The organism is Rubripirellula reticaptiva (assembly GCF_007860175.1).
GTDB lineage: Bacteria > Planctomycetota > Planctomycetia > Pirellulales > Pirellulaceae > Rubripirellula > Rubripirellula reticaptiva.
In genome coordinates, this window is record NZ_SJPX01000003.1 from 968,753 (window position 1) to 1,026,423 (window position 57,671).

General features: G+C 55.7%; 31 protein-coding genes, 1 tRNA gene and 1 pseudogene (2 of these 33 running past the window's edge). 12 read left to right on the forward strand and 21 right to left on the reverse strand.

All coding sequences use genetic code 11. The features are described 5' to 3' along the window. The 3 genes from Poly59_RS16330 to Poly59_RS16340 all read right to left on the reverse strand — a co-directional run. Positions 1–328: the 5' portion of a TIGR03032 family protein gene (locus Poly59_RS16330; protein ID WP_246151700.1), read on the reverse strand. It extends 812 nt beyond the left edge of the window; only the first 328 of its 1,140 coding nucleotides appear in the window; its start codon is at positions 326–328; its stop codon lies off the left edge, out of view. Between the two features lie 171 nt (positions 329–499). Beyond that, complete coding sequence (locus tag Poly59_RS16335) at positions 500–1,162, reverse strand: PEP-CTERM sorting domain-containing protein (protein WP_146535131.1); 663 nt, start codon at positions 1,160–1,162, stop codon at positions 500–502. 66 nt (positions 1,163–1,228) lie between these two features. Further along, positions 1,229–12,586, reverse strand: coding sequence for a choice-of-anchor Q domain-containing protein (locus Poly59_RS16340; RefSeq protein ID WP_146535132.1), 11,358 nt, complete (start codon positions 12,584–12,586; stop codon positions 1,229–1,231). 321 nt (positions 12,587–12,907) lie between these two features. On the opposite strand from Poly59_RS16340, the gene Poly59_RS16345 reads away from it, so the two are divergent. From Poly59_RS16345 to Poly59_RS29600, 5 genes and pseudogenes are all read left to right on the forward strand, one after another. Continuing rightward, positions 12,908–13,546: a sigma-70 family RNA polymerase sigma factor gene (locus tag Poly59_RS16345; RefSeq protein WP_146535133.1), complete on the forward strand. Its 639-nt coding sequence runs from the start codon at positions 12,908–12,910 to the stop codon at positions 13,544–13,546. A gap of 9 nt (positions 13,547–13,555) precedes the next feature. Beyond that, positions 13,556–18,538: a WD40 repeat domain-containing serine/threonine protein kinase gene (locus tag Poly59_RS16350; RefSeq protein WP_146535134.1), complete on the forward strand. Its 4,983-nt coding sequence runs from the start codon at positions 13,556–13,558 to the stop codon at positions 18,536–18,538. Continuing rightward, positions 18,528–22,106 carry a WD40 repeat domain-containing serine/threonine-protein kinase gene (locus Poly59_RS16355; protein ID WP_186776308.1) on the forward strand — a complete coding sequence of 1,193 codons (3,579 nt, stop codon included), beginning with the start codon at positions 18,528–18,530 and terminating at the stop codon, positions 22,104–22,106. The genes Poly59_RS16350 and Poly59_RS16355 overlap by 11 nt, the downstream gene beginning before the upstream one ends. 322 nt (positions 22,107–22,428) lie before the next feature. Continuing rightward, positions 22,429–23,631: pseudogene (locus Poly59_RS16360) on the forward strand (IS4 family transposase); the annotation flags it as partial. Positions 23,632–24,078: 447 nt separating this feature from the next. Then, complete coding sequence (locus tag Poly59_RS29600) at positions 24,079–24,240, forward strand: hypothetical protein (RefSeq protein WP_186776309.1); 162 nt, start codon at positions 24,079–24,081, stop codon at positions 24,238–24,240. 172 nt (positions 24,241–24,412) lie between these two features. Here the strand turns inward: Poly59_RS29600 and Poly59_RS16365 are convergent. Together Poly59_RS16365 and Poly59_RS16370 are read right to left on the reverse strand one after the other, a co-directional pair. Beyond that, positions 24,413–24,485, reverse strand: a tRNA-Lys gene (locus tag Poly59_RS16365). A 79-nt stretch (positions 24,486–24,564) separates the two neighbouring features. Continuing rightward, positions 24,565–26,472 carry a DUF3352 domain-containing protein gene (locus Poly59_RS16370; RefSeq protein ID WP_146535137.1) on the reverse strand — a complete coding sequence of 636 codons (1,908 nt, stop codon included), beginning with the start codon at positions 26,470–26,472 and terminating at the stop codon, positions 24,565–24,567. A gap of 18 nt (positions 26,473–26,490) precedes the next feature. On the opposite strand from Poly59_RS16370, the gene Poly59_RS16375 reads away from it, so the two are divergent. Next, entirely contained in the window at positions 26,491–27,351 is an 861-nt protein-coding gene (locus Poly59_RS16375) for a BON domain-containing protein (protein ID WP_186776310.1), read from the forward strand. 62 nt (positions 27,352–27,413) lie between these two features. On the opposite strand, the gene Poly59_RS16380 is transcribed toward Poly59_RS16375, so the two are convergent. The 3 genes from Poly59_RS16380 to Poly59_RS16390 all read right to left on the reverse strand — a co-directional run bounded on the left by Poly59_RS16380 (position 27,414) and on the right by Poly59_RS16390 (position 31,519). Beyond that, positions 27,414–28,694 (reverse strand): polysaccharide biosynthesis/export family protein, encoded by a 1,281-nt coding sequence (locus tag Poly59_RS16380; protein WP_246151701.1) that lies wholly within the window; start codon positions 28,692–28,694, stop codon positions 27,414–27,416. An 86-nt stretch (positions 28,695–28,780) separates the two neighbouring features. Then, complete coding sequence (locus Poly59_RS16385) at positions 28,781–30,142, reverse strand: hypothetical protein (RefSeq protein ID WP_146535139.1); 1,362 nt, start codon at positions 30,140–30,142, stop codon at positions 28,781–28,783. A gap of 255 nt (positions 30,143–30,397) precedes the next feature. After that, positions 30,398–31,519: an EAL domain-containing protein gene (locus Poly59_RS16390; RefSeq protein WP_146535140.1), complete on the reverse strand. Its 1,122-nt coding sequence runs from the start codon at positions 31,517–31,519 to the stop codon at positions 30,398–30,400. A gap of 506 nt (positions 31,520–32,025) precedes the next feature. Here Poly59_RS16390 and Poly59_RS16395 point away from each other — a divergent pair. Both Poly59_RS16395 and Poly59_RS16400 read left to right on the forward strand, forming a co-directional pair. Next, complete coding sequence (locus Poly59_RS16395; protein WP_146535141.1) at positions 32,026–33,351, forward strand: ATP-binding protein; 1,326 nt, start codon at positions 32,026–32,028, stop codon at positions 33,349–33,351. 5 nt (positions 33,352–33,356) lie between these two features. Then, positions 33,357–36,458, forward strand: a complete 3,102-nt coding sequence (locus Poly59_RS16400; RefSeq protein ID WP_146535142.1) for a protein kinase domain-containing protein — start codon at positions 33,357–33,359, stop codon at positions 36,456–36,458. A gap of 44 nt (positions 36,459–36,502) precedes the next feature. On the opposite strand, the gene Poly59_RS16405 is transcribed toward Poly59_RS16400, so the two are convergent. From Poly59_RS16405 to Poly59_RS16410, 3 genes are all read right to left on the reverse strand, one after another. Then, on the reverse strand, positions 36,503–38,584 hold the full coding sequence (locus Poly59_RS16405) for a YgiQ family radical SAM protein (RefSeq protein WP_246151702.1): 2,082 nt from the start codon (positions 38,582–38,584) through the stop codon (positions 36,503–36,505). Between the two features lie 142 nt (positions 38,585–38,726). After that, complete coding sequence (locus tag Poly59_RS30420; protein ID WP_261343499.1) at positions 38,727–38,849, reverse strand: hypothetical protein; 123 nt, start codon at positions 38,847–38,849, stop codon at positions 38,727–38,729. A gap of 5 nt (positions 38,850–38,854) precedes the next feature. After that, on the reverse strand, positions 38,855–39,973 hold the full coding sequence (locus Poly59_RS16410; RefSeq protein ID WP_146535143.1) for a hypothetical protein: 1,119 nt from the start codon (positions 39,971–39,973) through the stop codon (positions 38,855–38,857). Between the two features lie 85 nt (positions 39,974–40,058). Here Poly59_RS16410 and Poly59_RS16415 point away from each other — a divergent pair, with 85 nt between their 5' ends. Both Poly59_RS16415 and Poly59_RS16420 read left to right on the forward strand, forming a co-directional pair. Then, complete coding sequence (locus Poly59_RS16415) at positions 40,059–41,678, forward strand: PrsW family glutamic-type intramembrane protease (RefSeq protein ID WP_146535144.1); 1,620 nt, start codon at positions 40,059–40,061, stop codon at positions 41,676–41,678. 34 nt (positions 41,679–41,712) lie between these two features. Continuing rightward, entirely contained in the window at positions 41,713–42,447 is a 735-nt protein-coding gene (locus tag Poly59_RS16420; RefSeq protein WP_146535145.1) for a DUF2293 domain-containing protein, read from the forward strand. On the opposite strand, the gene Poly59_RS16425 is transcribed toward Poly59_RS16420, so the two are convergent. From Poly59_RS16425 to Poly59_RS16435, 3 genes are all read right to left on the reverse strand, one after another. Continuing rightward, complete coding sequence (locus Poly59_RS16425; RefSeq protein WP_146535146.1) at positions 42,419–43,243, reverse strand: ParA family protein; 825 nt, start codon at positions 43,241–43,243, stop codon at positions 42,419–42,421. The two genes, Poly59_RS16420 and Poly59_RS16425, sit on opposite strands and share 29 nt — an antisense overlap. Positions 43,244–43,309: 66 nt before the next feature. Next, entirely contained in the window at positions 43,310–43,570 is a 261-nt protein-coding gene (locus Poly59_RS16430) for a hypothetical protein (protein ID WP_146535147.1), read from the reverse strand. A 290-nt stretch (positions 43,571–43,860) separates the two neighbouring features. Continuing rightward, complete coding sequence (locus Poly59_RS16435) at positions 43,861–44,421, reverse strand: dual specificity protein phosphatase family protein (protein WP_146535148.1); 561 nt, start codon at positions 44,419–44,421, stop codon at positions 43,861–43,863. A 170-nt stretch (positions 44,422–44,591) separates the two neighbouring features. Between Poly59_RS16435 and Poly59_RS16440 the strand changes: the two genes are divergently transcribed. After that, a complete protein-coding gene (locus Poly59_RS16440; protein WP_186776311.1) occupies positions 44,592–47,147 on the forward strand; it encodes a tetratricopeptide repeat protein in 2,556 nt (851 codons plus the stop codon). Then, positions 47,144–47,998 (forward strand): DUF4159 domain-containing protein, encoded by an 855-nt coding sequence (locus tag Poly59_RS16445; RefSeq protein WP_146535150.1) that lies wholly within the window; start codon positions 47,144–47,146, stop codon positions 47,996–47,998. The genes Poly59_RS16440 and Poly59_RS16445 overlap by 4 nt, the downstream gene beginning before the upstream one ends. 229 nt (positions 47,999–48,227) lie before the next feature. On the opposite strand, the gene Poly59_RS16450 is transcribed toward Poly59_RS16445, so the two are convergent. The 7 genes from Poly59_RS16450 to Poly59_RS16480 form a co-directional block, all read right to left on the reverse strand. Further along, a complete protein-coding gene (locus Poly59_RS16450; protein ID WP_146535151.1) occupies positions 48,228–48,800 on the reverse strand; it encodes a TadE/TadG family type IV pilus assembly protein in 573 nt (190 codons plus the stop codon). A 65-nt stretch (positions 48,801–48,865) separates the two neighbouring features. Beyond that, complete coding sequence (locus tag Poly59_RS16455; protein ID WP_146535152.1) at positions 48,866–50,014, reverse strand: vWA domain-containing protein; 1,149 nt, start codon at positions 50,012–50,014, stop codon at positions 48,866–48,868. Positions 50,015–50,064: 50 nt separating this feature from the next. Next, entirely contained in the window at positions 50,065–50,484 is a 420-nt protein-coding gene (locus tag Poly59_RS16460; protein WP_146535153.1) for a TadE family protein, read from the reverse strand. Between the two features lie 413 nt (positions 50,485–50,897). Then, the gene (locus Poly59_RS29605) at positions 50,898–51,782 is read right to left on the reverse strand and encodes a hypothetical protein (RefSeq protein WP_186776312.1); all 885 of its coding nucleotides are present in this window, start codon (positions 51,780–51,782) and stop codon (positions 50,898–50,900) included. A gap of 227 nt (positions 51,783–52,009) precedes the next feature. Continuing rightward, positions 52,010–52,933 (reverse strand): GNAT family N-acetyltransferase, encoded by a 924-nt coding sequence (locus Poly59_RS16470; protein ID WP_146535154.1) that lies wholly within the window; start codon positions 52,931–52,933, stop codon positions 52,010–52,012. 506 nt (positions 52,934–53,439) lie between these two features. Further along, positions 53,440–54,588, reverse strand: coding sequence for a prenyltransferase/squalene oxidase repeat-containing protein (locus Poly59_RS16475; RefSeq protein ID WP_146535155.1), 1,149 nt, complete (start codon positions 54,586–54,588; stop codon positions 53,440–53,442). A 4-nt stretch (positions 54,589–54,592) separates the two neighbouring features. Beyond that, positions 54,593–57,671 carry the 3' portion of a hypothetical protein gene (locus Poly59_RS16480; protein WP_146535156.1) on the reverse strand. Its footprint extends 2,603 nt past the window's final position, so the window shows 3,079 of its 5,682 coding nt (coding positions 2,604–5,682); its start codon lies off the right edge, out of view; it ends in the stop codon at positions 54,593–54,595.

The window sequence follows — 57,671 nt, forward strand, 5'->3', positions numbered from 1 at the left end:
GAGCGGGCAGATCATCCGTTGCCTCGCGAGCAGTATCGAGCTTCTCGCAAACAGCCGGGATATTATGGAACTCCCAAACCTGCATTTCCGACCCGATGGCGATTCGGTTGGGCTGGACCGCCATCCCCATCGGTTTGTCGAACAGACGAAAGTGCGTGTTCAGCACGCCATTCTCGGCCCGCAACATCACCAACTTACCGGCCTGGTAAGTCGTCACCATTAACGAAATCCCAAGCTGAGACAGGATCTCGGGCAGGTTGCTTGTGTGGACCGATCGCAACGAGTTCGACGTTGGTTCAATGTCTGTGATTGAATCAGTTTCGTTCAACTCTTCGTTTCCATCTTTGTTCGCGGTGGTGGGAAAATGGACTTTGTATTGGACGAGGCTACGAGCGGGCAGATGGAAAAAGGTTTCGTGTTGGCAAGCCTGGCAATTTCTGACTTCACTTTTCCACATCACTCTGCAGTTTTAATAATCTCCTCGTACGACCTAGAGCAACTAGGACATTTTCTGTCCCGAGCTCCGTCTACGACGCCGACCCAGCGCTACGCAACAGAACAGTCCGAAGGTAGCCAACGAGCTTGGTTCGGGGACGGCAGTTGCATTGATATTGCCTGACGAGGATAAGTTGGGTACTGCGGAGAGTCCATTTGCGTCGGTGAAACCGTCACCGGCGGCAAGCTCAAAGATCAGATCAGTATCACCGCTTACGAGCGAGCCAGTACTTTGAAATGTCAACAGTGCTGCCCGGAAGTTGAAGGGTCCGGAGATCGGATTTCCACCAATGAAAACGGGATTGGTAATGGCGCTAACGCCAACCTCTTGGTAATTGGTGTTGCCAAGCCTCGCATCATCATTTCCGTTACGATTCGTAGCAGAACTGTCAATGGTAAAGAACTGAACGTTCGGCGTTGTGCGAACAATACTGTTGAGAATCAATTCCTCGCTGTCAAACCGAATCTTGAAGGCGTAGGCGGAAAGCGAATCGCCCGCCTCTAATGCGATGTTGATGGCAACATCAAAACTGGCATTCGCAGCAAGGTTTAGGTTTGCCTGATTGTCGGGCAGATTCGCGTTTACATCGAACGTGAGCACCATCGCGCCTCGCGAAACGCCCGCGGATGAGCAAACTAAGATTATTAGGATCAATACACGATTCATTTCTAACTCAATTTTCTTGTGTGGTTTAAGGTTTTTTTTCGATTACTAGGCTATAGAACGCTGGCGTTACTCGTATTCAATTCCCTTAAAAAACCGCTGAATGAACTGGCCATAGTCGGGGATGCCAACAACACCGTCTCCGTCGAAGTCATAAAGATCATTAAATGCAGCGTCGTTGGTCGGTTTGAAGAATGTTTGAATGAACTGACCGTACTCGGGAACGCCAACGATGCGATCGCCAGAGGTATCTCCGAAGTGTGCGAAGAAGTTGTCGCTTTCTAACGTTCCGATTCCATAGTCGCCGCCTTGCAGTCCATTGCCGTCTCCGTCTAGTCGGACGGAAGTTCCGGCGCGACTTACTTTGTTGGGATCAACGGAAAGTTCATAGTTACCGTCGACGAGCGAGTTTTGCGTACCACGGGTAAACACTGACGTGGACTCAAACAGGATCGTCGCGATCGTGTTGTCGTTGGCGTCGTCTTGATAGGTGAAAGTGATATCGACGGTTCCCCCCTGACTTCCCCGCTTAGTGAGAGTAAACGCACCGGGCTCAATATCGACGCTTCCTTCAAACTGAACTTCAAGCGTTCTGATCTGTGAACGTTGGCCGGTATCGTTATCCATGAGCACCGCGCCGACTTGGGCGAGGTCGACCAGCGTTAAACGCACTTCGTTGGAGCCAACCTTGAGGTCCCAGTCACTTCCCAGCGGTGCGGCGGGAAGTTCGACGCGGTCGAAGTCGCCGGTGAATCCGGCACTGGACGTCATCAGTACAAATGAATCACCCACGTTCGGTGTGAATCCATTGAGTTCGACAACCTGTATGTCGCCACCCAAGGCCACAGCGCCGGTGTGAATCAATTGATCATGGCCACTGCTGCCGGGGGTCGTACCGCCCAGCTCGATGATGGTCGTGGCGCTGGCCGCGTAGGTCACGCTGCCGTTGACCACTTGGGCCGGGCTGAAGCCGGGACTGTGTGTGCCGGTGATGTTGACGTTGTTCAGGCTGCCGATGCCTTTGGAATAACCCGGCAATGTGATTGGCTGGGCAGGGCTGGTGCCATCCACGCTGCCATTGATCAGGGACATCAGCGCGAGGTCGTTGGGCGTGTCGAGCGTGCCGAAACCGGTCAGGTTGTCGCCGAAGTCGATCAGTGCTCCGTTGGCGGCGATGATCGTACCGGCGTTGCCACTGCTGCCAAGCGTGGTCAGCGATCCCAGCACGACTTGGTTCGCATCCATCAAGGTTAGCGTGTGGTTGGCGATTCGTAGGATGCCGTCGGTATCGAATCCGTTGAACGCCGCGGCATCACCGATGGTGAGGTCGCCGGTCAATAAAACGGTCGAGCCGCTTTGGCCAGCGAACGGCCCGTCAATGGTTCCGTTTCCAATCAAGCTCTCGCCGGATCCCAACGCCAGTCCCGACGCCGATGTGATTGTGCCACCGTCCAGCAAGGTCAGGTCATCGAGTGCTGCCATCAACGTTGATTCGATCGTCAACGTGTCGGCACCGACATTTAGGGTGCCATCGACCGCAAAGGTCAACATTCCGGTCACTGCCAGTGGTTCAACCCCAGTGAAAGCGACGACACTTGTATTCGCGCCGTCACGTGTAGTGATACTTGCATCACCCAGCGTGCTATTGCTGGAATGGTAGGTTGCTCGCGAAGTTCCAGTGCCGTTGACGACCAATTTGTCGATTCCATTGGAACCATTGAAGGCGATGCCACCAACAAACGAAAAGAATCCACCCGCCGTGGTCGCGTCAAAATCGATGTTCACATTGTCGTTTAACGTTCCGCCATTGATCGTCAGCGACTGTGTCGATGAAAGTGGCGTCGTGAACATTACGGCACCCCCATTGTTGTTATCAGTCACCTCGACGTTGGCGCCATTGAGTTGCAGGTTGACGTCATTGCTGACTCCGGTCGGCAAGTTGAAAACAACATTTTTGGTGATGGTGACCAAGTAGTCCTCCACCTCGCCGTCCAATGCCGGGCCATGGGGACCGAGTCCACCGGCGGAGCTGACCCGAACACGAGCGTAGGTGTCACCGACCACGGCGTTGGCGGGCACAACAAAGTTCAGAGTTTGCAAACCGCCACTGACGAACACATTGTCAAGAATTCGATCGCTGGCGTCCCAGACTCCGTTGCCATCAAAATCGATCCAGGCATCGACGCGAGCCGACGCGGCGTTTTGCAAATCAATGTTCACGCCAGCGATGGCGGTCCCGACTTGGATCGTGCCGAAGAAGACCCCGTCGTCATCGGCGCCGTCGCCGCTACCGTCCAGGGGTGCCACCGCATCGCTCTCAATATCTCGCGTTGCACCCAAAGTCGGGCCAACCGTATCGTGCCGTGCACCGTCGCTAGCCAGCAATGTTCCATACGAATCGGGTGCATCACCGAAGTCAGGTTTGACGTTGGTCCACACCTGGTGGTCGCCGGTATAGTTGACGACCAAGGCGTCCAAGTCGCCGTCGCTATCGACGTCCCCCAAACTCACGCTAAGACCACCCAAGCTATTCGCCAGCGTCTGGCTGCCCGCGAACACACCGTTGGTGTTGGTCCACACCTGGTGGTCGCCTTGATAGTTGGCGACAAAAGCGTCCAGGTCGCCGTCGCCATCGAGATCCCCCATACTTACGCTATAGCTCAGCGAGCTATTGACCAGCGACTGGCTGCCCGCGAACACGCCGCCGGTGTTGGTCCACACCTGGTGGTCGCCTTGATAATTGGCGACAAAAGCGTCCAGGTCGCCGTCGCCATCGACGTCCCCCAAACGTACACTACGGCTATTCGAACTATTGGCCAGCGACTGGCTATTGGTGAACACGCCGTTGGTGTTGGTCCACACTTGGTGGTCGTCGCCAACGTTGGCAACGAAGGCGTCTAGGTCGCCGTCGCCGTCGATATCCCCCAAACTCACGCTATAGCTGCGCAAACCATTGACCAGAGACTGGCTGTTGGTGAACACGCCGCCCGCGTTGGTCCACACCTGGTGGTCGTCGCTATTGTTGGCAACAAAGGCGTCCAGGTCGCCGTCGCCATCGAAATCCCCCAAACTCACGCTAAAGCTACGCAAGTTATTGGCCAGCGTCTGGCTGCCCGCGAACACGCCGCCGGTGTTGGTCCACACTTGGTGGGCGCCTTGATCATTGGCGACGAAAGCGTCCAGGTCGCCGTCGCCATCGAGATCCCCCAAACTCACGCTAGTGCTGCGCAAACTATTGGCCAGCGTTTGGCTGCCCGCGAACACGCCGCCGGTGTTAATCCACACCTGGTGGTCGCCTTGAACATTGGCGACGAAGGCGTCCAGGTCGCCGTCGCCATCGAGATCCCCCATACTTACGCTATAGCTCAGCGAGCTATTGACCAGCGACTGGCCGCTGTCAGCGAAAAATCGCGAGAAGTCGGGCGGGTTGATGGTCAGGGGGTGATCCTCGACTTCACCGTCCAAGGCCAGGCCACGTGGACCGAGTCCACCGGCGGTGCTCAAGCGAATTCTCGCGTAAAGCGTCTGACCGCTGACGGCATCGGCGGGCACATCGAACAGCACGACGTTGTCACCGACGTTCACGAGCGCACGGCTGGCGATCCGCTCACCGAGTCCATCGAAGGTCCCGTCACCGTTGAAATCGATCCAGGCATCCAGCTTGCCTGCGGCACCCTGAACATTGACCGTCACACTCGCATCGGTCTGTCCGACTTGGATCGTGCCGAAGATGACTCCGTCGTCATCGGCGCCGTCGCCGCTACCATCCAGCGGTGCCACCGCATCGCTCTCGCCATCACGCGTTGCACCCAAAGTCGGGCCGACTGCTTCGTGCCGTGCACCTTCGCTGGCCAGCAACGTTCCATACGAATCGGGTGCATCACCGAAATCAAAGCCGCTACTTTCAAAAGCACCGATGTCGATTCGGCCGAACAATACACGGCTAAAAGGTGTGCTGCCACGTTGGTCAAATTCACCAACGTTGAATGGGATCGCTGGATCGCCCGCATTGAACGCAGGAGACACTGGCGATATCGCGTGCGTTAGCGTCGGGCCGCCGTTGTTGGCCAGTGGGCCGAGCAGTGGATTGCCGACAATCGTGTCCACCAACCCTCCCGATCCATCCTGGATGAGATTGAAGGTACCGTTGAAGGTACCGACAAGGTCTCCGCCTGAAGTGCTGCCTGCCACGATGCTGTTGTTGACGGTCACCGTACCGGACACGTTGTTAATGCCGCCGCCTGCGAAAGCCGAATTGCCGCTGAGCGTGCTGCTGGTGACGGTCACCGTACCGGAGACGTTGTTGATTCCGCCGCCGCTGCCGATGCCGCCAATATTTCCGCTGAGTGTGCTGTTGGTGACGGTCATCGTACCTAAGTTCCAGATGCCGCCGCCGCCGCCTTGGTAAGCCGAATTGCCGCTGAGCACGCTGCTGGTGACGATCGCCGTACCCTTATTCCAGATGCCCCCGCCTTGGTAAGCCGAATTGCCACTGATCGTACTGCTGATGAGTGAGAGCACACCGTCTGAATTGAAACGAATGCCGCCGCCATCAAGCGCCTGGCCGCCGGTGACTGTCAGACCATTGACTGTCAGATCGCCTGTGGTGCTGGAAAAATTCAGGACCCGCGAGTTGTTATCTAGTTGCAAGTTTACGGAGGCGGCGACGTCAGTGATCAATGTGCCTAGAACCAACTCGTCATTGCCTAGTGCATCGCCCGTGATCGTCACGTTCAAGCCGGTCGTGCCATCGATCGTCAGCATATCGGTGATCTCGAGTTCGCCTTGGGTCAGACGGATCAAACTGTTCCCATCTCCAAGAAAAATATTGGCATCGAACGTGATCGTTTGGGAACCCGGTAAGGCGTTGGCGAATCTGATTGCCTCACGTAACGACGTGAACTGATCGTTTTCGTCAATGATGTCGTTGGGTGTTGTGACCGTGAGACTCGGAGTCTCCTGGGCCTCGAACGCACCCATATCAATCTGTCCGCCAGCAACGCGAGCGAATCCACGTTGATCGAAATTGGGCGGTGAACTGAACCCAGGGTCGCCAGCATTGATTGCCGGACTACCAGGCAACAACGCATGCGTCTGTGTTGGGCCTCCGTTATCGGCCAGCGCACCGAGCAGCGGTTCGACGGGAGTTGCCACGCTGCCGATTTGATTGTTGCTGCCAGTGATCGTTAGCGCCGATATGCCAATCAGGCTATGGTTGATCGTTTGCGTGCTGTCGGGGTCAGGATGCAGGTCGGGGCCAGAACCGTTGTCGGTATTCCCCGCAACGATCGAGCTTTCGATCGTCAGCGGAGGGTTGTAGCCGTAATTGATTACAAAAACGCCACCTCCCCTTTCTTCCGCCACGTTGCCGCTGATCGTACTGTGCGACAGTGACAAGCCGCCTCTAAACATGAAGATGCCGCCGCCATCCGAACCACTGTTGCCGCTGATGGTACTTTCCATCAGCGTGATGTCACCGTAGCGAGCTGCGATGCCGCCGCCATCGGCAAAGTCGCCCGAGGTGCTGTTGCCGCTGATCGTGCTGCTGGTCAGGATCACGTCACCATGCCGAGCGAAAATACCGCCGCCGATGCCTTCGTTTCCGTAGGTGCGATTGCCGCTGAGCGTGCTGCTATCCAAGGTTGCATCGCCAAAAGCGTAGATGCCGCCGCCAAGGCCTAATTCGCCTGTGGTCGAGTTACCACTGACGGTGCTGCTGGTAAGCGTCAGACCGTCCATTGAATCGAACCGGATGCCTCCGCCAATGTCATTGGCACCGGTGGTGCGACCGCCGGTCACCGTCAGCCCTACCAACGTTAGATCGCCAGTGGCGGCAGAGAAGTTCACAACACGAGAGTTATCGTCGAGTGAACTGGCATTCGCGGCGAGGCTCGCGGCGACATCCGTGACGTAGGTGCCCGGTACTAGAACGTCATTCGAACTCGCGTCAGCGGTGATCACGATCTCCGTGCCGAGGGAACCGTCGATGGTCAATCCCGCCGTGATCAGCAGCTCACCTTGCGTCAGTCGGATCAAACTGTTCGCGCCGCCGGTAAAGACGGCCGCGTCAAACGTGATCACATCATCGGGAACCAGATTCGCCAAGAGAACCGCTTCACGCAGACTGAGTTCATTGGGCGAATAATCGCCGTCGACGACATCGGTCGACGTGTCAACGATGAGTCCGCGCGATGGTAGAACTTCGATCGTATCGAGAGCTTCCGCAGCAAAGTTTCCGGCCGCATCGCTGACACTTCCGGCGACCACGGTGACACGAGCGGTGCCCTCAAAGCCAACGTTCGGCGTGAAGATTGCGCTATAGAACGGGTCGTTGAGTACGAACCCCGAAAGCGTACCACCAATCGTCGCAACGTCTCCAACGTCGAAACCTGTCATGGTCTCGCTCACGTTAAAGCTGACCAGTGACGAGCCGCTGCCGTCCAATGCATCGGTTGCAAAATCCACCGTGACCGTTGGATTGAGCGTATCGATCGAGAACTCGATCTCCGGCGTGTAGTCCAACTGCGCGTTTGCAAAAACGTCCGTTGCGCCAGTGATATCGATGGTCACGTCGTCGATTCTAATGTTGGCGTCGAGGACATCGTAAAATACGACGAAGCTGACGTTGCCGTTGGTGATTGGCCAAAAGCCGTCGGCATTGACCAAGGTCGACGTCACGTCTTTATCGAAAGTCAGTACCGGAATCGCGTTTTGGTCCATCGCTTCACTGAACTGAATGACAAAAGCCACTTTGTGGACACCAACGTCAGCATCGCTGATCAGCGACGATGTCGTCGCGACGGAGCCGACGATGCGGAATGCGGTGACCGATGTGACCGACGGTGGCGCCAAATCGATGATCGTGACCGGATAGTCTTCGACTTCGCCATCACTGGCGAAACCACCTGGGCTCAAGTTGCCGGCGGTACTGAGCCGGAAGCGGGCCTGGGTCAAGCCTCCGATCGCAGTTGCGGGAACGCTGAAGGTCAAAACATTGTCACCGTTGACGACATCGACCGATTCAAACACTTGTTCTACTGCGTTCCACGAACCGTCGCCATCGAAGTCGATCCAGGCATCCAGTTTCGCTGGTCCGCCTTGAACGTTCACGGTCACCGTGGCGTCAGTCGCACCGATCAAGATGGTGCCTGCGTTGAATGTCACGCCGTCTTCATCGGCACCGTCATCGGCTTGGCCGTCCCCTTCGGCGTCACGGAGCTGGCCCAAGGTTGGACCGATTGGTTCGTGGGCTGCACCGTTGTTGGTCAACAGCGTGGGATAAGGGCTTGGCGAATCACCAAAATCGTAGCCATTTCGCTCGAAAGACCCGATGTCGATTCGGCCAAATTTTACACGGTCGAAACCACTGCCGCGCTGGTCAAACTCGGCAGCGTTAAACACGATTGCGGGGTCGCCCGCATTGAACGCTGGACTGCCGGGTAAGAGCGCATGAGTCTGCGTCGGTCCACCGTTGTCAGCAAGCGGACCAAGCATGGGAGCTTGGAAGGATAGATTCCCGATGCCAAATGTCGCTGCGGAAAAACTGATCAGGCTGTAGTCAATCGTTCGCGTCCCGCTACCCAGACTAAGTTCCGCATTCGTGGAAGGATTCTCGGCGATGATCGAGTTGTAGATCGTCACAGGCGGGGAATATTCGACCCAGATTCCTCCCGCGGAGTGTGCTTGGTTCTCGCTGATTGTGCTACCGCTTGCAGCCAAGCTGCCAGATCGTGTGGCGATGCCGCCGCCAAAGGAGTTGGCAGCCGTGTTGGCCTGGTTTCCACTGACGGTGCTGTTCGTCAGCGTCACGTTTCCAGATGACGTATAAACACCACCACCCGCTGACGTGCCAGTTCCTGTGATGCTATTGCCGCTGATCGTGCTGCTGGTCAGGTTGACCGGGCCGCTAAACGAATAGATACCACCGCCATACGCATCACTGCCCGTGATGCTGTTCCCGCTGACCGTGCTGCTATTCAGATTTACGTTGCCATTGACGGTGTAGATACCGCCGCCTCTGAAGGTTGACGTGTTGTCGCTGACGGTGCTGCCAGTGAGGGCAAGGTTGCCGCTGGAGTTGAAGATAATTCCGCCGCCGTCGCCGGTGGTCTGTCCGCCGGTGAGGGTCAGACCCGAGATCGAAAGATCGTCATTGAACGAGGAGAAGTTCACGACACGTGATGCACCTTGCGCATCAATCGTCAGCAAATCTTGGCCGGGGCCGATGACCGCCAACGATTCGTTGATTTGAAGTTCGCCAGCGGTCAGGTTGATCGACTGCACCGTGTCGAAAAGCGATCCGAATGTGATGGTGTTGATGCCTGGGGCGACGTTGGCGAGGTACACAGCTTCGCGAAGGGTCAGTTCGCCGGCCGAATAGTCATCGTCATCGATGTCACCTAGACTATCAACGACCAACGTCGGCAGCGTTTGAAACTCAAACGCGCCCATGTCAATTCGTGAACCGGCGGATGCGTTCCCATCAAAGACTCGAACAAAGGGCAAACCGCGTTGGTCGTACTCGGTCGCGTTGAATGCGATCGTAGGATTGCCCGCATCAATCGCTGGGCTGCTCGCGCTCAACGCATGCGTCTGCGTGGGGCCGCCGTTGTCCGCAAGCGGCCCGAGTTGCGGATTCCAGCCAAATAGATTGCCCGTGCCTGTCGATCCATTGATTAACGTGCCTGACGTGCTGCCGATCAAGGTGTAGTTGATCGTCAATACGCTCCCAAGATTATGCGCTAGTTGAGGCGCCGCGCTGGCGGTATTCCCGTAGATGATCGAATTCGTAACCGTGAAGCTTGGATTCGCATTCGTGCTGAAAGCCCGAATTCCGCCGCCAACCTGCGCGCTGTTACCGAAGATCGTACTGCGATCGATCGAGACCGAGTTTGGACCCGTCAGAATACCGCCGCCATAGAGAGACGCACTATTTCCGCTGATTGTGCTACCAATTAACGAGAGATCGCCCAAATAGGAATTGATACCGCCACCATGGCCAGTGCTTGCAACGTTTCCACTAACCGTGCTGTCGATCACCGTCACGGTGGCGCTCGAATTGGATGCAAATATCCCGCCGCCAGAAATGCCCGCGGTGTTTCCGCTGACGGTACTGTTGATGACAAACACGTCGCCTGCGGGCGCGTAAATCCCGCCGCCATAATAGCCTGTACTTTCACTAACCGTGCTGGCAATCAACGTGAGATCGCCAGAGGATAGAAATCGAATGCCGCCGCCGTACTGAGTCGTCTGTCCACGGGTCAGCTTCAGACCCGATACAGTCAGGTCGCCCGTCGTGCCGGTGAAATCCAAGACTCGACTGTTATTAAACGCATTGAGCGTTAGCAATTCCTGGCCGGGACCGGCGATCGTCAAAGTGTCGGTGATCGACAGCACACTTCCGGAGACATTGATTGTTCGGGGAGTATCAAAATACGATCCGAACGAGATGGTGTCTGGACCGGAAACCAAATTTGCCAAGAACACAGCTTCGTTCAAACTCAATTGGCCAAGCGTGTAATTTCCATCGCGTCCGTATGCGGTTGTGTCCACGACAAGTCCACGCGATGGCAATAGTTCAACAGTGTCGCTGCTTGAATTCACATTGGAATTGCCCGCAGCATCAGTAAAGCGATTGGTGGCGACTGTTATCGCAGCGGTAAGTTCCGCACCGACCTGTGGCGTAAACGTGGCGCTGTAGGTGGTGCCGCTGCCTGAGATCGGTGAAAGCGTTCCTCGGATAACGGTGATGTCACTGTCACCGAAGTCACTCACCGACTCGCTGAACAGAAAGTTCACCACCGATGTGCTGCCCGCGTCCATCGTCGCGGCAACGATATCGACCGCTACGGTTGGATTGAGCGTGTCGACGGAGAACTCAATCTCGGGCGTGTAGTCGACTTGCCCGTTGCCGGCAATGTCTTTCGCTCCCGTGACATCGATGGTCACGTTGGCGATATCCACGCCGGTGTCGACAACGTCGTAAGTCACCGTGTAGGTTTGGTTGCCGCCGGACCAGAGGCCCGTTCCATTTGCCAGCGCCGTGCTTGCGGTAGGATTGAACGTCAAGACTGGAGTGACGCCCGAATCCATCGGTTCGCTGAATACAACGGCGACAGCAAACGCATCGGTTCCGACGTTCGCATCAGCGATGAAGGAAAGATTCGTGTCAACGGAGACAACCGTCGGCAGCGTCGACTCCAATTCGTAAGCGCCGATATCAGTGCCGCTACCCGGCGCCACGGGATCGTCGATCGGGCGCGGCACGCCGCGCTGGTCAAAGAGTTCCGATGATGATCCCGCGTCGATCGCGGGGCTACCGGTTAGCAATGCATGCGTCTTCGTCGGTCCGCCGTTGTTGGCCAGCGGGCCCAACAGCGGGTTGCCACTGAGAATATTAGAGCTGTTGCTATCCAGGGTTCCCGAAACATTGGGATTCGAAGGCGCCGTATTCCCGGAAACGATGCTATTGGCGACATTGATGACCGTGGGACCGGCGTTGGTTCCGAAAATGCCACCGCCGCTGTTCGATGCGGTGTTGTTGGTGAGTGTGCTGCTGTTGACATTGATTGTGCCATTTAGATTGAAGATCGCACCGCCGCTGCCCGATGCCGAGTTCCCTGAAATGGTGCTGTTGCGCACGGTCAACGAGTCGTAGAAGTAGCTGAAAATTCCGCCACCATCTTGGACTGCGGAATTCCCGGAAATGGTACTTTCGACGACGCTGGCTGTCCCAAAGTTGACGATGCCGCCGCCATCGTCGCGAGTTCGGTTATTAGACAGCGTACTGCCGGTCAGATTCAGATTAGCATCGTTTCCATTGACGATAGCTCCGCCTCGACCTGTGGCGGCATTCGCAGTCAAGGTGCTGTTGCTGATCGATAAACTTTCATTGTTGAAGATGGCACCACCCACACCAACGATATCGCCACCGGTCAACGTCAAGCCACTAACGGCCACGTTGATATGCGATCCATTGTTGCTGTCGTCGATGTTGAAAATGCGAAAGCCATCACCAGTATCGAAAGTGTTGTCCGTTCCGTCTCCCGCATCGATCGTCAGCAAGTTGGCGCCAGGGCCGCTAATCGTTAATGCGGCAGTGATCGTCGGCAATTGACTGCCGATGTTGATCGTTTGGGCGGTTGCGAAAACGATCGGATCAAACGTGATCGTGTCGGCGCCGCTGCCGGTCTGACTTAGGTCGGTGGTGGCATCGGCATTGGCCGCGATGATGGCTTCGCGAAGCGTGACGAGTCCGTCTCCGCTGGTTGTGTTATCGGCGAAACTGTTCACCGTCAGCGCAGCCAGCAGATTCCGATCCTCAAGCGATTCAATCAACAGCCGCCGCCGCGACCATGGACCACCTCGTTTGGCGGTGCGGCGTCGCTTGTCGTTGCGATGGTCTCGGACGCTTCGGAATCGACTCATTGTGTCACTTTCAAGTGAACGTGCTGGCAAACTTGTCTTGCTGGGGAACCTGTTGCGGGTAGATCCAGAATCCCCCCGCGATGGGTCTACCTGCGACCCGCCGGCTGTTGTCGCCCCCTGAGCCAGCAATTCCGGAGAAATTGACACAAAGCGTTCGTTCACGTGGTCGTATGAACCCTAGTCCTGGCAGCCGGTGTAGGAAAAATCGCGCCGTCGCCAGCGAATGTCGCGCTGTCCCGCTAGAAACGTCGCGTCGTGACGCATCGCATCGGATACGCTTTGCCCATCCGCCAGCGCGATCTTGACCAATAGAATTCAAAAATGAGTGAGGAAACCAACGACTTGACGCATCTCGCCCGACCGGGCGATGAATCCTCTTTGGCCGACTTGTTCCAACAGCATCGCGTTCAACTGCGATCGATGGTCGCGTTTCGGATGGACGCCAATTTGCGCAGCCGTGTTGATCCATCGGATGTGATTCAAGAATCGTTTTTGGATCTCGCCAAACGTTTCGATGATTTCAAGTCGAAACAAGAGATGTCACCACTGGTGTGGATGCGGCTTGTCACGATGGAACGACTGATGGCCGTGCACCGTCGACACGTCGACACTCAAATGCGTGACGCCAGACGCGACGTGTCGATCGACCGCGATATGGGATTTGGTGCAACCTCGGTTTCATTGGCTGCCGCGCTGATGGATCGTCTATCCTCGGCATCGGGAAAGCTGATTCGTTCGGAACAAAAAGCAAAACTGCACGAACTACTTGAGCAAATGGATCCGGATGACCGCGAGATCATCGCGCTGCGAATCTTCGAAGGCGTCACCAATGGTGAAGCAGCCGAGATTCTGAAGCTGACCAAACAGACAACCAGCAAACGGTTCGTCCGAGCGATTGAACGATTGAGAAGTAAGATGCAGGATATTCCTGGGCTGACGCAGTGGTTTAGCAAGAGTTAGGAAACGCCGATGAATCGTGAATCGAATCTGTCGCATGACTTGGATCTCTTGGTGGACGAAATCGCCGAAGAATTTCTAGTCGCCGTGCGGGCAGGAGAGCGAACGAGCGTTGATGTGTTTGTGAGTTCGCATCCGAAAGTGCTCGCAAACCCTGCGCTCGGCCAACCGCTGCGACAAATGCTCGAAACGCTCAATGCCGTGCATGGCCTAGGCGGCGAATCGCTTCCCGCTGACGCTGCGGCTACCAAAGCTGTTATTCAGCAACCAGCCGATTGGCCGAAGTTCGACGACTACCAATTGCTTCGTGTCGCCGGACGTGGCGGGATGGGCGTCGTCTACGAAGCGACGCAATTATCGTTGTCGCGAAGAGTCGCGCTCAAGGTGTTGCCCGATCACACGCTTAACAACCCTAGCGCGGTGGCACGATTCCAACAGGAGGCTCGATCGGCAGCACAGCTTCACCATACCAACATCGTGCCTGTGTTTGAGATAGGCAACGATGGCGGGCATTGTTTCTATGCGATGCAATTCATCGAAGGCTATTCGTTGGACGAGGTGATTAGCCAAGTGCGTGAGCGAGGCGAAATTGACACAGCAAAATTGCCAGAGGTTTCAACGAAGGAAATGCTGGGTGGATCGACGACCGAGTCCGAAGGGACGGCTCCCAATAGCAAATCAGCTTCGTTGGACTTTTTGGTTTCGACCATTTGTTCGGACATGCCGTTCGATGCACAGCAGACGCCAAACATCTCCGGCAAGATCGACACGGTCGTTCGTCGCCCCGGTAGTTCCTCTTTTTCGGTTTCCCAACATTCCAAACCGTACTATCGAAACGTTGCGCACATTGGACGCCAGATTGCCGATGGATTGCAGCACGCGCACGAGCGAGGCGTCATTCACCGCGACATCAAACCGGCCAACGTCGTCTTGGACGCCGAAGGTGTCGCATGGATCACCGACTTCGGACTCGCGAAAACCGATGACAGCGATCTGACTCGCGACGGAGATGTCGTAGGAACCCTGCGTTACATGTCACCGGAACGTTTCGCGGGAACCTGCGGTGAATGCAGTGACATCTATTCATTGGGTGTCACGCTTTACGAAATGTTATCGCTTCAGTCTCCCTTCGCGGCCCACGATCGCATCAGCTTGATCGCCGCGATCCGCGACACGCAGCCGCCTCTGCTGCGTTCGATCAACCATCGCGTCCCGAGCGATCTGCAAACCATCGTCGAAAAAGCGATGGAAAAAGATCCGCGACGTCGTTACCAAACGGCCGTCGCGATGTCGGACGATTTGGATCGCTTTCTGGATGGTCGCCCGATCCGCGCTCGGCGCGTCGGATCGGTCGAGCGGCTATGGCTGTGGTCCAAAAACAATGTGGCGTTGGCAGCCGCGATCGCAGCAATCGCAGCGGTTCTTGTGGTGGGAAGCGCGGTGAGCACTTGGCAGGCGGTGCGGGCGACGAAAGCGGAAAAACTGGCGACGGTTGAAGCGGCTCGTGCGACGCAGGCGGAGCAAGTACAAGCGACGCTGCGAGAAAAATCGGAGGCGAACGAGCAGACGGCCATTGCGCAAGCAGACCGTGCAACGAAAGCCGAAGCGATCGCTGTGCAGGAGAAAGAAGCGACGCGGCAGGCGCTCGCGAAGTCGCAACTCGACCTCGCCGAAAAGGAATTTGAACGCGGCAAGTTTATCGAGGCGCAGAAGATTCTCGACGAGACTCCGGAGAGCTTTCGAGATTCGAACTGGCGATTCCAACAGTCGCACTCGCGCGACTTTAACGCGCAGCTTTCCATCCCCGCCGTAGGCCTCGCGTATCAAATGCAGTTGCTGCCCCGAGGGGATCGTTTCGCAGCCAGTTTCGCCTATAACCGCATCGGAATCTTTTCAGTCTCGGGTCAGCAAGTCGGCGACTGGATTCCGACAACCTCGCCACGTGTCAGGTTCGGCATCGATCGCGCCGGCAACCGCCTGGCGTTCGCGAGGTCGCCAAACGAGGTCGTGATGACGGATCTCGCGACCGGGCTGGACCTTCATAAGTGGAAATTGAACATTGGAAAAATCGGGCACGTGATGCTGAGCCCCGATGGCAATATTGTGTTGGCGGCAGGCGGAACAAAACTCACGGCCTATTCCACTCAGACGGACTCGCCTCTCTGGACGCAGCCTTACAAGGGCGTTGCGCCCGCTTTCAGCCCCGATGGACGAACCGTGGCACATCTCGTCGCCAATACTGATTTGGATTTAAAGATTGAACTCCTGGATACGCTGACGGGAGCCGTGCGTGGAACGCTCGAAACGACGGCGGACAATCCCGAAAAGACGACCCTTCAATTCGACCAGACCGGCGACCGGCTGGCGTGTCTCGGCGGTGACGAAGTGATCCTTTGGAACACGCAGACGGGCAAGAAAATCCGAGGGCTACATTTCCCAGGCGAGACGGTGAAATGGCTAAGTCCTGATGGGGATTCGGTCGCGACTCTCAGCGGTGCTCGCATCCGTCTGTGGGAATCAACAACCGGACGATTGCTAAGGTCTTTCAATGGTGCCGTTGCTGAAATTCGGGAATTCTTCTTTAGTCCCGATGGCAAGATGCTGCTGTCATCGCAAGTGTTATCGAATGATGCCGAGGTGAATATTTGGCCGACCCGGCTCGAAGAAGGGATCGCCTCTGTGCAACTCATTCCGAATGAGTCGAAGTGCCGCTCCATCATTTTCGATCACGATGCGTCCAATTTTTATGCAAGTGCTGACCGATCTGCCGGAGCTTGGCAAACGCGAGGCGACTCGCAGACTTGGGACTTCACGACAACCCGCGAAATCCAAGACCTCGCGGTTCATCCGGTTGACGGATCCATCGTCCTGTCCGAGTGGACCAAGAAAACGTTCACCCATCTGTCGCCGACCGGAGAATCGCTGGAGTCGTTTGGATTCAACCACGGCGCGAGCCTGAGGTTCAACCGCAATGGCGACCGGCTGCTTGTCGTGCAGGGCGCTTTTCATGATTCGAAAGGCGGCTGGTCATTTGCCGTTTTGGAATATCCGTCAGGCAACATCCTGCAGGACATTTTGTTCACGAAGTTTTCGAATGAGATCGAGCCCCACCAGCCGTTCTCCGCATTCTGTCTCGAGGATTCCGCCGTCGCCACGGCTGCCCGCGTCGGTGGGATTGACGTGTGGGATTGGCAGGCGGGCAAGCTGATTCGTCAGATCGATGCCGCGCAGACCGGGAGCATCCGTTGCCTCGCATCCAGCACCGACGGCGGACGCCTAGCCAGCGGCGGACCGGACCGCTGGATCCGTGTCTGGGATGCGGCGACGGGCCAGCTGCAAACTGCCTTCCGCGCGCACTGGGAGGGCGTGAGCTGTTTGAAGTTCAGTCCCGATGGTCGCGAAATTCTAAGCGGCAGCGATCTTGGTACCGTGCGTATTCACGATGCGGCCAGTGGAGAAGAAAGGCTTTCCTTGTACGGCCTCACAACGCCAGTCATCGACGTGGACTTCAGTCCCGATGGCAAGCTTATCGCCGCGATCACAATGGATGCAGTAACGAAAGTATGGGATCGTGAGCTTTCGATCCGACACGCGAGACTGCCCTGGAAACCGAAAGTGAACGGGCCGTTGGTAGCCATCGACGCGGACGGCTGGCAAGAACTTCTCGCACCTCTTGATCCGTTCGAGGTTGCAACGAGCGGTACCCTGTGGAAGCTTGAAGACAGCAAACTTTTCAGTCCGGTGGCGCAGTACGCGGCGATACAAATGCCCGCTAACTTGTCTGGCACGAGTTATCAAGTCCGTGTCGTGCTGCGGCAACGCGATGCAAAGAGTGTCTTCCACGTCGTCCTTCCGGTTGCAGATCGGATGTGTGGATTCGAATTGGAAGGCCGTCCCGGCATCGGCATTTGGAGCGGCCTGATCCAAGTCAAAGGCCAGTTTGGTAATCGTTTGCCAGGCGCTGTTGAAGGCAAACAGGTGACGGACGCCCAGGAGCACGAGCTCGAGGTGACCGTGAGACTCGACGACGCAAACGCCATCATCACCGCCACGCTTGACGCCCGACCGCTGTACCGCTGGAAGGGGCCCCAAACGGATCTCAGCCAGCACAAGAGCTGGGCCATGACCGATCCTGGATTCCTCGCTCTCGGTTCTTGCCGTTCTCTCGCAAACGAATGGGTGGTTTCAAAAGTGAAAGTGAAGCGTCTGGATCCAGCGGCGGCGATCAGGGTGGGCGCAGAAATCGACGGTGCCTGGACTACGGTTGTGGCAGAGGTTGATTCCCCACAACGTGGCGGCCGAAACGCAGATCAAGTGAACGCCGACGGTCCAACGCATCCGTCGCTTGCCCGGTTGGTGGAACAGTCGGCCAGTTCAGCCAATGATAGCCTACTGGCGATTCGAGTCGCCGCCTTGCAGGTTTGGTTCGGACTCGATGCCGACTATTCGGTCACCCGTCAACGGATGCTGAATCTGGCAAGCGATACCACCGACGGTCAACTTGCTGAGCGCGTCGCCAAACTGAGCTGCATCCGCCCACTCTCTGACGCATCCCAGCGAGAAGCGGTTCTGGCTCTAGCCCATCAAGCTATGAAAACGGGCTTCAAATCAACGAAAATGCATTGGAATCGCCTGGCGCTCGGAATGGCCGAGTACCGAGGCGGTCTCTACACCGAGTCTGCCGCCACCCTGGCCGCTGTACCGAGCACCATGGGTGCCAACACATGGCTCGCAGATCTGATCAAGGACACCGCAAGCTTCTATCGTGCGATGAGCCTTTTCCAGGGAGGAAACGCGAAGGAGGCCGTTGCCCTCTTCACCGAAACGGAGGCAAGAATGACTCACCTACCCGCTGATGAGCGAAACCCGCTCGCCAACGACGCCAACGATGTTCATTTGGTCCACTGGCTGGCCTACAAGGAGGCGAAGGCATTACTGGCCGAAGCCAGCATCGATGAAGAACAGAATCCTTCAGAAGCCCCCGATGAACCATAACGCAGATGACGCAAATTGTGATGACGCAAACGATGACAACCCAAATTCGTTGGCGGACAGCGACGTTCTGATTGGCCAGATCGCCGAAGAGTTTCTGGCAGCTGGTCGCACCGGCGACCCGCCAAGCTTGAATGACTTCGTCGGCTCGCATCCCGCCGTGATTGCGAACCCAGCCATCGAAAAGTCGCTCCGGCGGATGCTGGAAACCATTCGGCTTCTGCATGGTCTCGGTGGCGAATCGTCCATGGATGAAAAACATGTTGAGTCGACGTCCTCGCCAGATGCCGGCTGGCCCGAAATCGAAGACTATCAGCTGCTTCGCGTCGCGGGCCGAGGCGGAATGGGCGTCGTCTACGAAGCGATTCAAGTGCCCTTGTCTCGCAAGGTGGCGCTCAAAGTCTTGCCCGCTCACACGACCGGTAATCCCAGCGCAGTGGCACGATTTCAACAGGAAGCTCGCGCGGCGGCCCAGCTTCACCATACCAACATTGTGCCGGTTTTCGAGGTCGGTGATGACGGCAAGCATTGCTACTATGCGATGCAATTTATCGAAGGCCATTCGCTTGACGCGGTGATCCGCCAGTTGCGCAAAATCCGTGATATCGATAGCTCCAAATCGCGTCACGGTTTGCCGGAGGAAGTGTCGGAAGGATTAGCGATCAACACCAACGCGATGGTGAACGATAATCACCTTTCCCTCGATGCGCAACTCGAGACAACTTGCTACACCACGTTGCTGGAAACACCCCAGACGCGACCAGTGCTTGACGGTGATGATACGGTCCCGATTGCCAGAGGCAGTTCGACGTTGACGGTGTCCGGGCATTCCAAACCGTTCTTTCGCAACGTCGCACGAATCGGACATCAAATTGCCGATGGACTCCAGCACGCTCACGAACGTGGTATCGTGCATCGCGACATTAAACCGTCCAATATCATCTTGGATCCCAAGGGCGTTGCCTGGATCACGGACTTCGGCCTTGCAAAGACCGATGATGTCGACCTGACACGCGACGGTGACGTCGTGGGAACACTGCGTTACATGTCACCGGAACGTTTTGGGGGAACCTGTGATGCGAGCAGCGATATCTATTCGCTCGGCGTGACGCTGTATGAGATGTTGGCGCTCCAATCACCGTTTGCCGCGTATGACCGTTTTAGTTTGTTATCGGCGATCCGGGACAAGCACCCGGCGCCGCTGCGATCGTTGAATCATCGCGTTCCGCGTGACCTGCAAACCATTATCGACAAGGCGATGGAAAAGGAACCACGTCGCCGCTATCGAACAGCCGCTGCGATGGCCAGCGACTTAGAACGTTTCCTCGACGGTCGGCCGATTCGTGCACGCCGTGTTGGTTCAGCAGAGCGGATGTGGCTATGGTCGAAGAATAACGTCGGCTTGGCGTCATCGATCGCCACGATCGTCGTTGTCCTCATCGTGGCTAGTTTGGTGAGTACCGTGCAGGCAGTTCGGTTGAGCGAAGCGAATATTAGGACAACCGCCGAAGCAGGCCGCGCAATGAGAGCCGAAGCAGTGGCAATCGACGAACGCGTCATGGCTCAGAGAGCGTTAGCCAAGTCGCAGCTTGAAGTCGCTGAAAAGGAATTCGAGCGAGGCAAGTTCATGGAGGCAAAAAAAATCGTTGACGACACCCCGGAGCAGTTCCGGGATTCCAACTGGAACTTCCTCAAAAATCATTCCAGCGACTCGGTTTGGCAGTTGAATATCCCAGGGCACGGTAGCGTCCGCCACTTTGATTATTCGCCCCAAAGCAATCATCTGGCAGCCGTTCTCCACCAGCGGGCCGGTGGAGTCTTCTCTCTCGACGGTAAGCAAGTCGGCGATTCGATTCCGGGATATGCGATTTACGGCGACATCGCTGGAAGTATGGACGGCGAGAAGATTGCCTTTCCCGTGTCAGAGAACGAGATCATCGTGCAAGAACTGCTTACGGGAAAGATTCTTCACCGTTGGCCCTGTCAGACGTATCAGTGGAGCAACGTATTGATGAGTCCCAATGGCCAGGTCACGTTGGCCACGATGAAGGGGCAACTGACGGCTTTTGAAACACATACGGGTAATCCGCTGTGGACCCGAAAATGGAATGGAGTTCTTCCGGACTTCAGCCTTGACTCCAAGCGTGTAGCGGTCGTCACTGAACGGAAAAATCTGGACTTTAAGATCGAGATCATTGAAATGTCGACAGGAGGCGTTTCAAAAACCTTTGAAGTGACCTCCGACAAACCGAGCCTTGCACAATTGCAGTTTACGCAAAATGGCTGGCTGTCGTGTTACGGTGACAACGAGCTGATCATTTTGAATGCGACATCAGGCGTGAAAATACGAGCTTTGCACTTTATGGGTGATGAGGTGCGACGGCTAAGTCCCAGTGGAGCTGTTGTTGCAACCAATAATGCTAACCGCATCCGCCTGTGGGATACCAAATCGGGGCGGTTGCTACGGTCACTTAATGGACTGATCCCCTTGCCATGGAAAGTCAAATTTAGCCCTGACGGAGCGATGCTACTTTCAGCCCGTGCGGCGGCGGATGGCGACGGCATCGTCGATTTTTGGTCGACTCGTCTCGAAGAAGAAGTTGCCGAAATAGCGACGGGCGATGTTCTCAACTCAGCCTCTCGTTTTTTTGATTGCAGAGTCGCGTTCGATCTTGATGGCAGTAGCGTTTACAAACTGCGTAACATTTTGGTCGAAGCTTGGCCAATTGGGGCCAAGCGACAAGAGTGGATCGCTCGTTCCAATGGAGAACTCTTTTCCGACATGGCGGTTCATCCCAACGACGGAACCGTCATGGTGAGCGAGAACATTAAGCCAACGTTCACACATTTATCGGTCACCGGCGAGGAACTACCACCTTTCGGAACGTCCAAGTCGTCGAGCGTGCAGTTCAATCGTGGTGGAGAATTTCTGCTCACCGTCAAGAGTGCGTTCGCGAAAGTTCGGCCTGGAAAGGGAGCCAGCCTCTTCGACTATGCAACAGGAGATGAGCTATGGAAGAACGACGATATCGATCGACCTTTCGCTGTTTTTTGTCTCAGCGATCGTGCTGTGGCGACTGCTGCCCTTGCCGGTGGGATCGACGTTTGGGACTGGAAGTTGAATGAGCGACTGTTTCAGATCGACGCGTCACAAACGGAGAGCATTAGTTGCTTGGCGGCCAGTCCTGACGGACGACTGCTGGCGACCGGCGGACTCGATCGCTGGATTCGCGTCTGGGATTTGTCGACGCGGACGCTGAAAACGGCCTTCCGTGCGCACTGGGATGCAGTCAGCTGTCTGGAGTTCAGTCTGGACGGACGCGAACTGCTCAGCGGTGGCACCGGGGGAATTGTCCGAATTCATGATGCCACTACGGGCGACGAGAAACTTGCCTTGTACGGTCTATCGACTTCAGTCGCTGATGTGGACTTCTCTCCCGACGGCACACAGATCGCTGCGATTGGCAAGGACGGACTTGTCAAAATATGGGATCGCGAGGTATCGAACTTGAATGCGACGCAACCGTTTCGACACCGAACCGCTTTATCAATGGACCGGTCCGATCATTGAGCTCACTCAAGGGGCGAAGTGGGCCACGCCCGAACCCGGCAAGCTCGGCTTTGGGCCCCAACCCGACGCGTGAGGCGTGTTGAAGGTAAAAAAAAACGACCCGAAACCAGCGAGTGACGAAAAGGGGAAGGGGGCAATAGTGTTCGGCACGAGATTTGCGCAGTGAATCTTGGCTCGTTTTGGCGCGCCAGTTTGGCACGTGTTCGATCAGATAAGACTATCACTTCAAATCCCTATGACCTCCCCGCCCCGACGTCGAAGCAAGCCTTCCGTCAAGGTCGATCCTGGTGCTGCACCGGCAAAGCCGCCGGACTTACCATCGCTGCAGGGAATGAAATACTTCGCGATGCTGCGACCGCTCCTCCAACGCTTGCACGATCACCAAACCGGGCGAGACAAAGCTGCCAATCGGACGCTGTTCTACGACCAGTACTGCATGCTGGTGATGCTGTATGTACTTAACCCCACCGTGTCGTCACTGCGGGCCCTGGCACAGGCCAGTGAACTGACCAAAGTCCAAGACAAACTGGGCAATCGAAAAGCCACCACCGGCTCGCTTTCCGAAGCTTCCGGTCTGTTCGATTCCAAAGAGCTATTGCCGATCATCGGGTCGCTCGCCGCCCAGGCACAACAGGGCACCATCGATCCCAAGATTGCCGAGTTCGCTCAGCAGCTCATCGCCGTGGACGGTTCGGTGGTCTCTGCGATGCCGTCGTTGATCACCGCCTCGGTGCTAAAACAAACCACCGGCAGCGGGATCGTTCAGTGGCGACTGCACACGCATTTCGAGGTTGCCACCGGAACTCCCCGAAGCGTTACCGTGACACCCAGCTGTGGCGGGGAAGATGGCGAGAAAGCGGTGATGGGACGATCCATCGAGTCCGACAAGCTGTACGTAATGGACCGCGGCTATGCCAAGTTTCGGTTGTTCAATGCGATCGTCAAACAACAAAGCAGCTATGTGTGTCGGCTTCGCGACAATTCGGTATATGACATCCTTGAGGATCGTCCGCTAACCCAGGGCGACCATCACGCCGGTGTCACTAGCGACCAAATCGTCCAGTTGGGCAAGACCAGCAAGAAGGCTGACCGCCCGGATCATTCCATTCGCTTGGTATGCGTGCGATGCACGCCGCACAAGAACCGCCGCGGCGGGAAGAAGATGGGCTCCACCGCCCCGGACAGCGACGGTGTGCTGCGGATCGCGACGAACTTGATGAACGTTCCGGCGGAGATCATCGCGTTGATTTACTTGCACCGCTGGACGATCGAGATCTTCTTTCGGTTCTACAAGCAGATGATGGGCGGCTCGCATCTGATCAGCCAAAGCCGCAATGGGATCGAGATCCAGGTTTACTGCAGCATCTTCGCTTGTTTGCTGATGAACCTCTGGACCGGAGGCAACCGGATCAGCAAGCGAACCTTTGAGATGATCCACTACTACTTCATCGGACTGGCGAGCGAGGCGGAGCTAATCTCACACATCGAAAAGGTGAAAGCGGCGGCCAAAGCGGCGGCTGAAAAAACGAGTCCTAGCTTCACGGGGAGTCTTCCACACAAGTCGGTCCGGGGGTTGATGCTGCGCCAATCGCGGTCGGTAGCAGAACTGGATCGCGGCGCAAACGCCGTCGCCGACTAGATACGGGCAGATGACACTCAAAGAGGGCAACCTCCCAAACGTTGTGCCGAACACTATTGCCCCCTTCCCCTTTTCTTTGCCTTTGCTCCGCTGGCGGTTGGCATTCGCGTTGGCGCGATACGGTAGTTTCCGGGGCTGCGATTTGCTAACGGTCACTTGGTCCGACGTGCTTTGGGACGAGGGTAGGATCCGCAACGACTCGCCAAAGAGCGGATAGCGTAAAAGGCCCCTCTTTTCTGAGCTGCTACCGCTACTTGACGCATCATTCGACGCGGAGTCGGAAGGGTTCGATGTCTGCCACGTTTCGTCGTAAACGCGAATCTTGGCACGCAGATGAACCGCATTATCGAGCGTGCAGGGCTAACGCCGTGGGAGAAAACATTCCAGAACCTTCGGGCATCACGGCGAACAGAGCTCGATGAGCGGTACCCCAGCCATGTTGCGGATGCTTGGATGGGGCACGACTGTGCCATGGCGAAGAAACACTATTCGTAAGTTACGCCCGTGCACTGGGAGATGGGCACGACTTTGATGATCTCAAACGACACCGCGATGGATGGCGGTGTCATCCATGCTCATCCACGGGATTTTACGCCAATCAGCCAACAAAAAAACACCGTGAATCAGGCCACTGATGAGCCTGGATTACGGTGTTTTAGCACTGAAGTACCCCCACAAGGACTCGAACCTTGGACCCAGGGATTAAGAGTCCCTTGCTCTACCAACTGAGCTATGGAGGCGTGGTTGCTCTGACGTTTCCGTCTTTGCTGGAAGAGAGTTTAACAATTTCTCGCGGCAGGGCAACTCGGGTTTCTCGGTTTATTCCTCGGCTTTTAGCGTGAACGATCCGAGGTGCATTCCGGAGGCTTCGTCGTAGGCGAATGTGCCGCTTGGAGCGAAGAATTTCTCGAACTTCTCGAACGGTGGCAGCTCATTTCGTTCCAACATGCCGACGACTTTTGTCGCTAGCGGATTCTTCTCGCCCTGTTTCTTCAGGAACTTCCGCGTGTCGGGTGACTGGGCCAATCCGTAGAGCTGGCGAATGTATTCCGAGCTTCTTAGAAACGAAACCATGAACGGCTTTTCACCGTCAAGTTTTCCGCCAAGTTCGCTGGCCACGAGTTCAAATTCAGGAACCGAGACTAATTGATTCAGCGACCCAGAAGACGCCATCGATGCTCGTTCCAAGAATTCCCGGCTATCGCTGATCAGCAACCAATTGCCGAGCACGGTGAAGCAGGGTTCCGGTTTGCGCAGTCCCTGAGGCATGTTGCCGCCGCGGCCAGTCTTGATCAGGTAGATCACGTTGCCGCCTACTGTTGCAACTTCGATTCGCCCGGGCATGCGGTCACGAATCTTGGCGATCACGGATTTTGCTTTGACTGGGTCTTTGACCTCGAGTCCGTGCAACTGGACCTGGCTGTTGAGTTTGATTGGTGGCTGGACCCATCGACACGACACGTATCGTCCGGTCACTTGGTCAAGAACGTCCTCTTCCAGTTCGAGTCCGAGGCGAGTTTTTAAGGGCTCGGCCACAAAGCGCCCAAGTGGATCGGGACCTTGGAACTTTTCTAACACCTTTCCGAGATTCTTGTATGTCGTTGGGAAATCCCATTGGACCGACGTGTAGCTGGTCACGTCCGATGGCACCCAATCCGGCGGTGTGGTTTCAACAGTTTCGGGTCGTAAGACGCCAAAGAAACCGTCGCGTGGCGTGTCAATCAGGATGTGCAAATGACTGATCTCTTCGAACACTTCGCCGCCGCGAAAGGAACTGCCACCGAGCCCACGGATTTTGGCGATACCGAGCTCTTCGACGATTGGCCAAACGAATGCTGCCGCGCCGCCTCGTTTGATCAGACGTTCAACGATGTGGTAGGGATCGACAAAGAATGTCAGTTGCGGCCGAGTTGATTCGGCGCCGATTGACCGAGACATCACAGACGTAAAATCTGTTCGTTCGGCGAGTGTGGCTTCGTCGCTCTTGCCGATCCAGTGATCGAGTGCCGTGGATGCGGTTCCGTGTCCGATGCCCAACACCAATGTTTTTTCGCGAAAGAAGTACTCGATTTCGGGACGCCCTTCACGTGGCGGCATCAAACGGATCAGATCGGTTCCGTCGACCTTGGAAACACGCCGGACGTATCCCGATTGTGTCGCGCCCGATTCGAGCTTTTCGATAGCGGCCATCAGGTCATCGACTTGTTTGCCCGCGTCGACAATGAACATGCCGGCGAACGAGTTTTGTTGCCGAGCCTTGCGTGCGATGCGGCGGCGGATCGCGTCGGGCGACTCGTCATCGGCATCGTCTTGAACCTTGGCCTCTTCGGCGTCGGATAGATTTCCTGGCAGGGCCGCGATTGCGACTTGGCCGCTTGGAATTGCCAGTAATTCGTCTAGTGTCAAGCCAACTCGTTGGCCCACCCGTTCAAACAATTCAGCAAGCGTTTGGTAGATGTCGCCGGCCAAAGGGCGAAGCGAAGGATCGGCAAGCATCTTGCCGACTGCCGAGCCGGAAAAGTCATCACGCATTTGATCGACGTTGTCCAGCCGAATGTACGCCAGCGTGTCGTGGGGCAACATTCGCGGTGCGCCGGGAACGGTTGATTCCGGAGCGTCGGTTTTTCGACTCGAGGCGTCTTGAGCATGCACGGGGGCGACGATTGCAAGCGAGATCGCAAACAGAGCGGCTAACCCGAATTGCGAACGTCGGAAACGATGTGGCATGGAAAAGAAACTCCGAAAATGGAAAGACTGGACGAAGAGCATGCTGCGGACGGTGAAAGGGCCTGTTTGATTAGCTTAGCCGAAACAACCGCTTCATTGCTTTCATTCGACACAATCGGATACATCTTGGCATCCGGATCAAATTTCGCGAACGTTCGTCACAGCCGTTCACTTTCAGCGGAACGAAACTCGTCCATTGCGGTTAAGATGGGTGATCCGATCCCCTTAAATGCTCGCGTGGAGTTTCAGGCGCTTATGTTTCGTTCAAAGACAAGTTTCGTTGCCATCTTGGCTCTAGCAACGGTCTCGATTTCCATTGGTTCCACATCCGCGCAAGGCCAAAATACGGGCACCGGAACGAATGCGGCGGGTGCCGGCGGTGTTACGACTCCTGGTGGAATGGGCAGCCTGGATGTGTCGACGGCTTTCTCAGCCATCGAGCGTGGTACGGCTGTTGGATCGACCGGAAATACTGGAGCCGGGTTTAGCTCGTTAAGTGTCGCGGCACCTAACAGCGGCGCAGGCGGCGGTCGTACGACTGGCGGCGGAGGCTTTGGCGGACTTGGCGGATTCGGTGGATTGTTTGGGAACACTTCCGCGGCGAATCAGAATGTGAAACCGGTCATTCGCACACGTTTGCGATCAGCCGTTGAAGTCCCTGCAAGGACGAACAGCTATGTCCAGCAAACGGCTAGCCAAACGATGCGTTCCGTTCCAAGCCGCGCCGGCCTTAACGGCGTTGGCGTCTATGTCGAAAACGGCACCGCAGTTGTAACGGGGGTTGTCCGAAGCGAACGTGACCGTCGAATGAGCGAACTGATGATGCGGTTGGAACCTGGTGTTCACCGAGTTGAAAATCGTGTGGTCGTTTCACCCTAAGTTACAGCGACACTTGCCGCTTTTGCAGTTGGGCTTTGAGGGTTCGCGTCCCTCGGAATGGACTACAGATCGTTGAGTCCGTTGAACTGTACCGGGAAGATTCGGTACAGGCCGTCCGTGAAGATCTGTTGTGCCCAGTTATTGAACCGAGTGATCGGTTTGTTGGGCACGATGATGACATCACCATCGCGTAGCCAGATTTCATCGGCGGGAGTTGGTCGTTTACCTAACATCGCGCCTTGCAGATCCAGTACGGTCGAGATCAGACGCCAATCTTCGGCCCGCCGGAACACGACGACTTGTCGTAGGTTGCCACCGATTTGGTGGCCACCGGCTGACGCGATCGCGCCAAGTACGGTCGTCGGTGCGTCCAACTGAATTCGACCGGGCTGGTTGACTTGTCCAAGCACGTGAACTTGGTGCGGTGCTTGCTGGGTTAGGATCGGTTCGGTGTCGATACCAACGACGATCTCTTTGTACCGCAAATTGATTTCGCGTTTTAGCTGATTCAGCGAAAATCCTTGCACACAGACTTCGCCGATACCGGGCAAACGAACCTTGCCGTCAGGTGTGACCTCGACGGTGATCGATTGCTGATTAAAACCGCTCTGTCCACCGACTGCGTTGCGAATATCTTCGGCAAGTGTGTTTGTCTTGACAGGGGTCACATCGATCGAAGGCTGCTTGACGAACTTCGAGTACTCTTCGTCAAGGATTTCTCGCAGTTGCGCGACCGTCAATCCAGCGGCGTGAACTTGCCCCAACATGCGAACCGTGATGGTGCCGTCGGGTTGAACCATTAGCCCAGATTCTAACGAGCCGCGGGTCAGGTCGGCGTCGGTTCCCGATTCGATCAAAACTTCGTCGCCGGGTGTCAGCTTGTATTCGCCGGTACGTTGGCGACGAGTGATTAGGTACAGCACTTGGACTTGGTCGCCAGGACGAAGACGATATTCGCTTAGGTGCGCAAACCGCGACGGTCCGGCGTAACCGCCTGGGCCGTAGGCATCGAACGGCATCGGGCGAATGTCACGCCAGCGAGCTTCGGCACCACAGTTGTCTCGGCAATCAACGCCGATCATGCATTTCTGGCAACCCCCCACACACGGATATCCACCCGGCGTGCTCTGGCATCCGCACGGGCTGGCCACGGGATTATCCGTCAGATCCATGATCCGCGTATCGGCCGAGTCCAGGACTGAAACCGTACCCTGTTGAGCCACAGCCTGAGTTGCCATCGCACACAACCCGACTGCGAACATCACGCCTGCAGAGACGCTTTTCATCTTGGTCAGGCAGCGTGCGGATTGAGTCGTTTTGACGCTGGACGGATTGAACTTCATCGAAACCTACCGAAATTTTTGAGAGAACACCAAGGTTGCTTCACCTAGTCGTTTGCGACCGCGAAACCGCGGCGGCCTATCGCTAGTTACCAAGGCTTCTTGAATTTGCCAAACAGGCGTCGCAGGGCATTGGGTTGTTGTTCACGATTGTTCTCGTCGACTTCCGTCATCGCTGGTTCGAACGGCTGCGATTGCGGCGAGTCGGTGGTGAAGGCGTGGTTCAGTTTGGCGCTAGCGAGTGACGCGGGTACGCGATTGGTCGGTGTTGCCGGAGCGCTTGCAAGTTGGCTCGGCGGCATCACTGACTTGGAAACCGATGCAAACTCGGATGGCGTCAGTTCGACGATCTCGGGTGTCTGTGCGTAACCGTTTGCTGACACCTCAGCGGCCTGATTGCCGATGTACGACTGAGTCCCAGTGCGAGCCTGGATCGACGCGAGCATTCGGGTGGCGGATTCTTCATCGCCCGACGACCGCATGACCTTCACAAGGGCTTCCGCCGTTCGCGGGTCAAAATCAATCGACATCGAATGCTCCAGGGCCCAGCGGGCTTCGCCGAGCAATCCGATGTCGGACAAATGCATCCCGAGCCGCGACGCCAGACTCGCGTTGTTGGGTTGTCCTTGCAGTGCTGCACGTCGAAGGCACAGCGCAGTTTCGCTGGGAAGTGTTTTTGCGTCGGCGCGGTCCAGGTAGACGGCCGCTAACAAATCCATCGCTTGGGCGGTGATTTGATCCTGGCCCGCGATCGTGGCGAAATGGACTCGTGCGAAATCGAGGTACTGGTCCGCCACATCACTGGGTTCTAACGGAACCAACGAGGCTGGATTGGCTGGGTCTTTTCGTGGGACGACGCTGGTTTGGTGGCTGCGAGCGATACGGTGAATCGCGTCGTCATCGACTGCTCCGTAGACTCCGGTGAAGTCTCTGGCTTCTAAGATCGCGTTCTTCCCGATTTCTAGATTCTGCCGTGCGGTAATCGCTGACGGAGAAGTCGCGACGCCTGACTCTAGTTTGGCTAAATCGATTGCTTCGGCTGCGTGTTGCAGTGCTTCCCAAGCGGATGCTTCGGCCGACATCCAGGCGTGAGCGTTGTATTCCTGAGTCGCTTGCTCGATCATCCGGCGTGCGATCTCCATCGATGCTACCGAAGTGGATGAACGTAGGTATCGTGTTTTTGCGGTGGCGACTGGCAATGCCGCTGTGGCTTGGGTTGGTCGAGACGCGGCCGGGTCTGCAACAGTCGGCGTTGCTGGTGCTGGGTTACTCGGCGAGGATACTGCCGGCATACGAATCGCGGGCATGCGAATGGTTTTCGGCTTTTGATCGTCGGCGTGTGCCGCCGTCGCGGTAGCAGAAACCATCAAGAGAGCCGACAACCATTGTCGCCGAATGTCGCACTTAGCAGTGTGAGTCGAGATTCGGCGTTGATTGCGTATGTTTGGCATGGTCTCGGTCCCTAGTCGTAAAGCGTCAGCACGTTGAAGACGTGCATCCATCCCTACAGATCGGACCAACCAACCAAATATCACTGCTAAACTTAACCGCGAGCATCGTTGCATCTGTACGGCGACGAACAATCCCGCAGAACCGTCAAAGTCGATGGGGCCGCGACCTGTCTGGCCGGATTGACGCCGCGACGAAGTTGAAGAATTTGGGCGGATTTGCTAAAGATTGCCGGTGCGTTCGCGTGGTGCGATGGCCTAGGCGGGCGTTGGGCGGCCAAAGAAGAAACCTTGAGCCAATTCGAAGCCGATTTCTTTGCAAACTTCGGCTTCTTCCGCGGTTTCGATGCCTTCGGCGAGTGCAACGATGTCCAGATCGCGGACCATCGTGACTAAAGTTTCAAGCATTCGTCGACGCTGTTCATTGGCGCGGTCGATTGCCCGAACCAACGAAATATCAAACTTAACAAAGTTGGGACGAGCTTCGATCAATTCTGCCAATCGTGCTTGGCCGGATCCAAAATCGTCGTATGCAAGTCGAATGTTTAGATCTCGCAGTGCGGAACTGAGTGTCTGCATCAGCTTTGGATTCGTCACGGCGGATTCGTGAATTTCCAGCACCAGGTCGGTGCCGCCAGTCATGTCACGTAGGTTGATCAGCGATTTGATCAGTCCGTCGCCGTCTTCCATTTCACGCGGGTGAGTGTTGACGAACAGAGTCGGACGTTCGGGAAGATCGCGACCGACGCGGATTCCTTCCCATCGAAGCAATTGGCTGAGTTCGACTTCGAGGTTCAGTTGTTCAGCGGCTTGGAACATCGCGCCGACCGATTCTAATCCGAACACGCTGCCGCGTCCCAGGATCTCGAAACCAATCGCTTGACTGTCTTTCATGTCCACGATGGCTTGGAAGTGAGGTTTGACAAGCCGCTCGCTCATCAAACGATCAAACTGAACAAGTGCGAGTGCTTGATCGCAAACGTTTTCTGCGTAGGTACCGTTGCTCATTCCCGTCGGCGATTGACGTCGGACGCGGAAAGGGGCTTCGGCAAAGTGAATCAAGTCTTCTTCGCTGATCGCGATCGGGGCGTTGGGGGCAAGTCGGTTTCCGTTGACGTAGGTTCCGTTGGTGCTGCCCATGTCTCGCAGCATCAAGATTCCGTTATCCACCCACATCGATGCGTGACTGCCGCTGACAGTTCGAAACTGCAGCTTTAGCGAAACGCCAGATTTACGGCCGACAACGTACGGATTTCCATCGACAGGAATGTGCATGACTCCTTCGCCCGGTTGTGTGGGGCCCGATAGGAACCAAACATCATCCGCGACAAGCGAGCTGCGACGTAGTCGTTCAATGGTGGCGAGATCGACCGAAGGCATCGAAGGTTATCCAAGATATATAAACATACGAAACAGTTGGATCAGTGGCTCAACGAGCAACTTGTACAGCAGTCGGAAAGTCCGTCTCGCGGTACCAATGCTACGGTGGCATAAGAAACCTAGGTCACTATTGCGTGCATCGCCGGCGGGTGTGCAGGTTTTCTAAACTTGCGTTGTGAGCAAAAGGAATATGGGGGCTGCCCTTCTGTTGGGCGGACAGGTTTTCGCTAACGGTAGGGCGGCTGCCAGAACCGAAAGCAACGTGACTGGTTGCTTCAATCGTTCCAAACGAATCACGCTCCCGCTCCCTTTGGAAGGATAAGGACACTCGTTTTGTTCAGCGGTTTGAGGACAAGGCAATATTTACCGACGATGCCAGTCATTCTTTCTCGAACTGTTAATTGCGAGCTACGTTTGAAGGAATTGGTTGGTTGGGGCTGTGTAGGTGCCCGTTCAACCTAGGTGCCCGTTCAATCCTTAGATTCTCACCAAACAGTACAACTGATATGACCACCCTGACTTCTGAAACGCAGTCCTTTGAACCAAGCTTGCTGGGCGGGCTACTTTCGAACGACACGTTCTGGCCCAGCCAGCCTCAGAACACTAGCGAAACTGGTCTGAGCGAATCGTTCATCGAAGCGCTCGTCATGAAAACTGTCTTGATCGGCGGTACCATCAGCGGTCGTGCGGTTTCGGATCGAACTGGGCTGACGTTCCGAGTCATCGAGCCTTTGTTGGACGTGCTGCGAACTCGCAAACTGGTTTCGCACGTTCGACCCGCTGCCTTCAACGACTACTACTATTCGCTGACCGAAGCTGGGCAGAAGCGGTCGCAAGATTACATGAAGCAGTGCAGCTATGTCGGGCCTGCGCCCGTACCGTTGCAAGACTACGTATTAAGTGTCGAAGCCCAAGCTGCCGGATTGGACCCGATCGATCGCGACCAACTTCGCGAAGCGTTAGCGGATATCTCGTACCAAGACGGATTGCTGGACGAACTAGGACCAGCCGTTAACAGCAACACGGGTATGTTCCTGTTCGGGCCTCCCGGCAACGGAAAGACCACGATTGCAAGATGCTTGACACGAGTGCTAGGTCAAGAAATCTGGATTCCTCATGCAATCATTGATGACGGAAACTTGATCAAGCTGCAAGACGATGCATTCCATCGTCCCGCGCCGGTTCCCGAAGCAAGCGGTAATATCCTGAAGGCTCAGGAATGGGATCGCCGATGGTTAAGAATCGGACGTCCGACGGTCGTCGTCGGTGGCGAACTGGTGATGGAAAACCTTGAGGTTCGTCACGATCCACGATCCAATATTTGCGAAGCACCATTGCAGATGAAGAGTAACTGCGGATGCTTGTTGATCGACGACTTCGGCCGACAACGTATTGAGCCCGAGGAACTTCTTAACCGCTGGATCGTGCCGCTGGAAAACAACTGCGACTATCTGACGTTACCGACGGGTAAGAAGATTCAGATTCCATTCGAGCAACTCATCATCTTTTCGACCAACCTAGAACCTGCTTCGTTGGTTGACGAGGCGTTCTTGCGCCGAGTTCCTTACAAGATCTTCGTCGACGATCCGACACCCGAAGAGTTCATTCAGTTGATGACTGATGTGGCAAAAAAGCTTGGCTTTCCTAACACACCGCAGGCGGCCTCGCATTTGCTGAAGTTTTACGGCGAAACCAACCGCAACCTTCGTCGTTGTCATCCGCGTGACTTGCTGACTCAAGTCGCCAACTTTTGTAAGTACCGAAAGCTTCCCTTCGCGATCAGGCCCGAGTATCTCGATCAAGCTTGCCGCAGCTACTTCAGCCAACTGTAAACATCATGCCAACGATTCAACGAAAAAAGATCTGTGCTGGATACGAGCCCGTACCCGGCTACGTTCTCGAGGAAGTGATTGGCCGCGGCGGTTTCGGCGAGGTCTGGCGGTCGTCGGCGCCGGGTGGGTTAAAGAAAGCGATCAAGTTCGTTTTCGGCAACCAAGACCAGTCGCGCGCTACCCGAGAAATGCGTTCACTTGAACGTGTGAAGGGAGTTCATCACCCCTTCCTATTGACGTTGGAACGGTTCGAAGTGATTGACGATCAATTGATCATCATCACCGAATTGGCTGATGGCTCGCTTGAAGATGTTTTCAAACGTCATCGCGACAATGGATCTTGCGGAATTCCTCGCGACGTCTTGCTTTCGCACCTACACGATACCGCGGATGGACTGGACTATCTGCACCAATCCTACCAACTGCAGCACCTGGATATTAAGCCGGGTAATCTTCTGATCATCGGCGGTCATGTCAAGGTCGCCGACTTTGGTCTGTTGAAAGACTTGCGGGACATTGATTGCAGCGTCGTTGGCGGACTGACACCCATCTACGCGCCACCCGAAGTGTTCGACGGTCGACCAAGTTTGCATAGCGATCAATATTCGCTTGCCGTCATGTTCCAAGAACTGTTGACCGGGACGCGTCCCTTCAGTGGGCGTACGATCGCGCAACTAGCGACCCAGCACGTTCACAGCGCGCCAAACCTTGAAGCCCTGCCGCCGAGCGACAGGCCGGTCATCGCACGTGCGCTTGAAAAGAACCCTAACCGACGATTCCCAAGCTGCAAAGCGTTTGTCGAAGCACTGCGGAATCACCGTGATCGATTGAGCCAAATTCAGAGTCAGTTTGTCGATGATGACGCTCACGATACCGAAGATGGAGTTGTCACGCCGGGCGCAAGTGTCGAAGATCTGCCGCAAATCGCTGAAGGTTCGTCCAACCGAAAAGGAGTGCTCGCTCAGCACGCACTTGTGATCGGGTTGGGCGGAACTGGTGCTGAATGTGTTCGCGAACTGCGTCACCGCATTGCTGAACTGCACATCGCCAGTCCGTTGCATCTGCACAGCATGGTGATTGATACGGACCTGTCAACGATCCACACGTTGCGTTTGGGCGAAGTTTCCGATCGAGTTCCCAAATGCAACAGCGTCTACACACCGCTGCGAACGGCGCACGAGTACCGCGATGCGGGGACGAACCGACTGAAATCAATTTCCCGGCGTTGGATCTATAACGTTCCACGTAGTGGGTCCACCGAAGGAATGCGACCGCTTGGTCGATTAGCCCTGGTCGATCACGGAAAGATGGTCAAAGATCGATTGATTCAATCGATCGAAGAGATGGTCGCGGAGTGCGGATCGGTTCCACCTAAAATTTACGTCGTGGGATCTCTTGCCGGTGGAACAGGCAGCGGAATGTATATCGACATCGTGCACTTGCTGCGCAGCATGTTGGATGAATCCGGACTGGAAGAAGTTCGCATATTGTCATTGCTGTCATCTGTTGGTTTTCAAATTGACCACTCCAACCCATTGGCGTTGCATGACGCGCAGGCCGCGTTGAATGAAATTGAATTCTTCATGCAGGTCGGCAACGGTTACCCGGGCGACGAAGGGGCAGGTTGGCCTAGCGTACCGGCCGCTCGAACTCCGCTGCGTGATCTATACTTGATCTGTGCATCATCCGCTGACCAATTGGCAAGTAATCCGATCGAGACCATCACGGAATACATTTGGGGTGATTCAACGGGTTGCGGCGATCTCTTAGCAGCGGCTCGTCGATACGAACAAAGTGATTCGCCGTCGATCCGCAAACCGTCGATTCGATCGGTCGGTGTGATTCCGCTCGGCGATCGTCACGGCGTCGAAACTCGCGTGCTGTCACCCGCTGTTGTCCGTGAACTGCTGACGCGTTGGTTAGGTGTGCCGTCGAAGGCTCGAAAAGCATCGCCGGATTTAGCCGATCGATTCGAGCGTCGGCTAAGTCTGTCGCTGCAACATACGATCGAGACGCTGACCGATCACCTGGACATGAAAGCGTTACCAAATCCGACCGTTGGCGGGATCGAGAAGGTTGTTGCCGACCGTGTGAAAAACGGCAATTATGATTGGGTCTCGGCCGGTTGGTTGAACAATATCTATCGTGAGATCTCGGTTTGTTTAAACGATCGCCGCGCTGATGTTTCGACTGTTTTCGAATCGTTGAAACTGCTTAATGACCGTTGTCTTGAATGGTCACGCGATGCAATGCAATCGGCACCGTCACCTGTCGGGGCGGAAGAGACCGTCGTCGCAGATGCGATCTACATTGATGCAATTGTGAAACGATTGAGTGCGCATCAGTTGGAGCAATTCGCGAGCGGTTTGACATTTTTGGAAGAACGACTCGAACGATTGGCTGCCATCCTTGCCGTCGGTGTTGTGGATACGAAAAACGAGATGGGCGACTTTAACCCGTGGGATTCCATGCCCGAGGTTGTCCGCAAGCAGTTCGATGGAGTCGTCAAGCAGTTGCATTCCGATACGGTCGGGCAATGTTTGATTCGGCCAATGAACGATCTGGGAGCGAATCTTGATTCCCGTTCGCTGATTTTTGAGTTGACCGAACTGACGGTACCGATCGTGGTTGACATGGTTGAACGTCACAGCGCCGAAGTTGCCAAGGCTCGCGTGGGAGTACTGAATGTCGAGCAGCCGGATCAAGCAACCACCAGCCTGACGAATACTGCGCCGCAATCAGCCATCAACCGGACGGCTCAGACGCACGAAGTAACGATGGCGAATCAGCCGCGTGTGGCCAGCGGTCCGATGTCAATCGACGATGCGATCGTATGTGTCAAACCCGCACTCTTATCACTAGGCGGCTTACAACGGCTGATCTTGGTGGTGGGGAGCGAAGTGGAACGAACCCAGTTGGAACCCCAGGTCCGTGCGATTCATCCAGGATCATTGACCGTTGCCGTGATTCCAAACACGGAGCCCAAGTTGATCCACGAAGCTCAAAAGATCGAACTCAAGAACGTCATGTCCAGACTGGCTGTTCTCAATGGTGCCAACGAACAAGTCACCAGTCGATTGGCAAGTCGAGTCGACGTCGCATTTTAGGCGGCATCTCGGCAGATGGTCCAGCAATGGAGGACGCCGGTTGGTTATTCCGCGCCGCCGCGTTTTGGCCGATAACCGGTGCTTTTTCGTTCGCGGCGTTCTTTGACGCTGCCTTTCTTCTTTTCCGGCTTAGCGGAACCATCTGTGCCTGGAATGGTGTGAACATAGTCACCTCGAAAACGCTTGTTGGCGTCTTCGCGGCGGCGAGCCTGAGCCTGTTTAGGCGGCTTGGACGGAATCAAACATTCGCAGCCGTCGCCAACCAAGTCCATGCGTCCGACCGATCGCAGCGCTTCGCGGACTTCGAAGTAGTTTTCGGGCTTGAAGAACTGCATTAGGGCCCGTTGCATCTTGCGTTCCTTCATCGCCTTGGCGATATAGATCGGCTGTTTCGTGAACGGGTCCAATTCGGTGTAGTACATCGTTGTCGCAACATCCAGTGGCGCAGGGATGAAGTCTTGCACAGCATCGGGTTTGTAGCCATTGCGTTTCAAAAACAGCGCTAATTCAATCATCGCTGACACATCGCTGCCGGGGTGCGAGGCGATGAAGTATGGAACGATGAACTGCTTCTTTCCCACACGTTCTGATTCTTCTTTGAAGACTTCCGTGAAGTGTTCAAAGTCATCGTTCTTGGGCTTGCGCATCTTGTTCAGCGTGCCGGCATCAACGTGCTCTGGGGCAACCTTTAGCTTGCCGCCGACGTGGTGTGCCGTTAGCTCTTTCAGGTATTCTGGGGACGTGCGAGCCAAGTCCATGCGGATACCGCTAGCGACTAGCACTTTTTTCACACCCGGCAACGCCCGTGCTTCCCGCATCAATTCGATAACGGGCGTGTGGTCGACGCCCAGCAGCTTGCAAATTTTGGGATGCACACATGATTGACGCCGGCAAACGGCTTCGACTTCCGGCTTGGTGCACTGCATGTGATACATGTTGGCCGTCGGGCCACCGATGTCGCTGACCACGCCGGTGAATGTCTTGTCTTTGGTCATTTTGGTGATCTCGGTCAGCACTGATTCTTTGCTGCGAGACTGGATGATGCGGCCTTGGTGCGCCGTGATGCTGCAGAACGTGCAACCGCCAAAACAGCCACGCATGATCGTGACTGAGTTCTTGATCATTTCGAACGCGGGAATCTTTTCGGTATAGCTAGGATGCGGTTGGCGGGTGTAGGGCAGCCCATAGATTTCGTCCATCGCATCGCTGCTGATCGGCATCTGCGGAACATTGCAAACGACGGTCTGGGTTCCATGTCGCTGGAAGATCTTCCGAGCATTGTGCGGGTTGGTTTCGTTGTGGATGATTCGCGTGGCTTCGGCGAATGCCAACTTGCTGGTGTTGACGTCGTCGAAGCTTGGGATTTCCAGCGCGTCTTCAGGAATTGTTTCGGATGCGCCTAGCAGGTAGGCGGCGCCTCGCATGTCACGTAGGTCCTTGACCGTTTCGCCGGCTTCCAGACGACGGGCGATTTCGACGATTGCGTTTTCGCCCATCCCGAATCCGACCAAGTCTGCTTTGCTGTCCATCAGGATGCTGCGTTTGACTTTGTCAGACCAATAGTCGTAGTGGGCCAGTCGCCGCAGCGATGCTTCGACGCCGCCAGCGATCACGGGGACGCCTTTGAACGCTTCGCGGGCTCGCTGGCAATACGACAAGGTCGCCCGGTCCGGACGCAGTCCAATTCGGCCGCCCGGTGAGTAAGCGTCGTCGTTACGAACCTTTTTGTTGGCGGTGTAGTGATTGATCATCGAGTCCATGTTGCCGGCACTGATGGCAAAGAACAGACGCGGACGCCCGAATTCTTTCCAAGCATCACAGCTTTTCCAATCGGGTTGGCTGATGATGCCGACGCGGTACCCGGCCGCTTCCAAAACACGGCCCAAGATCGCCATCGCGAAACTTGGGTGATCGATGTACGCATCACCGGTCACAAACACGATGTCAAGTTCGTCCCATCCTCGTTTGCGAGCTTCGGCCATCGACATCGGCAGCGGCGCGGCGGCCAATGGGCCGGTCGGAGCACGCCCGCTGGCGGTCAAGTTCGAGAGATAGTCGCGGGACATCGCCGGTGCGATGGCTGCGGCTGCGTCGACGGCGGGATCGTTGATGACAGGAAGTTGCATGAAATCGGGCATTTGAGATGATTTGAAAACGGCGGCGGCACCGTTGGCACTCATTGTAGAGCTAACAATGACCTTCGATAGCGTCAAAAACGATTGTTTTCGACTCTCGGCGTCAATCACCACGCTATCGATCGCCCAATCGCTACCTCACCGCCACGATCAACACGCCATTGAGCGACTTGACGCCGGCGTCAGCAGCGAAGAAGGTCTCGCCCGCACTTGATACCGGCAGAAAGATGGCAATCACTAGAGGTCGCTTAATCATGTGGGTTATCGTTTCGTCGGTAAACTGGACGGCTCAGAGGGATCGTTGCTAGTTTTCAGATCGCGAACTAATTCGGTCACTTTCGTCCAATCGCCGTCGACATCATTGGGCGTCAAATGCACTCCGCTGCCTTCGGGAAACTCGGCTCGCAGCAGGTGTGCGTCGACCTGAAGGACGCTGGCGTTTTCCCAACGCTGTTCCCAAACTTGGCCCGGTACGTGCCCGACAACGCCACTTCCGGTAATCCACCCCCACATTTCCGTTTGATAAGCTGACGTCGCGGCGCGGGCGTAGTCACGTCGGGCTGCGATGGCGACAAACGTTGGCGTGATGACCAAGAACCAAAACCCAAACGAGGGAAGGTTCCCGAGCAAGTACCATACAAAACAGCTTAAATACATCACCGTTTGAACGGCTCCGTAAATCTTGATTCGGCGACTTTCGGCTGCCGTCAGTGGTAGCTTTGACGGGATCAAGCACTGGAACCAGATTCCGTCGCTTGGCATCGAGTCACGTTGCACCAAGACACGCGCGATCGCCGGTTCGGTTGCCTGATTGCGATACGCGTTGACCCATGGCTTGATCGTCCGTGCCGAAAATCCGTCGATCGCGGACGCCGGAATCGCGGCGGTGAATGGATCGGCGCCTGACCAAGCGAGTCGCAATCCGTCGTTGGTGACGGCGACGTCCGTGAACGTGTCCCACGAAATTTGGTGATGCTCGTGGTAGGCTTCGCTGTGGTAGGTCAATCCATACTTATCAATCCAGCCGTCAATTGGACCAACGATTCCCGGATGTCGTTTCAACATCCGTTTGGCACGCCCTCTCGGTCCCAAGAACCAAACCACCGTGTAAAGAATCAGCGCCATGAACACGACCATCCCAATCAAGGACGCGATCAGCGCAGCGTCATTGTTTCGCATGACGATCGCGACCAGCGGCATCAGCGAAAAGAAAGCAACCGCGACCACGCAAACAACTTGCAGAACTCGCAACAGCCAAGGTGTTCCGAGCAGACGAATAAGGTCCGCCGTTTGAACATCGCCATGGATCAGAATCCGATCTGGACGCTGGCCATCGTCTATTGACGTCTCGGTTCTTGTCGGCGGTTGGTAGGGGTTCATCGTTGGCAGTCGTTGTGACACGTGGATCAGACCACTATAAGTACTTTTGCCTACCGTTCCTGCACCCGCCACCACAAAGCGATCTATGAATTGGCAAACAAGACTGAGACAAAAAGCTGACACTCCCAATTTTTTGTGGACGATGGTGGTCTCGATTTTGGGTGTCGGGTTGGTACTGGGTGCGGTCGTTCAGTGGGTGCCATACACGTTCAATGCCGATTCCGATTCGATTTACGATGCGATGGTGATGGGGTGGGAATCCGACGATGATGCGGATGGTGCTGAGCGAATTCTTTCGAGCGAGCTGCCGTTTGATTTCCGTCTTGTTGCACTAGCGCACTTGGCAAGTACGTCCTACGCGATGGAAGACGAAGCTGGCGCTAGCGAGATGAACGAGTCGGACTTAACGCAAATGATTGCGATGTTTGGTGCAGTCGATCCGGATTCGTCCGTGGATGAAGCCGAGCAGCAGATTGCCAGTCAGGTGCTGTTGAGCGCGGCAACGGGAAAGATCATGCCGTCGCTAGCGGAAATGGCGTCGGCCAATCCGCCGGTCCGCCATGCCAATCAAGCGATTGGTGCGCTGGCCGTCAGTCGCCGTTCGTTTGCGATTGCAGCGCGGCACTTCGAGACTGAAGGTCGTTTTCCGGATGCAAAAATCGCTCGCCGATTCGCCCTCGATACTTACGCCGCGGCGGACGACGACAAAGCTCTGCTGCGACTTTCACAGCAGCCGGAATACTCGTCGCTCATTTCGCCCAGCGAAACGCTGGTGATCGCCAAGGTGCACCGAGACTGGAAGGAAATGGCTCGGGTGATTCCGAAGCTGATGTGGCGTCGATTCCAAGAAGGATTCGCAACCGCGCTTGCCTTGATCGCTGGACTGGGCTGGTTCGTGCTTGCGATTCAAATGGGTCAGGCCGGCGCGACGTCAAGTGTCCGCCCCTGGTTGTGCCTGCTGGCTGTTGTGATGGGCGGGCTGAGCATTTGGGCGACGCATTTGATCGACATTTGGCAAGAGTTGGATTGGGGGATCGTGGAAAGCGACGAGACGATCGAGGGAATCAAGTTTTATGTTCTTGGCGTAGGGCTGCGTGAAGAATTTGCGAAGCTATTGCTGTTGTTGCCACTGATGCCGCCCATCGTTCGCCGCCGAAGTCCAATCGAAGCTTTGATCGTTTCCGCGTGTGTTGGTTTGGGATTTGCGATCGTCGAAAACATGGGTTACTTCGCTCGCAGCGGCGGCGCGGATTCGATGGGACGATTCCTGACGGCTAACTTCTTTCACATGTCGATGACCGGCATCATCGGGCTGTCGATTGCACGGGTATTCTGGAAACACCACGACGTCAGCCACGCGCTGTTGACTTTTTTGCTTGTGGTGCTCGCGCACGGATTCTACGACGCGACGATTGCAGTACCGGGACTGCAGACCTTTAGCATCGGCGGCACGATCATCTTCGTTCTATTGTCGTACCAGTTCTTTCACGAAGTCCGGGGAGCGTACGACCGAAGTCCGCAAACGATCAGTCTGACCGCATCGTTTCTGTTCATCGTATCGATGTTGACGGCGCTGACGTTCGTGTACGTCAGTTGGCGGTTCGGTTATTCGTCCAGCTTGTCGATGTTATCGGTAGACGTGCTCGGTCTTGGTGTGATGGTGTACATGTATCTGCGAGAAATGCCGAACTCGTTGATACGTTAGTTGCGCCCCTCCTTCTTTAAACAAGCAAACAAGAATGAGCGAACAGAGTTTGGATGTTGGTCCCGGGAAAGATGAACGGAATGTGGTGACGGCCGAAGGCAAAGTCTTGCAGGTGCCGGACGGTTGGGAATTGCTGCCTCCCGGCGACGCTGGACTGACTCGCCGCGTCAAAGCGGCGGGGCCAACGTGGACGGTCAAAGAGAAAAAGGGACGCCGCACGTTTTCGAAAGGCGTTTGGGCCGATGCGGGCACCATCGCAGCAGCAAAGTCAAAGCTTGAAGCCGAACGGTCGACCGATGCCTACGCCAAACGGCGCAAGAGCGATGTGGCGCGACGCGAAAAGAAGCAGGTCGAATATGTCGAAGACTTTTTTGGCGCTGTGGTCGATTTTTTGAAGTTTGCGCCGAACCATCGGTCACTGGCCGAACGGTTTGCCAAAGCGGTCACCGATCATGCCACACCGGTGGGCAGTGGCACCGTCGCGCGGACTCAGCGGATTCCGATCGAGCGACGTGCCGAGTCGGCCGTGATCGCTTGGATGCGGCATCAAACGACCGCTTACGATCACATGGCGATTCCGCGAGTCAAAGGCAAGCGTCGCGAAGTGCGACGCATGCTGGCCGAGGAATCGCGGCGGTTACTAACGAAGTACCGCCGCGGCGAGAGTGTGGGCGCACAAACGTGCTTGTTGCAACGAGCCTTGGATTCGCCGACAACTTCGTTACCAACGTCAAACTCGGTTAAGCCGCGGCCCGAGTCGTCAGACTAAGCCGCGATTGTTCTTGAGCAATCACTTCGTCGGCTAGCGATTGGTAGTCAGCCGCGCCATTGCTTTCGGGTGAGTACTGGAAGATCGATTGTCCGAAACTTGGTGCTTCTGCGAGGCGAATGTTGCGACGAATTCTTGTGTCAAAGAACTTTGCGCCGCGGAAAAACTCGCGACTGCACTGGCTTGCTTCAAAGAACTCTTCGATATCGTTGCTGACTTCGGCAGCGAGCCGAGTGTTCGAATCGTACATGCACAGCATGACGCCCGACAAACGCAAGTCGCTGTTGAGGCGTCGTGAAACAACTTCGATGGTACGAAGCAGTTTGCTGAGACCGTGCAGCGCCAAAAAGTGGGGTTGAAGTGGCAGGAAGACTTCACCGACGGCGACCAAAGCATTGACGGTAAGCACGCCCAAGCTTGGCGGACAATCCAGCACGATGTAGTCGAACTTTTCATCGTCGTCTTCCATCTTGTCTCGCAAGATCATTTCGCGTCCGACTTCGCCGGCCAATTCCAATTCGGCAGCAGCCAAATCTAAGTTGGCGGGTACGATCGACAACGTTTCGCTGATGTCGCGACGTGCTTGAGCAAGCGATGCCTCGCCACACAACACTTCGTACATGCTCGGTTCGCCATCGACGGCGGTGATTCCAAGGTGCAAGGACGCGTGTGCTTGCGGGTCAAGATCCATGATGCAGACCCGGCGACCGCTTGCTGCGAGAGCCGCGGCCACGTTGACGCAACTGGTCGTCTTCCCGACGCCACCTTTTTGATTGATCACGGCAATGGATCGCATGTTCATTCCTTTGATGTTGCGTTGGCAGGCAACCGTTGTTTGGCATTTGCAAAGCAAACGATGAAACTAGGCTGCTTCTCGTTGATTCATTTGGCTGTAAGCCAGCAGGACTTCGTACAGATCCGCATCGACTCGCACTGTATCGTCGGCGAAATCGCTCAACCAAGCACGATCGGCACGAGCGGCATCGAGTAATAGCGGAACCATCTTCCCCAAGGGAATGGCAACTGTTTTAGCGGCTGCCGATCCGGTCATGCGATCGATCTCACGCTCGCGGCGAGCGTTGGAAGCAGAGGCCGGAAAAATTCTAAGGGATGGTTTCGACATCAGTAGGCGGCTCGTCAAAGTCGGAAGCATTCTAGGGAAGTGTCTCAAAGACGAATAACGATTCGTCTCAACCAAACTATCGACTTTGACGGTTAGGAACATTGAACTGAATTTTCATTTTTGTCTCAAGTTTTGCGGCTTGCGGTTTCACGCGAATTGGCAGCAGCGGGCGGACGATCCGTGTTCCCTGTCTGTGCCGCCCTTGTAGCGGTCGACGTCGCGCCGCCGCGAGACCGGTATTGGCGTTGACTTCCAAATTTACTTTTGCTGCACCGCCGTTGCCTTCTGGTTCAGTCCGGGGTGGACTCGCCCTTGCTCGAAGCTGCAAGTTTCTTTCCAAACTCAATCACAACCGGGCGCTGGGTGAGGCGAGGGTTGATGTGAGCGCGGGATTTCAGCAGCGACGCCTGGGCCTCGGTGGCTGACATGCCTCGATATTTCATCAGCCAGCAAATTGCAACCGTCGCGCTTCTGGCTCGGCCGGCTTTGCAGTGGATGTAGACGATCTCACCAGCTTCGGCGTGCTTCTGAACAAACTCGACCGCTTGCTCGACGTCGGCCAATCGCGGATGCGAAAAGTCCGTCGTTGGGATTCGTAGTTGTTCGATGCCGTGCTTCAGGTACTTCACGTGCGGTCCCTCGTATTCTTCACAGGTGTTGACGACGGCACGAACTCCCGCGGCGTGCATCGATTCAACGTCTCGCGAAAATGGATAGGCGCCGACGATCACATGGGGGTCGATGTGATCCCACCAATTTCTTCGCCCCAGAATGCGTGCCAGGGCGAAATTCCAGGCAAGCGTTGGATAGAAGACGGTTCGGGCGTAAAGTCGTCGTAGCAAAGGGGTCATGCGCGGTAGCGATAAAAGTGCGAGAAACGGTGGATCGCCGGAAATCACGAAATCCCCAGCTCACCAAAACACGGGTTTTAGCCTAGCCGATTGACCGGCGATGCCGCAGCCCTCTATGCGACCCGTTAAACTATCTGGCACACACGTCTAGGTATTCGAGGACCTCCATCTTGTTAGTAAACAGATTCTGCCTGTCGTTAATCTGGTTTTGCGTTACTGCAGGGCTGGTGTTGCCCGCCAACTTGGTCGCCGCCGACTTGAACGAAGTTCGTTTGATGTTTTCGGCCGGCAAGTACGACGAAGCGGCCGCTACTGCGGCGCAGGAAGTCGAGAACGGCATCTGGAACGAACGTTGGCCACGATTGCTGATCCAGTGCCAGCTAGAAACGGGGAATTTTGCCGACGCGTTGGCGGTCTATGAAGAGGCGTCAAAACGTTACCCGACCAGTCTGACGCTACGAATGCTGGGCTTGGAAGCTTACCGTTTTACTGGGAAGACGAACGAAGCATTGCAGGCGAAAGCCCAAATCATGCGGCTGCTGGAAACTTCGCCGTCGCGATACGCCAGCCGAGATAATTTAGTCGCCGCCGGCCGCTACTTTGCAATGCGTGGTGAAGACGGACGCCAGATTTTGAAGCTGTTCTTCGATCGAGTCCGAGATGCGGATCCACAGTTCTTGGAAGCGTATTTGGCGACGGCCGAGCTAGCGCTGGAAAAGGGCGATTTTAAGGTCGCCGCTGACACGCTGGATCAAGCAGAATTGCTGGACCCGGCGGACCCTCGCATTCCGACACTTGCGGCCAAGGCATGGGCGAATTCGGATGCGACCAAAGCGACGAGCTTGTTGAACGAAGCTTTGCGGCGAAATCCTCGCTATATCCCAGCGCTGATTTTCCGTGCTGAATCGGAAATCGATGCTGAACAATACGACGCGGCGTACCAAACCATTCAAGAAGTATTGGTTGTCAACGTTCATCAGCCGCAAGCGTGGTCGTTATTGGCTGTACTTGCCCACTTGGAAGGTCGCTATGAAATCGAAGCGTTGATGCGAGCGGCTGCGCTGAGCACGTGGGACCAGAATCCGGAAGTGGACCATTTGATCGGCAAAAAGCTGTCACAGAAATACCGCTTTGCCGAAGGCGCCCAGTACCAACGTCAAGCGATCGAGGTCGATTCGGGTTTTCAAGCAGCGACGTTTCAGTTAGCGCAAGACCTTTTGCGACTTGGCCAAGACGAAACGGGTTGGATTTTGGCCGACGAGGTGTCGCGTGATGATCCTTACAACGTCGTGGCTCACAATTTGGTCACCTTGAACGACCGGATCAAAGGCTTCACGCGAATCGAATCCGACGGCATCGAAGTCCGTATGGAGGAGCGCGAGGCCAGCATTTATGGTGGCGAGGTGATGAACTTGTTGCGAGAAGCCAAGTTGGTTCTGTGCGAAAAGTACGATGTGAAACCCAACGCGACGATCGTGGTCGAGATCTTTCCGGACCAAAAGGACTTTGCCATTCGTACTTTCGGGTTGCCGGGAGGGGCAGGTTATTTGGGCGTCTGTTTCGGCCGTGTGATCACGGCTAACAGTCCCGCGTCACAGGGGCCGTCGCCGGCGAATTGGCAAAGTGTTTTGTGGCATGAATTTTGTCACGTCGTCACACTTGAAAAAACCCGCAACCGAATGCCGAGGTGGCTCAGCGAGGGCATCTCGGTCTACGAGGAGCGCACGCGAGACCCTGCGTGGGGCGAGTCGATGACGCCAAAGTATCGCGAGATGCTGTTGGGTGATGACTTGACGGCGGTCAGTGATTTGAGCGGTGCGTTCCTGAATCCGCCATCGCCAATGCACTTGCAGTTTGCCTACTACGAGTCGTCGTTGGTGGTCGAATACTTGATCGACAACTACGGTCTCGAATCGTTGTTGAAGACGCTTGATGATCTGGCCGATGGACTGTCCATCAACGACGCGTTGGCGCGGAACGTCGGGTCGGTTGAACGTCTGGACGCACAATTTGCTGAGTATGCTCGAAAAGTGGCCGATCAGTTCGCGCCCGAGGCGAGCTGGGACCAGCCGCCGCCTGAAGTCGCGTCGGACACGAAGGCGATGTTGGAATGGATCGATTCGAACCCGTCAAACTACTGGGCGATGACGGCAAAAGCGGACCGTGAAATTGCGACCAAGAGTTTTGAAGATGCAAAAATCACCTTAGAAACGATGCAAGATCTTGGCTTAGCAACAGGGAAGAGCGGCGGACTGCTAGAGAAGTTGGCGATGGTTTACCGAGAACTTGACGATGTGGCATCTGAGAAGAAAACATTAGTGCAGATCACTCAGCAAACCAGCGACTCACTTTCCTCCCTGGATCGGTTGATCCAAATTGCTCGTAGCGAGGACGACTATCAATCGATGCAGTCGTTTGGCGAGCAGTTTCTTGCGATTCAGCCACTGATCGAAACGGGGCACACCGCCGTGGTTGATGCGTCGGAAAATTTAGGAGCACACGATCGGGCGGTACAGTCATTGTCGGCACTGGCGATGATGGAACCGGTCGATCCGGCAGCGATTGATTTTCGAAAGGCTAAGTCGCTGGCTAAACTGAACCGAAAGCTTGACGCGAAACTCGCCGTCTTGAAGGCACTCGACGAGGCGCCTCGGTACCGGGATGCTCATCGGTTGCTGTTGGAATTGAATACAGACTTGGGATCGGATTCGGAGACGGCGAAATGAAACGAAGCAGATTCTTGTCCGCAATCGCGATTGGCGGGGTGGCGATCGCAACGATCGGTGCCGCGATGGCCCAGCGTGGCCGTTGGTACCGAAACGATGATATCAGTACGGATCGCCGAGGCGTGCCTCGGTGGGATGTCGACCCGAATTTTGAAAACGACGCGTTCACGTTCGCTCGTTTACGCTACGAATCCTACGGTGGATACGGTCGTGGTGGTGGCGGATGGCGTACCGATTACCCGGACAGCGATCTGAACTTTTCTTTGCGGCTTCAGCAATTGACGTCGATGAAGGTGAACCCCGATCCGGTAGTTGTTGAATTGACAGATGACAAACTGTTCGATTACCCGTTTCTGTACATGATCGAACCAGGCGCACTCGTTTTTAACGAAGCGGAAGTCGAAGCACTGCGGCGGTACTGTTACAACGGCGGTTTTCTGATGGTGGACGACTTTTGGGGCGACGACCAATACGAGAATCTTCGTCGCGAGTTGAAGCGAGTGTTCCCAGATCGTGAGGCTTCCGAAGTGCCTCTGTCACACGAGATCTTCCACTGTGTGTACGACATGAAAGAAAAGCCACAGGTACCGGCGATTGGCGCGGCCTATCGTATGGCAAACGGAGAAGTCGGAAGTTGGGAACAGTCTCGCGATGGCAGCGATACTCGAACGCCGCATTACCGCGCGATCACCGACGACGAAGATCGCATCATGGTCTTCATTTGTCACAACACGGACTTGGGTGACGGCTGGGAACGCGAAGGCGAAGACCAATGGTACTTCGACGAGTTCTCGGTCAAGAAGGCCTATCCAATGGGGATCAACATCGTGACGTACGCGATGACGCACTAAAGCGACGAGTTCGCCGATTTCAACAACGTCTTTCTTGTTTTGCTTTGCAGATTCGAACAAGACCGCCTTGATTCGCTAATCTAGTCGGCCCGCAGCGGCGCGACTTACGTTGCTCTCGAATTGCCGGCCATGGCTTCACGGATCTCCGGCGATGCTATCAGTTTGGGCGAATTGAAAAAGCTGGCCGCTAAAAACGCGGCCCAATCTTTGCGAACTCACAATTCCAGCGTTAGAGCATTGGAGGTGGCGGAGGTGGCGGAGGTGGCGGAGATGGAGGTGGTGGGGGAGATGGTTCGGGCTCCGGTTCAGGTTCAGGCTCCGGTTCAGGTTCAGGTTCTGTCGGCGGTGCCGGTGGCGGTGGCGGAGGCGGTTCGGGTAGCTCGGCGGACATTTGCATTGGTGAACGCTCGGTAATCAATTGTGATCGCCCCACCAGCATTCCTGTGACGAACTTGGGAATGACAAATGAGTTTGAAGAGACCGGCGCTTCGACGACAACCTCGATCATCGATGTGCTGTCCATGATCGGATTTGGCGTCAAGGTTACGGAGGCGTCGTTGATCCCAATGATGGCAAGGTGATCGGTGGCAGTTTGAATCACGGTTGACGCATCGGCACCGGGGATGATCGCGGCTCGGGCGGCCACAAAGGCGGCGTGGTTTACCGTATGCCGCAACATGCTGACCCGAGTGACTTCGATACTGCCAAAAATCAATGTCACTAAAACCGCGCAAGCGATCGCGAATTCGACTGTGGCGGCCCCTCGTCGTTTTGCAGAGTTACCAAGATTTAGAAAGGACATGACGATACAGTTCGCGAAAAGATGGGGCACGGATTAGCAATTCAAGCTTGTTGCCGTGAATCAGACTACTGAGTCAGGAGCGTTGGCAGACGTCGAGCAATTTTTTGGAAAGCAAGTTTTAATTGGGCTGCTGTTTCTGCGTGGAAATGTTCGCCACCGCCAATGTCGGCAACATTTTGCATCGCAATTTGTTCAGCCTCGTCACTGAACGTAATGGTGAATAACGTGATTCCCGCGTCAGCGGCAGCTCGTGCGGCATACTCCGGGGCACCACCCCAATTCTGGACGCCGTCTGTCATGACGATCATTACCTTGGAAGCGTAGGGGCGAGATGTCGATGATTCGTTAATCGCATACATACCCTGGTAAATTCCTCGCCCGATCGCGGTTCCGCCGGCTTCGAAGTTCGTCGAAATCGCTGCCAGATGTTGAATGGTCGCGTTGTAGTCGGTCGTCAGAAGTTGTGGCGTGTTGGTGTTGTGGTTGTAAATTGACAGCGATAACAGTTCTTCTTGCGCCGAGTCATCAAGTTCGGAAATGAAGCCTTGGACCGCGGCAATCAGATCGAGCCATCGCGCATTTGGAGGGACTGGATCGCCAAAATCCCAGTCCGGGGGCGCCGAAGCTGGCGCGGGTGGGTACTGAGCAATCTCTGCCGACCCGTATGCCATCGACCCGCTGCGATCGACCACCAAGGCAATGTCGATCACGCCTTGGGTGCTAACCGCAGTGCGAAGCGGTCGAACCGTGAAGGCTCCACCAAAAAATGGAAACACCGGCTCAATCCCAGTCCCTCCGCCGCTAGACAGATTGTTCGTTGTCAAACGGATCGAGTTGCCTTTGCCATTTTCCGATGGTGTGAACTCATAGGGGCTGTTCGCATCCGATCGTAGACTTGTGCCAAACTCGAGATCACTTGCGGCGATTGGTACTACAAAATTGCCGACCGGATTGCGTGATGCTGCTTCCTGCGCTGCAGCAAGAGCGAGGTCTTGATCGCCCGTCAAGACATACGTTCGGCCGGCAGCGCGCGCAGCCGCATCGACCGCAATCTGGACCTCAGTGTTGCTTGACTCGATGTAAGCGATGTTGATAGCCAAAGCGGCCAAGGCGAACAATGCTGGCAGAAGGATTACCACCAGAATCAACGTGGCTCCGGTGCATTTTCTGGTTCGGATGACCTGGATGGTCGTTGTTCGTGATTGTTTGGGCATTGAACTTCTCGGATATTCTGTCGCTAGTGGGCAGTTGAATGATTAACAGATCATTCCGCGCGGAGTGAAACCGATCGTTCCAGAGTTTTGTCACTGTAGATCCATCCACCAACTAAAGAGTTGTCAGCGAACGGTGCCGTTATGGTGATCTCGAGCCAATCGCCTTGCGAAAGCTGAGTCGGATCGCTTGGGTTCGCCGAGATGGCATACCCGTTGATGCTGTGGCTATCTAACAATGTTTCGCATTGGAAATTTATGTTTTCAACGGTAGCACCTGGAACGATGCCCACTCTTGCTCCCTCAAAAGCCGTGGTCTTTAACGTTTGTTGGACGTAAAGCATCGTGCAAGCCTCGACGGTCGCAAGTGTCATCATCACCAACACAGGCAAACAAACAGCTAGTTCAACGATCGCAGTGCCCACCCGCGGAATTCCGGTAATGTGCTTACGCGAAATTAGTGAAGTGTTCATTCCGACCGATGTATTTGGGGCATGGCAAATCGAGCTAACTGAACGCTAGGTCGCAAAGGCAACCCAATAAGCGGATTCGTCAATCGTTGTTGTCGATTTGACTGTTCCAATTGCTTGGGTGATGCGTTGTACGGAATAGTCCGAACTTGCAAATCACAACGGAAATCGGAGGAAGAAGTTGTTCGGGATGGTGCTCTGTTGCGAGCTTGGCGGAAACTTGAGAGTTAGGTCAGCACTCTGGGCGGTAACCCGCCGCTATCTCGCATAAGCCGTAAATCATCCGCTGGGTTCTGATATCGATTGATTCAGGAACGAAAAAAGCCACCGCGTTGTGACGCGGTGGCTTTCGTTTTTCTGACGCTCGGCAGATCAGAAGTTGGAATATTCAGCTGCTGGTGTGGGCGATCGTTGGCTTAGGATTCGTCGGTTGGCTCAGCGTCAAACTTGCCTTCGCTTTCGTACGACTCGTTGTTCGATTCGCGAGTCTTCGCGATTCGTGCTGCTTCGGAAACCACTGCTTGTGCGGTCCGCAGTTCGATTGGCGAGAACCAGCGGATGTTGCCGGTGTACTTACTTTCGACTCGATTCTTAGCCGCCAATTCTTGCCACGACATCTTGTCCATGATGTGCCATGCAGCAGCTTGTGCGGTGTTCTGAGTCACTTGTCCGTAGCCGAGCGATTCGCAAAGCACGCGAACACTTGGGTCGGTTGTGAATTGATCGAGCGGGACCATTTTATAAGCCATGCGTGGGTTCGGATCCTGCTTGCCATGTTCCAAGCAAACGGTTTGAACAGCGACTTTCATCATGCGTTCTGGTGCGACTCGCATGAATCCACCGCCGCCACCGCCCATGCCGCCGCCGCCCATGCCGCCGCCGCCCATCCCACCACCGCCCATGCCACCGCCGCCGGCTTGACCACCGCCACCGCCGCCGCCACCCATGCCACCACCGCCCATGCCGCCGCCGCCCATGCCGCCACCGCCCATGCCCATGCCTTGAGCTAAGACAGGAACGCTAGCGAAAGCTTCGGGAAGTTTCAGATCGAGAGGTTGCTCGGTCAAGTTGCGGATCAGCACGTTGGCTTTGGTCGCATCCTGAGGAATGATTTTTACTTCGATTTGGCCTGCGTCCATAGCTGCGAACAATTCAGCCGTCACGACGGCCGGTTCGTCTTTGTTTCGATCCGCTAGGGCTGATCCTGGCAGACTCAACAGCGAAAGAGCTGCAGCAGAAAACGCCAGGGTGGCCATTCGACGAGAGCCAATGCGGCGAGAAGACGAGTGCAGAAGAGTCACGAACACGTTCCTTTAAGTGGGTGTCGCCTCGTCAATCGCCGCCAATGAAGGCCGATGCGAATGACGCAGAGTGAAAGAGTCAATAAATCGGGCGAGGCGATTCTCGCGTTATCATAATCCCGCAGATCGGCGGTTCCAAGCAGAAAGGCGGCCGAGCCGAGATTCCCGGACCCGAAAATAGCACCAATCAGCTGAAATTGGAAAAATCGGCAGAAAACAACCGCTCGCTACAGCTTCAATTCCCAAACGACGCCCGAATCCGTCGTTTCGAAGCAAATTCTTTCAAGCTGTTGGATCAACGTCTTCTTCTCGGAATCGATCGCAGTCTCGACCGTTTGGATATTTCGAGTCGCCAACGTCTGCATCGTCGACGCTATCAGATAACTTTCGGCCGAGGACAACTCGCCCCGGGCTTGGATGGGGCCAAGATCCAGAATTGAAGTCGTCGGGCTAAGTACCTCTGCCTCGGGGTCACTAAACCAGAAGTCAACTTCGGCAAGCGTTGGCCCCGCTCTTTGCAGCAGCCGGAAGTGTTCGATATCGATGTGCGAAAGACCCGAGGCACGCCGTTGCGCGTCGGGAATCAAGTTTCCCGAATCAGCCTTCGCCGATCGGCGGAATTGTAACGCCTCGCGGCTGACCGGGGGCCGATAGAATAGTATCCCGGCCACCATCCGAGTCACCGAATTCAGTTCCGAAAAACCGAACTTCTTTAGCAGTTCGGTGAATCGTTCATCGGCTGTCGGCACACCGATGCCGTGTCCGATCGGTTCCAGACCCGCGTAGCCGAACCGTTCGTCGCGAACGACGCCCGCTTTGACCACTTTGAAGCCGCCGGCACGAGCCCGGACCAATGCTTCGGTCAACAACGACTCGGCAACTTCCTTGCCACATTCGGGCAGGATGCAATTCATCGGCATCACCACCTCGGACGGGTCGCTGGACGCTAAAAAATGAGTCCACCCGACAATTTGGCCTTCGGATTCAGCAACAAGCAACGAATGTGGATCAAAAAAAGTCCGAGAAGCAATCGCCTGCTCTAAGCGTGGCAAATTGACTTGCGGAGCCTTGGTGATCGCTGACCAGTGCGCGATCCAGACCCTAAGCAACTCTGGTAAGTCGTTGTTGTGGAAAGAGCGGATGGTCGTCACACGTGCGCTCGTGCTTGTAAGAAAGTCGTCGTTTCGAAAGGGCCCTGTCACTAGCGTATCGAAATGTTGCTTGCGATGGGCCAGGGGAGGACAAAGTCGTGTCGCTGCGGATGCGAAAAAGGTGCCGAACGGGTTGGCTTAGCTTGCCATCGAATAAAAAAAAACGGTGAGGCAGCCTCGAAAGGCTGTCTCACCGTTTGTTTCAAAAACCACGAGAGGTCATCGATCGTTTTGTTGCCGCAATCCCACTCGACGTCAACAAAATTCACGAACCGCTCAACTTTTCAGAGTCTCATCGCAATGAAACTCCTAGCACCGGACCATCGACATTGACAGTCCTTGCCGGTACAGAACTCAATCGGCCGATTATGCCGCTAGCTCGGATCGTAAGTGTCGAAACGAGCAACGGCGTTCGACTTCGTGACTCGTGGCGCGATTAAGTTGACTTTGCGGGCTGCGGGATTTTTTGTCACCGACAATTGGGGCTCGTTTCGGGGGGGGAGAGCCTATCGCTGATAGATAGGCAAGTAGTGGTACCGAACGCTCAGACTAAGCAGGGTTAGTGCGGTAGCATAGACGGTTCCGATGTTTCGTTCTTCGCCCCCACGAGCAATCCAAGATCCGTTGCCCTGTTGAAGATCCAGCATCAGATCGGGAACCAACTTGTCGGCTTTCTCAGCGTATTTGCCGCCCGCTTGGTGCATGGCCTGCGCGTAGTAATAAAGTCCGTAAAAAAAGAACCGCTCGTTCGGCTTGGGTGGATTCTGCAGCAACCACTCCGACGCTCCGGTCACCAGCGGCGATTCGTACTGGCCGCAAACTTGCATTGCCAGTAACCCGGCGGCAGTCATCGTGAACGACGGATGGAACGTGCCGGGCGTATACGTGAAACCGCTAACTTTGTCACGCGGGATCCCCTGGCGGTCGAGCGGTGATGCGTAAGAAAATTTTAAATAGTCTAGCGCGCTCTCAATCGCTTCGCCCGGAACGTCCATGCCGTCGTTCTTGGCCGAACGCAGCGCCATCAATTGCCAAATCGAAACGGATAAGTCGGAATCGGAACTGTCCGGCGTGTACCGCCAACCGCCGCGAAGGTTTTCAGGCTTGCGGACATTCTGTGCTGCCAGAATCAGCTTGATTGCATCGACCAGTGAATCGTGGATGCGGGTATTTTGTTCTGGCGTTGCACCCATCCCCAGCATCTCGGTCAGCATCAACGTTACGATGCCGTGGCCGTACATCCGCGAACTGTCGCTGCCACCAAAGTAACCCTCCATCGTTTGATGATGGGGATCCAAAACAAAGTTGATCGCGCTTTGCATCGCCCGTCCTCGTGCCGTCAATGTTGATGGCTGAGTCCCAATGGCTGCCATCGCCATTACAGCTAGTGCCGTCATTGCGACATCGTGTCGCCGATCCGTAATCGCACCGTCGGCTCGCTGAACCTTGACCAAATAGTCGACGCCGGATTCGACTGCGTTGTCGATGTCGTCCTTCAAGTACAGCGACGACGGTACATCATCGAATGGTTCTTGTGCGAACGACTTACCAGCGATTCCGGGGGACATCGCAAACAGCGAACCAATTCCCAACAAACAACGGCGGCGATCCAAGGAAACTGGATTGTGATGGGGCGAGAATGGTGTCTTGTGCATCGGTCTACTCTTTCCCTTTCCCTGCGGCTTGATTGGCGATCGCTCGGAAATAGGCCTCGATTTCGCGTCGATATTGGATCGGCACATTCGGCGCCGCCGATTCAGCAGCGTCGTCAGTGCGTCGCTGACGCAGTTCGCCCCACTGGATTCCGTTTCGATCGGTATCGCGAGAATCGACCGTTCCACCGTCCGGCATTTCACCGACCTTCGATTCATCACCCGGTTCGCCAGGCGGCGAAGGTTGATCCGAAGGTGGGCTCGGCGGTCCCTGCGACGGCGCGGGCGGATCAATTCGTTCTTGCCGTTGTTTGGCGGCAGCTTGTGATTGAGCTTCGACGAGCCCGGCCAACGTAGGCGAAGCCTCGGCCGCGGTCGATGGTTTGCTCTGGCCTGGTTTTTGACCAGGTTGCTGGCCAGGGTTATCGCCAGGCTCTTGCCCAGGCGGTTGGTCCGACGGATTCTCGCCTTCGCTCGGCTCGGAACCTTGCTCGGAATTCTTCTCCGCAGCGATTGAACGATCGAGTTCGTCGAGAGTTTGGGCGAGCTGCTGAGCACGTTGTTGAGTTGGGCTGGGCTGGGTGTCACCTTGTGATGGTTCCGGTCTTTCGCCTTGCGATGGCGGTTGCCCAGGTTCTTGGTCGCCGAACTGCTGACCCAATGAGTCGGCCGCTTGCTGGATGGCCGTTTCCGCCGCTGCGATCTTGCGACTCGCTTCGGGAGATTGTTTGGCATCTTTTGCAGCCTGGTCCAGCGACTCAGCCGCGTCGCTGGCCGCCTGAGTCGCTCCTTCGTCGATCTTTTGGGCTGATTCATCGAGCGCCGCGGCTTCCTGTTGGTGATCGAGACGTTCTTCGTGTCGTGCCGCACGCTTTAGCGTTTCGGACGCTTCGTTCACGTCGCCAGCCACACGCTGTTGCTGCTTCGCGAGCGCGTCGGCGCGTTCGGCCGGTGCTCGCAATTGATCATCGACTTCAGATTGCTTGACCATCTCGTTCAGCGTCTCGCCGATTTCATCCAATTCGCTGCGAGAACGGGACGTCATCCGTTGGCTCAGCTCGGCGGCCGGGTTCGGTTTATCGAGTTTTTCGAGTCGTTGTTTTTCAAATTCCTTTCGCTGCGTTTCGGCTTGCGATTCCATCAACTTGGCAAGCTCAGCGGTTTGGCGAGCCGCCGCTTCGGCTTGCTGTGCTTCGGCTAGTTGTGTTTCTGTTCGCGCGAGCTCTTTTTCCAACGACTCCTTTTGCTTTGGTTCGCGTTTGATTCGATCCTGGATGTTGCCTTGTTCACGTTTGACGTCGCGCTGCTTCCGCTGGGCCGCTTGCATTCGCCGGTTCGCTTCTTGAACCGTTCGCTGCCAATCTTTACGAATGTCACCGGCTGCACGAGACGCTTGATTCATGGCATCGCGTTCGGATCGTTCAAGTTCACGAGCCAACTTTTCGCGTTGATCATCAGCTAGATCCACCGGTTTTTTTTCCGCAGCATCGGCGGCCGAATTGTCGATTGGCAGTAGTTGTTTGGACGCCTGATCAACGGCTATCGCCATTTGCTTTGCCGTTTCGCGAATCTTGGTTAGCGGAGCGTTTTCGCCGCCCATTTGGTTCGTCTGATCAACTGCGTCTTTCAACTGTTGGCGAACCGTTTCAACGGATTCCTTTAACATAGGCGTCGCTGCCGATTCACTAGCTCGTTTGCCAGTGTTCAGTAACGCATCGTTCACCATGCCCGTGCGACGGGCGACGTCGGCGAGTTGTTTGGTGACACGGGTTTTGGTTTCTTGGAAAGCATCGTCGCTGCGCTGCAGTGTTTGGTTCATTCCGGCTTCATCACGCGCCGATTGTTCCAGCGACTTCTTGGCCTGGTCGACGGCTTGTTTCGCAATGTCCGATAATTCCTGCTGCATCGGTTGATTGCGTTTAAGTTCCTGCTCTAGCCGCTTCAACAATTCTTCGGGGCGGCTTTGTGCTGCGTCGGCGATGGTTTTGGCTTGGTTGAAACGTCGCTCAAGTTCATCGGCGATCTTCAATTCTTGTTCAGCCTTGCGTAGCTCGTCACGCGACTGGGAAACGTCTTCGCCGCTGGCTGCCTTTTCAAAGTGTTCAGCGGTCTGACGCAGCGACGTGGCAAGCTCCTCCATCGCCGTCGCAGCTTCCTGGAGTGATTTCTTGCGTTCCGCATCATCTTCAGCGACTGCATCTTTGGCTTCCGCCATTGCGTCTTCGGATCGTTGCTTCGCGTCCTGGATTTGCGCGACTGCAGCGTCAGCGTCGCGAGCCAATTCACGGTTCTCGGCGGAATTCAAATCAGCCGTGTTGGCAAAATCGACCAAGGCTTCCAGCGTCTGGGTGACCTCGGTCATCGCCGGTGTCTGCTGTGCCGCAAGTTCTTCGGCCGTCGGAGCCGAATCGTCGCTCCGTTCGTCGACTTGTTTCTTGACCTTTTCGACCATCTTTGCCGCTTTGTTCGCCTGTTCGGGCAGCGTCAACACGTACTTCGAAATCGTGGCGCGTGCTTCGGCCACATTCGGTTGCAATGTCGCAATCGCCGCAGCAAGTTTCTGGGCTAACGCGTGCAGCGGCGTGCCCGCGGCGATCATGTCATCGCTACTCCATCGCCGTTTCGACATGCGGTCTCGGGCCGTCGAGAAATCTTCGTTGTGTCGACTACGATCGATAGGCTCAATCAGCTTCCAATCTAATTTAAGTTTCTGCAGTAACCGAACTGGCCATTCCATCGCGGCGGCGTATTGTTCTAGCCACATCGCGTGTCCCCATTTTGCTGTGGCATCGGCGACCAATTTTCGCTCCGATTCAGCGAGTGAACGCACTTCGCGGAGTCCCATTTCGACTTCGTGAACGGCTTCGATGACATTGAATGCCGACGCCAGAGCGCGATGAACCTCCGAAGCGGGCTCGTCGCGATAGTCGACAAATCCATTCTCGGTAACGTTTTTGATCGCTCGGTCGATTAAGTTCAAATCGGCCGCATACTGCAGGTCAACCGAAGGTAGCGATCGATGCAGTTTGACCTCGCGCTGAACACGAATGTTCCACTCTGATCGAGTCGAATCGAATTCATGATCG

Coding starts and splice junctions, on each gene's coding strand:
- Poly59_RS16335 (WP_146535131.1), bottom strand. CDS start 1,162: ATGAATCGTGTATTGATCCTAATAATCTTAGTTTGCTCATCCGCGGGC.
- Poly59_RS16340 (WP_146535132.1), bottom strand. CDS start 12,586: ATGAGTCGATTCCGAAGCGTCCGAGACCATCGCAACGACAAGCGACGC.
- Poly59_RS16345 (WP_146535133.1), top strand. CDS start 12,908: ATGAGTGAGGAAACCAACGACTTGACGCATCTCGCCCGACCGGGCGAT.
- Poly59_RS16350 (WP_146535134.1), top strand. CDS start 13,556: ATGAATCGTGAATCGAATCTGTCGCATGACTTGGATCTCTTGGTGGAC.
- Poly59_RS16355 (WP_186776308.1), top strand. CDS start 18,528: ATGAACCATAACGCAGATGACGCAAATTGTGATGACGCAAACGATGAC.
- Poly59_RS29600 (WP_186776309.1), top strand. CDS start 24,079: ATGAACCGCATTATCGAGCGTGCAGGGCTAACGCCGTGGGAGAAAACA.
- Poly59_RS16370 (WP_146535137.1), bottom strand. CDS start 26,472: ATGCCACATCGTTTCCGACGTTCGCAATTCGGGTTAGCCGCTCTGTTT.
- Poly59_RS16375 (WP_186776310.1), top strand. CDS start 26,491: ATGGAAAGACTGGACGAAGAGCATGCTGCGGACGGTGAAAGGGCCTGT.
- Poly59_RS16380 (WP_246151701.1), bottom strand. CDS start 28,694: ATGAAGTTCAATCCGTCCAGCGTCAAAACGACTCAATCCGCACGCTGC.
- Poly59_RS16385 (WP_146535139.1), bottom strand. CDS start 30,142: ATGCCAAACATACGCAATCAACGCCGAATCTCGACTCACACTGCTAAG.
- Poly59_RS16390 (WP_146535140.1), bottom strand. CDS start 31,519: ATGCCTTCGGTCGATCTCGCCACCATTGAACGACTACGTCGCAGCTCG.
- Poly59_RS16395 (WP_146535141.1), top strand. CDS start 32,026: ATGACCACCCTGACTTCTGAAACGCAGTCCTTTGAACCAAGCTTGCTG.
- Poly59_RS16400 (WP_146535142.1), top strand. CDS start 33,357: ATGCCAACGATTCAACGAAAAAAGATCTGTGCTGGATACGAGCCCGTA.
- Poly59_RS16405 (WP_246151702.1), bottom strand. CDS start 38,584: ATGCAACTTCCTGTCATCAACGATCCCGCCGTCGACGCAGCCGCAGCC.
- Poly59_RS30420 (WP_261343499.1), bottom strand. CDS start 38,849: ATGATTAAGCGACCTCTAGTGATTGCCATCTTTCTGCCGGTATCAAGT.
- Poly59_RS16410 (WP_146535143.1), bottom strand. CDS start 39,973: ATGAACCCCTACCAACCGCCGACAAGAACCGAGACGTCAATAGACGAT.
- Poly59_RS16415 (WP_146535144.1), top strand. CDS start 40,059: ATGAATTGGCAAACAAGACTGAGACAAAAAGCTGACACTCCCAATTTT.
- Poly59_RS16420 (WP_146535145.1), top strand. CDS start 41,713: ATGAGCGAACAGAGTTTGGATGTTGGTCCCGGGAAAGATGAACGGAAT.
- Poly59_RS16425 (WP_146535146.1), bottom strand. CDS start 43,243: ATGCGATCCATTGCCGTGATCAATCAAAAAGGTGGCGTCGGGAAGACG.
- Poly59_RS16430 (WP_146535147.1), bottom strand. CDS start 43,570: ATGTCGAAACCATCCCTTAGAATTTTTCCGGCCTCTGCTTCCAACGCT.
- Poly59_RS16435 (WP_146535148.1), bottom strand. CDS start 44,421: ATGACCCCTTTGCTACGACGACTTTACGCCCGAACCGTCTTCTATCCA.
- Poly59_RS16445 (WP_146535150.1), top strand. CDS start 47,144: ATGAAACGAAGCAGATTCTTGTCCGCAATCGCGATTGGCGGGGTGGCG.
- Poly59_RS16450 (WP_146535151.1), bottom strand. CDS start 48,800: ATGTCCTTTCTAAATCTTGGTAACTCTGCAAAACGACGAGGGGCCGCC.
- Poly59_RS16455 (WP_146535152.1), bottom strand. CDS start 50,014: ATGCCCAAACAATCACGAACAACGACCATCCAGGTCATCCGAACCAGA.
- Poly59_RS16460 (WP_146535153.1), bottom strand. CDS start 50,484: ATGAACACTTCACTAATTTCGCGTAAGCACATTACCGGAATTCCGCGG.
- Poly59_RS16475 (WP_146535155.1), bottom strand. CDS start 54,588: ATGCACAAGACACCATTCTCGCCCCATCACAATCCAGTTTCCTTGGAT.